Source organism: Geodermatophilus obscurus (assembly GCF_900143215.1).
In the GTDB taxonomy this organism is placed as follows: Bacteria; Actinomycetota; Actinomycetes; order Mycobacteriales; family Geodermatophilaceae; genus Geodermatophilus; species Geodermatophilus obscurus_A.
The window spans coordinates 1-44,546 of the sequence record NZ_FRDM01000031.1; the positions used below are offsets into that span (position 1 = coordinate 1).

The 44,546-nt window shown below is 73.8% G+C and carries 43 protein-coding genes, 1 tRNA gene and 2 pseudogenes; 21 read left to right on the forward strand and 25 right to left on the reverse strand.

Annotated elements, in window-relative coordinates:
* From BUB17_RS19840 to BUB17_RS19855, 3 genes and pseudogenes are all read right to left on the reverse strand, one after another.
* Window positions 1–974, reverse strand: a 974-nt coding sequence (locus BUB17_RS19840) for a 4Fe-4S dicluster domain-containing protein (protein WP_244277390.1), incomplete at its 3' end; no start/stop codon positions are given.
* Between the two features lie 121 nt (window positions 975–1,095).
* Window positions 1,096–4,386 (reverse strand): annotated as a pseudogene (fdh, locus tag BUB17_RS19845) (formate dehydrogenase).
* Window positions 4,387–4,693: 307 nt separating this feature from the next.
* A complete protein-coding gene (locus tag BUB17_RS19855) occupies window positions 4,694–5,563 on the reverse strand; it encodes a type IV toxin-antitoxin system AbiEi family antitoxin (protein WP_072920417.1) in 870 nt (289 codons plus the stop codon).
* Window positions 5,564–5,872: 309 nt separating this feature from the next.
* Here BUB17_RS19855 and BUB17_RS19860 point away from each other — a divergent pair, with 309 nt between their 5' ends.
* The 6 genes from BUB17_RS19860 (at window position 5,873) to BUB17_RS19885 (ending at window position 12,879) form a co-directional block, all read left to right on the forward strand.
* Entirely contained in the window at window positions 5,873–6,667 is a 795-nt protein-coding gene (locus tag BUB17_RS19860; protein WP_072920418.1) for an MBL fold metallo-hydrolase, read from the forward strand.
* Window positions 6,664–7,299: a DedA family protein gene (locus tag BUB17_RS19865; RefSeq protein ID WP_072920419.1), complete on the forward strand. Its 636-nt coding sequence runs from the start codon at window positions 6,664–6,666 to the stop codon at window positions 7,297–7,299. The genes BUB17_RS19860 and BUB17_RS19865 overlap by 4 nt, the downstream gene beginning before the upstream one ends.
* Complete coding sequence (locus BUB17_RS19870) at window positions 7,296–9,476, forward strand: phage holin family protein (RefSeq protein ID WP_072920420.1); 2,181 nt, start codon at window positions 7,296–7,298, stop codon at window positions 9,474–9,476. The genes BUB17_RS19865 and BUB17_RS19870 overlap by 4 nt, the downstream gene beginning before the upstream one ends.
* Window positions 9,477–9,528: 52 nt before the next feature.
* Window positions 9,529–10,500, forward strand: a complete 972-nt coding sequence (locus BUB17_RS19875; protein ID WP_072920421.1) for a glucosyl-3-phosphoglycerate synthase — start codon at window positions 9,529–9,531, stop codon at window positions 10,498–10,500.
* A 232-nt stretch (window positions 10,501–10,732) separates the two neighbouring features.
* Window positions 10,733–11,695 (forward strand): glucosyl-3-phosphoglycerate synthase, encoded by a 963-nt coding sequence (locus BUB17_RS19880; RefSeq protein ID WP_072920422.1) that lies wholly within the window; start codon window positions 10,733–10,735, stop codon window positions 11,693–11,695.
* Window positions 11,692–12,879 carry a glycosyltransferase gene (locus tag BUB17_RS19885; protein ID WP_072920423.1) on the forward strand — a complete coding sequence of 396 codons (1,188 nt, stop codon included), beginning with the start codon at window positions 11,692–11,694 and terminating at the stop codon, window positions 12,877–12,879. Before BUB17_RS19880 ends, BUB17_RS19885 begins: the two co-directional genes overlap by 4 nt.
* A 32-nt stretch (window positions 12,880–12,911) precedes the next feature.
* Here the strand turns inward: BUB17_RS19885 and BUB17_RS19890 are convergent, their stop codons facing one another.
* On the reverse strand, window positions 12,912–13,883 hold the full coding sequence (locus BUB17_RS19890) for a Gfo/Idh/MocA family protein (protein ID WP_072920424.1): 972 nt from the start codon (window positions 13,881–13,883) through the stop codon (window positions 12,912–12,914).
* Between the two features lie 297 nt (window positions 13,884–14,180).
* On the opposite strand from BUB17_RS19890, the gene BUB17_RS19895 reads away from it, so the two are divergent.
* Window positions 14,181–14,873: a TetR/AcrR family transcriptional regulator gene (locus tag BUB17_RS19895; protein ID WP_141243112.1), complete on the forward strand. Its 693-nt coding sequence runs from the start codon at window positions 14,181–14,183 to the stop codon at window positions 14,871–14,873.
* A gap of 1 nt (window position 14,874) precedes the next feature.
* Here BUB17_RS19895 and BUB17_RS19900 read toward each other — a convergent pair whose 3' ends face one another.
* From BUB17_RS19900 to BUB17_RS19910, 3 genes are all read right to left on the reverse strand, one after another.
* Complete coding sequence (locus BUB17_RS19900; RefSeq protein ID WP_072920426.1) at window positions 14,875–15,468, reverse strand: TetR-like C-terminal domain-containing protein; 594 nt, start codon at window positions 15,466–15,468, stop codon at window positions 14,875–14,877.
* A gap of 158 nt (window positions 15,469–15,626) precedes the next feature.
* A complete protein-coding gene (locus BUB17_RS19905; protein ID WP_072920427.1) occupies window positions 15,627–15,959 on the reverse strand; it encodes a hypothetical protein in 333 nt (110 codons plus the stop codon).
* 56 nt (window positions 15,960–16,015) lie between these two features.
* A complete protein-coding gene (locus BUB17_RS19910; RefSeq protein ID WP_072920428.1) occupies window positions 16,016–16,933 on the reverse strand; it encodes a 1,4-dihydroxy-2-naphthoyl-CoA synthase in 918 nt (305 codons plus the stop codon).
* A gap of 232 nt (window positions 16,934–17,165) precedes the next feature.
* Between BUB17_RS19910 and BUB17_RS19915 the strand changes: the two genes are divergently transcribed.
* On the forward strand, window positions 17,166–17,972 hold the full coding sequence (locus BUB17_RS19915) for an endonuclease/exonuclease/phosphatase family protein (RefSeq protein ID WP_244277391.1): 807 nt from the start codon (window positions 17,166–17,168) through the stop codon (window positions 17,970–17,972).
* 124 nt (window positions 17,973–18,096) lie between these two features.
* Here the strand turns inward: BUB17_RS19915 and BUB17_RS19920 are convergent, their stop codons facing one another.
* A complete protein-coding gene (locus tag BUB17_RS19920) occupies window positions 18,097–18,564 on the reverse strand; it encodes an NUDIX domain-containing protein (RefSeq protein ID WP_072920429.1) in 468 nt (155 codons plus the stop codon).
* Between the two features lie 54 nt (window positions 18,565–18,618).
* Between BUB17_RS19920 and BUB17_RS19925 the strand changes: the two genes are divergently transcribed.
* Both BUB17_RS19925 and BUB17_RS19930 read left to right on the forward strand, forming a co-directional pair.
* The gene (locus tag BUB17_RS19925) at window positions 18,619–19,200 is read left to right on the forward strand and encodes an LOG family protein (RefSeq protein ID WP_072920430.1); all 582 of its coding nucleotides are present in this window, start codon (window positions 18,619–18,621) and stop codon (window positions 19,198–19,200) included.
* 85 nt (window positions 19,201–19,285) lie between these two features.
* Window positions 19,286–20,407: an NAD(P)/FAD-dependent oxidoreductase gene (locus BUB17_RS19930; RefSeq protein WP_072920431.1), complete on the forward strand. Its 1,122-nt coding sequence runs from the start codon at window positions 19,286–19,288 to the stop codon at window positions 20,405–20,407.
* Here BUB17_RS19930 and BUB17_RS27005 read toward each other — a convergent pair.
* A complete protein-coding gene (locus BUB17_RS27005) occupies window positions 20,352–20,522 on the reverse strand; it encodes a hypothetical protein (RefSeq protein ID WP_175561430.1) in 171 nt (56 codons plus the stop codon). The two genes, BUB17_RS19930 and BUB17_RS27005, sit on opposite strands and share 56 nt — an antisense overlap.
* Window positions 20,523–20,723: 201 nt before the next feature.
* On the opposite strand from BUB17_RS27005, the gene BUB17_RS19935 reads away from it, so the two are divergent.
* Together BUB17_RS19935 and BUB17_RS27010 are read left to right on the forward strand one after the other, a co-directional pair.
* Complete coding sequence (locus BUB17_RS19935; protein WP_072920450.1) at window positions 20,724–21,041, forward strand: STAS domain-containing protein; 318 nt, start codon at window positions 20,724–20,726, stop codon at window positions 21,039–21,041.
* Window positions 21,042–21,123: 82 nt separating this feature from the next.
* Window positions 21,124–21,282 carry a hypothetical protein gene (locus BUB17_RS27010; protein WP_175561431.1) on the forward strand — a complete coding sequence of 53 codons (159 nt, stop codon included), beginning with the start codon at window positions 21,124–21,126 and terminating at the stop codon, window positions 21,280–21,282.
* Between the two features lie 613 nt (window positions 21,283–21,895).
* On the opposite strand, the gene BUB17_RS19940 is transcribed toward BUB17_RS27010, so the two are convergent.
* A complete protein-coding gene (locus BUB17_RS19940; protein ID WP_072920432.1) occupies window positions 21,896–22,312 on the reverse strand; it encodes a universal stress protein in 417 nt (138 codons plus the stop codon).
* Between the two features lie 148 nt (window positions 22,313–22,460).
* Here BUB17_RS19940 and BUB17_RS19945 point away from each other — a divergent pair, with 148 nt between their 5' ends.
* The 4 genes and pseudogenes from BUB17_RS19945 to BUB17_RS27975 all read left to right on the forward strand — a co-directional run.
* On the forward strand, window positions 22,461–23,456 hold the full coding sequence (locus BUB17_RS19945; protein WP_072920433.1) for a Bug family tripartite tricarboxylate transporter substrate binding protein: 996 nt from the start codon (window positions 22,461–22,463) through the stop codon (window positions 23,454–23,456).
* On the forward strand, window positions 23,456–24,031 hold the full coding sequence (locus tag BUB17_RS19950) for a tripartite tricarboxylate transporter TctB family protein (RefSeq protein WP_141243114.1): 576 nt from the start codon (window positions 23,456–23,458) through the stop codon (window positions 24,029–24,031). Before BUB17_RS19945 ends, BUB17_RS19950 begins: the two co-directional genes overlap by 1 nt.
* Window positions 24,032–24,035: 4 nt before the next feature.
* Window positions 24,036–25,541 (forward strand): tripartite tricarboxylate transporter permease, encoded by a 1,506-nt coding sequence (locus BUB17_RS19955; RefSeq protein ID WP_072920434.1) that lies wholly within the window; start codon window positions 24,036–24,038, stop codon window positions 25,539–25,541.
* 312 nt (window positions 25,542–25,853) lie between these two features.
* Window positions 25,854–26,210: pseudogene (locus BUB17_RS27975) on the forward strand (transposase); the annotation flags it as partial.
* 76 nt (window positions 26,211–26,286) lie between these two features.
* On the opposite strand, the gene BUB17_RS19960 reads toward BUB17_RS27975, so the two are convergent.
* Window positions 26,287–26,502 (reverse strand): polysaccharide deacetylase family protein, encoded by a 216-nt coding sequence (locus BUB17_RS19960; protein WP_208983509.1) that lies wholly within the window; start codon window positions 26,500–26,502, stop codon window positions 26,287–26,289.
* A gap of 672 nt (window positions 26,503–27,174) precedes the next feature.
* On the opposite strand from BUB17_RS19960, the gene BUB17_RS19965 reads away from it, so the two are divergent.
* The 3 genes from BUB17_RS19965 (at window position 27,175) to BUB17_RS19975 (ending at window position 30,181) form a co-directional block, all read left to right on the forward strand.
* On the forward strand, window positions 27,175–27,951 hold the full coding sequence (locus tag BUB17_RS19965; RefSeq protein WP_141243115.1) for an N-acetylmuramoyl-L-alanine amidase: 777 nt from the start codon (window positions 27,175–27,177) through the stop codon (window positions 27,949–27,951).
* A gap of 407 nt (window positions 27,952–28,358) precedes the next feature.
* Window positions 28,359–29,342, forward strand: coding sequence for an ATP-binding cassette domain-containing protein (locus tag BUB17_RS19970; RefSeq protein ID WP_072920436.1), 984 nt, complete (start codon window positions 28,359–28,361; stop codon window positions 29,340–29,342).
* The gene (locus BUB17_RS19975) at window positions 29,339–30,181 is read left to right on the forward strand and encodes an ABC transporter permease (RefSeq protein ID WP_072920437.1); all 843 of its coding nucleotides are present in this window, start codon (window positions 29,339–29,341) and stop codon (window positions 30,179–30,181) included. Before BUB17_RS19970 ends, BUB17_RS19975 begins: the two co-directional genes overlap by 4 nt.
* Before the next feature lie 69 nt (window positions 30,182–30,250).
* Here the strand turns inward: BUB17_RS19975 and BUB17_RS19980 are convergent, their stop codons facing one another.
* Window positions 30,251–30,712 carry a VOC family protein gene (locus BUB17_RS19980; protein WP_083606454.1) on the reverse strand — a complete coding sequence of 154 codons (462 nt, stop codon included), beginning with the start codon at window positions 30,710–30,712 and terminating at the stop codon, window positions 30,251–30,253.
* A 333-nt stretch (window positions 30,713–31,045) separates the two neighbouring features.
* Between BUB17_RS19980 and BUB17_RS19985 the strand changes: the two genes are divergently transcribed.
* Window positions 31,046–31,735, forward strand: a complete 690-nt coding sequence (locus BUB17_RS19985) for a gamma carbonic anhydrase family protein (protein ID WP_072920439.1) — start codon at window positions 31,046–31,048, stop codon at window positions 31,733–31,735.
* Window positions 31,736–32,392: 657 nt separating this feature from the next.
* Here BUB17_RS19985 and BUB17_RS19990 read toward each other — a convergent pair.
* The 4 genes from BUB17_RS19990 to BUB17_RS20005 all read right to left on the reverse strand — a co-directional run bounded on the left by BUB17_RS19990 (window position 32,393) and on the right by BUB17_RS20005 (window position 36,589).
* Window positions 32,393–33,268, reverse strand: a complete 876-nt coding sequence (locus BUB17_RS19990; protein ID WP_083606455.1) for an alpha/beta fold hydrolase — start codon at window positions 33,266–33,268, stop codon at window positions 32,393–32,395.
* 278 nt (window positions 33,269–33,546) lie between these two features.
* The gene (locus BUB17_RS19995) at window positions 33,547–34,683 is read right to left on the reverse strand and encodes a macrolide family glycosyltransferase (RefSeq protein WP_208983511.1); all 1,137 of its coding nucleotides are present in this window, start codon (window positions 34,681–34,683) and stop codon (window positions 33,547–33,549) included.
* 432 nt (window positions 34,684–35,115) lie between these two features.
* Window positions 35,116–35,679, reverse strand: coding sequence for a dihydrofolate reductase family protein (locus tag BUB17_RS20000; protein WP_072920440.1), 564 nt, complete (start codon window positions 35,677–35,679; stop codon window positions 35,116–35,118).
* A 328-nt stretch (window positions 35,680–36,007) separates the two neighbouring features.
* Entirely contained in the window at window positions 36,008–36,589 is a 582-nt protein-coding gene (locus BUB17_RS20005) for a hypothetical protein (protein ID WP_141243116.1), read from the reverse strand.
* Window positions 36,590–36,992: 403 nt separating this feature from the next.
* Here BUB17_RS20005 and BUB17_RS20010 point away from each other — a divergent pair, with 403 nt between their 5' ends.
* On the forward strand, window positions 36,993–37,625 hold the full coding sequence (locus BUB17_RS20010; RefSeq protein WP_072920442.1) for a site-specific integrase: 633 nt from the start codon (window positions 36,993–36,995) through the stop codon (window positions 37,623–37,625).
* Window positions 37,626–37,702: 77 nt separating this feature from the next.
* On the opposite strand, the gene BUB17_RS20015 is transcribed toward BUB17_RS20010, so the two are convergent.
* The 9 genes from BUB17_RS20015 to BUB17_RS20055 all read right to left on the reverse strand — a co-directional run bounded on the left by BUB17_RS20015 (window position 37,703) and on the right by BUB17_RS20055 (window position 44,463).
* Window positions 37,703–37,789 (reverse strand) — tRNA-Ser (locus tag BUB17_RS20015).
* A 68-nt stretch (window positions 37,790–37,857) separates the two neighbouring features.
* Window positions 37,858–38,097 (reverse strand): hypothetical protein, encoded by a 240-nt coding sequence (locus BUB17_RS20020; protein WP_072920443.1) that lies wholly within the window; start codon window positions 38,095–38,097, stop codon window positions 37,858–37,860.
* A gap of 158 nt (window positions 38,098–38,255) precedes the next feature.
* Window positions 38,256–38,888: a hypothetical protein gene (locus tag BUB17_RS20025; protein WP_072920444.1), complete on the reverse strand. Its 633-nt coding sequence runs from the start codon at window positions 38,886–38,888 to the stop codon at window positions 38,256–38,258.
* Between the two features lie 293 nt (window positions 38,889–39,181).
* Window positions 39,182–39,889, reverse strand: a complete 708-nt coding sequence (locus tag BUB17_RS20030) for a class I SAM-dependent methyltransferase (RefSeq protein ID WP_072920445.1) — start codon at window positions 39,887–39,889, stop codon at window positions 39,182–39,184.
* Between the two features lie 76 nt (window positions 39,890–39,965).
* Entirely contained in the window at window positions 39,966–40,826 is an 861-nt protein-coding gene (locus tag BUB17_RS20035; protein WP_072920446.1) for an LLM class flavin-dependent oxidoreductase, read from the reverse strand.
* Between the two features lie 14 nt (window positions 40,827–40,840).
* Entirely contained in the window at window positions 40,841–41,254 is a 414-nt protein-coding gene (locus tag BUB17_RS20040; RefSeq protein ID WP_072920447.1) for a TIGR03668 family PPOX class F420-dependent oxidoreductase, read from the reverse strand.
* A gap of 91 nt (window positions 41,255–41,345) precedes the next feature.
* Window positions 41,346–42,473 carry an ABC transporter ATP-binding protein gene (locus BUB17_RS20045; protein ID WP_083606459.1) on the reverse strand — a complete coding sequence of 376 codons (1,128 nt, stop codon included), beginning with the start codon at window positions 42,471–42,473 and terminating at the stop codon, window positions 41,346–41,348.
* The gene (locus tag BUB17_RS20050) at window positions 42,470–43,477 is read right to left on the reverse strand and encodes an ABC transporter ATP-binding protein (RefSeq protein WP_072920448.1); all 1,008 of its coding nucleotides are present in this window, start codon (window positions 43,475–43,477) and stop codon (window positions 42,470–42,472) included. The genes BUB17_RS20045 and BUB17_RS20050 overlap by 4 nt, the downstream gene beginning before the upstream one ends.
* A gap of 44 nt (window positions 43,478–43,521) precedes the next feature.
* Window positions 43,522–44,463 carry an ABC transporter permease gene (locus BUB17_RS20055; RefSeq protein WP_141243118.1) on the reverse strand — a complete coding sequence of 314 codons (942 nt, stop codon included), beginning with the start codon at window positions 44,461–44,463 and terminating at the stop codon, window positions 43,522–43,524.
* Window positions 44,464–44,546: the final 83 nt, after the last annotated feature.

Genomic DNA, 44,546 nt, shown 5'->3' on the forward strand with positions numbered 1-44,546 from the left:
CACTCGGACTGGTCCGACGGCGGCAGCCCGATCCGCGAGATGGCGGAGGCGGCGATCGGGCTGGGCCACGAGTACATGGCGCTGACCGACCACTCGTCCCGCCCGTAGAGCCGCGCGGTCTCGACGCCCTGCGACTTCAGCGTGGCCAGCCGCGCGTCGGCGCGGGCCTGCAGCTCGTCGAGGTTGCCGAACTGGATCGACTGCGTCGGGCAGGCGGTCGCGCACGCGGGCTGCAGGCCGTCGGTCAGCCGGTCGTAGCACATCGTGCACTTGAAGACCCGGCCGTCGCCCTTGCGCTGCTCGATGACGCCGTACGGGCAGGACGGCACGCAGTAGCCGCAGCCGTTGCAGATGTCGCCCTGGACGACCACCGTGCCGAACTCGGTGCGGAACAGCGCGCCGGTCGGGCAGACGTCGAGGCACCCGGCGTGCGTGCAGTGCTTGCACACGTCGGAGCTCATCAGCCAGCGGATCTGCTTGTCCGTGCCCGACTGCCCGGTCTGCGGATCGAACTCGCTCAGCGCCTCGGCGTTGAGCACGCTGGACTGCTGCGCCGTCGCCAGGCTCTCGTCGTTCGGGCCGTCGGCGACCGAGCGGCCGCTGTCGCTGCGGTCGTCCCCGGGCCGGCCGAACGTCGGCATCGGCAGGTCCACGGTGCGGGTCTGCTCGATGAACGCCACGTGCCGCCAGGAGTTGGCCCCCAGCTGCCCGGTGTTGTCGTAGGACATCCCGGACAGCCCCATGACGTCGCGCACGCCGTGCGCGTCGTCCATCGGCAGGAAGTTCCACTCCTTGCAGGCCACCTCGCAGGCCTTGCAGCCGATGCACACCGAGGTGTCGGTGAAGAACCCGACCCGCGCCGGGTGGTCGCCGTCGTACCCGGCCTCGCCCTGGACGTCGGGCAGCGGCCCGTACAGCCGGTTCTCCGGGTCCCGCCCGGTGAAGGCCGGGCTCGCCGAACTGATCGAGGTCATGCCGGCCTCCTCTCGTCCATTCCGCCGTCCTCCCTCACCGTGGCGCGTCCTCCCCCACGGTCCACCGCGAGGGAGGACACGCCACGATCAGGGAACCTGATCGTGGCCACAGCACCGGCGCTCACAGCTTCGATCCCTCGCCGGCCTCGGCCGTCACCGGGTCGCGGCCGTTGACCCCGACCCGCCCGGACGGCACGCCGGCGCGCTGCCGGTAGCCCTCCACGAACTCGATGAGCTCGGGCCCGCGCGGACGCCGCCCCGGCCGGATGTCGGCGGTGCTGACCTTGTCCTCCTGGATGTGCGTGTTCGGGTCCAGCACGATCCCCAGCAGGTCGTTGGCCCCGTCGCCGGTCGAGATGCCGCTGTAGGACCAGTGGTAGGGCATCCCGATCTGGTGCACGACCTGGCCGTCCCCGAGCTTGATCGGCCGGATCCGCTCGGTGACCAGCACCTTCGCCTCGATGGCCGTCCGCGAGCTGACCAGCGTGGCGTACTCGCCGTTGGTCAGGCCGCGCAGCTCGGCCAGCTCCGGGCTGACCTCGACGAAGAACTCCGGCTGCAGCTCCGACAGGTAGGGCAGCGTGCGGCTCATCCCGCCGGCGGTGTGGTGCTCGGTCAGCCGGTAGGTGGTCACCTGGAACGGGAAGACGTCGGACAGCGGCGGGTTCTCCCGGTTCCACGGCCCCTCGATGCGCTCCAGCGTCGGGTTCGCCTGCTGCTTGTACAGGGCGTTCTCGACGACGGACTCGGCCGGCTCGTAGTGCGTCGGCAGCGGGCCGTCGACCAGCCCGGCGGGCGCGAACAGCCACGCCTTGCCGTCGCCCTGCATGACGAACGGGTCGGTCCCGGCGATCGCGTCCTGCGCCCTGGCACCCTCCGGCGGCACGTAGTCCGGCCGCTTGGTCGCCTCGAAGTCCGGGGTGTCCAGACCCGTCCAGCGACCGGCCTCCTCGTCCCACCAGACGTAGGCCTTGCGCTCGCTCCACGGCTTGCCGTCGGGGTCGGCCGAGGCGCGGTTGTAGAGGATCCGCCGGTTGTACGGCCAGGCCCAACCCCACTCGGCGGCCACCGTCCCCTGCTCGCGGCCGGGCCTGCGGCGGGCGGACTGGTTGACCTCGTCGGCGTAGACGCCGGAGTAGATCCAGCAGCCGCACGACGTCGAGCCGTCGTCCTTGAGCTCCAGGTAGCCCGACACCGCACGGCCGTCCGGGCCGGTGCCGTTGATCTCCCGCAGCACGGCGTCCGCACTCGGCTCCCGGTCGGGCCCGTGGGTCGGGTAGTCCCAGGTGAGGTCGAGCAGCGGGCGGTCCCGCGGGTCGGTGGAGCCGGCCAGCCGCTCCCGCAGGATGCGACCGAGGTGGAAGTAGAACCACAGGTCGCTCTTGGCGTCGCCCGGCGGGTCGACCGCCTTGTGCCGCCACTGCAGCAGCCGCTGGGTCTGGGTGAACGTCCCCTCCTTCTCCGCGTGCGACGCCGCGGGCACGAAGAAGACCTCGGTGCCGATCGTCTCGGGGGCCAGCTCCCCGGTCTCGATCTCCGGGGACTCCTTCCAGAAGGTCGCCGACTCGATCATCTGCAGGTCGCGGACGACCAGCCAGTCCAGGTTGGCCAGGCCGAACCGGTTCATGCGCCCGTTGGGGTGCCCGACCGTCGGGTTCTCGCCGACCAGGAAGTAGCCGGACACCTTGCCCTGGATCATGTCGGCGATCGTCCGGTAGGAGCTGTGGTCGCCGTCGATCTTCGGGAGGTAGTCGAACGCGAAGTCGTTCTCCGGCGTCGCGGCGTCCCCCCACCAGGCCTTGAGCAGGCTGGTCATGTAAGCGCGCTTGTTGCCCCAGAACCCGGCCTTGCCGGCCGCGTCGGCGCAGTACTCGTCGAGGTCGCCGTGCTGCAGGGCGTGCGGCATGGGCAGGTAGCCCGGCAGCAGGTTGTACAGCGTCGGGACGTCGGTCGAGCCCTGGATGCTCGCGTGCCCGCGCAGCGCCAGGATGCCGCCGCCAGGGCGGCCGATGTTGCCCAGCAGCGTCTGCAAGATCGAGCAGGTGCGGATGTACTGCGCGCCGACGCTGTGCTGCGTCCAGCCCACCGAGTACACCCAGGCCGTCGTCCGCTCGCGGCCGCTGTTCTCGGTGATCCACCGCGCGACCTGAAGGAACACCTCCGGCTCGATGCCGCAGACCTCGGCCACCATCTCCGGGGTGTAGCGGTCGAAGTGCCGCTTGAGGACCTGGAACACCGAGCGCGGGTGCTGCAGGGTCTCGTCGCGCTTCGGCTTGGCCGCGATCGGCGGGCCGCCGCTGCCGGCCGCCTGCGCGTGGTCGGTCTTCTTGACCTCGGGGTCCTGCTCCCTGCGGTCCTGCTCGGCGGCCCCGGCCGGGTCGTCCGAGCCGGAGTGCGGCGGCTCCTCCGGTTCGTACTGCCAGCTGGCCTCGTCGTACTGGTTGTTCTCCGGGTCGAAGCCGGAGAACAGCCCGTCGAGGTCCTCGGAGTCGACGAAGTCCGCACTCACCAGCGCCGAGGCGTTGGTGTAGGCGACGACGTACTCCTTGAAGTACAGCTCGTTGTCGAGCACGTACTTGATCAGGCCGCCGAGGAACGCGATGTCGGTGCCGATCCGCAGCGGGACGTGCAGGTCGGCGATCGCGCTGGTGCGGGTGAACCGCGGGTCGATGTGCACGACCTTGGCCCCGCGCGCCTTGGCCTCGCTCACCCACTGGAAACCCACCGGGTGGCACTCGGCCATGTTCGAACCCTCGATGACGATGCAGTCGGAGTTCGCGAGGTCTTCCTGGAAGTTCGTGGCACCGCCACGACCGAACGAGGCACCCAGACCGGGCACCGTGGCGGAGTGCTATATGCGCGCCTGGTTCTCGATCTGGATCGCGCCCATGGCGCTGTAGAGCTTCTTCATGAGGTAGTTCTCCTCGTTGTCGAGGGTCGCCCCTCCGAGGCTCGCTATCCCCATGGTGCGGTTGACGCGCTTGCCGTCGTTCTCGTCCTGCCAACCCTTGCGGCGGGCCTCGATCACCCGGTCGGCGATCATGTGCATCGCCGTGTCGAGCTCGAGGTCCTCCCACTCCGTCCCGAACGGACGGCGGTACTTCACCGTCGTCACGCGGGTCGGGCTGGTGACCAGCTGCTTGCTGGCGCTGCCCTTGGGGCACAGCCGGCCGCGGCTGATCGGCGAGTCCGGGTCGCCCTCGATCTGGACGATCTGCTCGTCCTTGACGTAGATCCGCTGGCCGCACCCCACCGCGCAGTACGGGCACACGCTCTGCACGACGCGGTCGGCGGTGGCCGTGCGGCTCACCACGTTCTCCGTCGCCTTGCTGCGCGCGGCCAGGCCGCGTCCGAGGGGATCGGCACCGGTCAGCTGCCGGAACACCGGCCACGCGTCGAGCCAGGTCTTCACGCCGGCAACTCTGCCACTCCTGCGCCCACTCGGCGCTGCGAGACCCGCCCGCTCCTGCGACAACCGGCCGTTGCGGTTCCGCCGTCCGGCCTGCCCTTCAGCCATCCCTCCGCTCGCCCGGCCGCGCCCGGCCTCTCGCCCCTCCTCGCCCGGCCGGCCGGTCTCGCCCGGCCGCCCCTCCTTACTGTTGATCATGGGGTTGTCGCACGCTCGACCGGCGCGTCGTCCCGTGTCCCCTGCAACAACCCCATGATCAACTCGGGGGCAGGGTTCGCCGTCGAGGCGATCGACCGGTGACGCCTCCGCGTCAGGGGCGCCAGCCGCGGCTGACCAGGGCCCGCCGCGTGCGCTCGACCACCACGACGGGGCCGCCGAGGTGCCGCCCGGCGAAGCGGAGGACCAGCCAGCCGTCGGCGGCCATCAGCGAGTACCGGTCGACGTCCCGCCCGAACTGGTCGGGGTCGGCGTGCTGGCGCCCCTCGTACTCCAGCGCCACCTTCCACTCCGGGTAGCCGAGGTCGGCGTGGGCGACCTCGCGGCCCCACCGGTCGTGCACCGGCACCTGCACCTGCGGGTCGGGCAGGTCGCTGGTCACCAGCCAGTAGCGGACCAGGCTCTCCGGCCGGGACGCCGCCCTGCCGTCGAGCCGTCGGGCGCAGTCGCGTGCCCGGACGACGCCCCGCACGCGGTCGGCACGCCGTAGGCGCCGCGCCAGCGAGTCGGCGTCCATCTCCCCGGAGCGCACGAGCGCGTCACCGACCGCCACCAGTTCCGCGGCCGGGAGCCGGGCGGCGAGGTCGAGGAACGTCTGCGCGCCGGACGTCAGCGGCAGCCCACCGGCCGCTCCGACGTCCTCCTCCGCCAGCAGCCGCTCGTGGACGGTGAGCCCCGCGCGCCTGGGCAGCTGCCGCCGAGAGGGGACGACGACGTGCACGGTGGGCGGCTCCGGCACCGGCGCCCCGTACAGCCGGGCCGCCGTCCCCAGACCGAAGGCGACGTCGCCCGGGAGGACCAGCCGCCAGGCGCCGCAGCGGGTGGTGAGGTCCGGCTCGACGGCGGAGGAGAGGTACAGCCCGCGCCCGATGCGGACGCCGTCCTGGGTGATCTGCCCGCGGGTCGCGCCCCGGGACCGGGCGTCGTCCCAGGTGTAGGCGGTGCCGAGGTCGATGTCCGTCATGCGGCCGACCGTGGAGCCTCGTTCGTCCGGGCAGCGCCGCCGACGGTGATCTGTGGACGCCGCCCTGCGCTGTGGACGTCGGCGTGCGGGCTCCCCGCCCACTGCCCTCCGCGGTGATCATGGGGTTGTCGCACGCTCGGCCGGCGCGTCGCCGCGTGTCCCCTGCAACAACCCCATGATCAACTCGAGAGGAGAGGGAGAGGAGAGCGAGGTGGCCCCTGGGCGGCCCGGGCGGCGCCTCACGTCAGGGGCTCCCCGTAGGGGTCGAACCGGTGCCGGATCGTCGGACCCGCGGTCGATACTGGGCGCGTGGGCGGACCGCACCTGCACTTCCTCGGCCACTCGACGGTGCGTGTCGAGCTCGCCGGGCACGTCGTGCTGACCGATCCGCTGCTCACCGGCCGCGTCGGGCCGCTGCGCCGCGTGGTGCCGGTGCCCGCACCGGAGACCTACGCCGGCGTCGACCTGGTGCTCCTCAGCCACCTGCACGGCGACCACCTGCACCTGCCCTCGCTGCGGCGGCTGGGCCCGGACGTGCGGGTCGTCGTCCCCCGCGGTGCCGGCGGGTGGCTGCGCGCGTGGGGTCTCCGCCACGTCACCGAGGTGCTGCCCGGCGAGAGCATCACCCACGGCGCGCTGCGGGTCACCGCCGTCCCGGCCGAGCACGCCGGGCACCGCTGGGGCCCGCGGCTGACCCACGGTCCGGACACCCCCGCGGTCGGCCACCTGGTCGAGGGCGGCGGGCGCACCGTCTACGCCGCGGGTGACACCGACCTGACCGACGCGATGGACCTGCTGGGCGAGCGGGGGGTCGACGTCGCGCTGCTGCCGGTGTGGGGGTGGGGCCTGACGCTCGGCCCCGGCCACCTCGACCCGGCGGGCGCGGCCGAGGCGGTGGCGCGGCTGCGGCCGCGGGTCGCCGTCCCCGTGCACTGGGGCACGCTCGCGCTGCGCGGCGCGGCGCACCTGCCGCGGATGCGCCGGCTGCTGACCGACCCGCCGCGGGACTTCGCCGCCGCCGTCGCCGCCCGCGGCCTGGACACCGCCGTGGTGGTCGCCGAGCCGGGGCAGCCGGTGCCGCTGACCGTCGGGACGACGTCGTGAGCGCCGGCCTGCTCGCCGCGGGCTGGACCGACGGCTCGTCGATCGGCTACCCGGTCCTCTTCAGCGGCGTGCTGCTCGGCTCGGTCGTGCCCGTCGTGCCCACCGGAGCGGTCGTCGGCGCCGGCGCCGCGTTCGCCGTCACCGCCCACGGCCTCGACCTCGCGCTGGTCGTGCTGGTGGCCACGCTCGGCGCCTGGGCCGGCGACCTGATCACCTTCGCGATCTGCCGGTTCGGCGGGCCCGCCGCGGTCCGCTGGGTCGCCCGCGGCCAGCACGCCGACCGGATCGAGGAGGCCCGCGAGCAGTTCCGCCGGCACGGCTGGCAGATCGTCGTCGTCGGCCGGTTGCTGCCCGCGGGGCGCATCCCGGTGCTGCTGGCAGCCGGCGCGCTGGCCTACCCGTGGCGGCGGCTGCTGCCGGCGTCCCTGCTCGCCGCCTTCCTCTGGGCGGTCGCCTACGCCGCCCTCGGCGTGGTCAGCGGCGGCATCTTCGACTCCCCGCTGGTCGCCGTCCTGCTGGCCACCGTGCTGGTGCTGCTCGTGGGGGCGGTGCTCAACGTGGTCGGCTCGCACCGCCGGCGCACCCCCGACCCGGAGCCCGAGCCCGACCCCTCGACCTGCGGGCCGGCATGACCGCTCCCTCCGGGCGGGTCCTCCAGCGGGGCCGGACGCCGGCGCGCATCCTGCTCACCTGGGCGGCCAGCACCGCCGCGCTCGTCGTCCTCGACCGCTGGCTCGGCGCCTTCTCGATGACCTCATGGTGGCAGCCGCCGCTGATCGCGCTGCTGCTCGGACTGCTGACCGGGGTGGTGTGGCCGCTGGTCATGCGGGTCGCGCTGCCGCTGGCCTTCTTCACCCTGGGCCTGGGCAGCTTCCTGCTGCTGGGCGCCGCGGTGCTCGGCCTGTCCTTCCTCGTGCCCGGCTTCGTCCTCGCCGACCTGCGCACCGCCGTCGTCGTCGCGGTCGCCATGGCCGGCGTCTCCGGGCTGGTCAGCAGCGTGCTGGCCCTCGACGAGGACGAGCTGTTCTTCCGCCGCGCCCGTCGCCGGGCCCGGGGGACGGCGGACGCCGCGCCGTGCCCGCCCGGCGTGCTGTTCCTGCAGATCGACGCGCTGTCCCACGACACCGCCCGACGCGCGGTCCGCGACGGGTCGATGCCCAACCTGGCTGCCTGGCTGCGCTCGGGCAGCCACGTGCTGACCTCCTGGCACACCGACTGGAGCTCGCAGACCGGCGCCTCGGTCTGCGGCATCCTGCACGGCTCCAACGCCGACATCCCGGGCTTCCGCTGGTACGACAAGGGCCGCGACCGGATCGTCCGGGTCTCCTCGCCCACCGACGCCGCCGAGATCGAGCGGGCGCACTCCGACGGCCGCGGGCTGCTGGCCGGCGGCGGGGCCAGCCGCGGCAACCTGTTCACCGGCGACGCCACGCACGTCAGCCTCACGATGAGCTCGCTCGCGCACGTCGTCCCGGCCGCCAGCCGCCGGGCCCGACAGCGCCGGGACCGGGCCGGCGCCGGCTACTACGCCTACTTCGCCGACCCGGGAAACGCGGTGCGCACCATCGCGGTCTCCCTCGTCGACGTCTACCGCGAGCTGGTCGCGGCGGCCCGGGAACGCCGCGACGACGTCCGGCCGCGGGTGTCGCGCGGCGGCCTCTACCCGCTGGCCCGCCCGGCGACGACGGTGATCTCCCGGGACGTCGTCGTCTTCGCGCTGCTCGAGGACATGCTCGCCGGCCGGCCGGTCGCCTACGCCGACTTCCTCGGCTACGACGAGGCCGCGCACCACGGCGGGCTCGAGCGGGCCGACAGCCTGGCCGTGCTGCACAGCATCGACCAGCAGATCGGCCGGCTGCACCGCGCCGCCCAGCTCGCGCCCCGGGAGTACCACCTGGTGTGCCTCTCCGACCACGGGCAGACCCAGGGCGAGTCCTTCGCCACCCGCTTCGGGGAGACCGTCGAGCAGCTGGTCGGCCGGCTCTGCGGCGGGCCCGGCGACCTGCCGGACCGGCACCTCACCGGCCCACGGGACAGCCGGCGGCTCACCGAGGGCTGGCAGGTCGGAGCGGCCCTCGCCGAGGGCGGCGGGCCGATCGCCCGCCGGCTGCGCGAGCGGGTGGAACGCGCCGAGGGGGTGCCGCACGCTCACGAGCTGCCTGCCGACCGGGAGGGCCGGGTGCCGCGGGTCGCCCCGGGCGTGGTCGTCGCCGTCTCCGGCCACACGGCGTTGATCTCCTTCGCCGACATCCCCGGCCGGGTGTCGCTGGAGGAGATCGAGCGGCACTGGCCGGCGCTGCTGCCCGGCCTGGTCGACCACGACGGCGTCGGCTTCCTGCTCGTGCACTCCGAGGAGCACGGGCCGGTGGCGCTCGGCCGCGACGGGCTGCACCGGCTGGCGGCGGGGACGGTCCTCGGCGAGGACCCGCTGCTCCCCTACGGCCCGCACGCCGCCCGGCTGGTGGCCCGCGCCTCGACGTTCCCGCACTGCCCGGACGTGGTGGTCAACAGCCGCTACGACCCGGCCACCGACGAGGCCTCGGCCTTCGAGCCGCACGTCGGCTCCCACGGCGGGCTCGGTGGACCGCAGCAGCACGCCTTCCTGCTGCACCCGCGCTCGTTCCGGCCGCCCGGCGAGGTGGTCGGCGCCGAGCATCTGCACCGGGTCCTCCGCGGCTGGCTCACCGACCTGGGCCACCCCGAGCCGACGGGGGACGGCGCCGCGGTCGGTGCACTCAGCGCGACGGCACGGCGCTCCTCCGACGTCCCGGTGGAACCGGCTGTCGGACACGTGGTGACGACTCGGTGAACTCCGTCGCGCCCCGTGGCGCGCGGGTGATCACCCCACCGAGAGTGGGGGGATGCGACCCGACGCGCGCGCCTGGTTCGAGCTCCGCACCACCTCGGCCCCCTCGCTGGACGCGCTCGACCTCGACACCCTGCTGCGCGCCAAGCGGCGCGGGCAGCACCGGGTGAGCGTCGCCCTCCCCGCCCGCGACGAGGAGGCGACGGTCGGCCGGCTGGTCGGCGACCTGCACGAGCACTGGGTGCGGCGGACGCCGCTGGTCGACGAGCTGGTCGTCGTCGACTCGGACTCCACCGACGCGACCGCCGCGGTGGCCCGGGCCGCGGGGGCCGACGTCGTGGTCACCGCCGATGTGCTCCCCCGGCACGGCAGCCGCCCCGGCAAGGGCGAGGCGCTGTGGAAGTCGCTGGCCGCGACGACCGGCGACCTGGTCGTCTTCCTCGACGCCGACCTGCTCGGCGACGTCCGGCACTTCGTGCCCGGGCTGCTCGCGCCGCTGCTCACCGACCCGCAGGTCGACTACGTCAAGGGCTGCTACACCCGACCGCTGGAGGTGGACGGTTCGTCGGTACCGGCCGGCGGCGGGCGGGTCACCGAGCTCACCGCGCGGCCGCTGCTCAACGCGCTGTGGCCGGAGCTCGCCGGGTTCGTGCAGCCGCTGGGCGGCGAGTACGCCGGACGGCGGTCCGCGCTGGAACGGGTGCCGTTCGCGTCCGGCTACGGCGTGGAGGTCGGGCTGCTGGTCGACCTGCTGCACCTCGTCGGGCTGGCCGGGCTCGCGCAGGTCGACCTCGGCGTCCGCCGGCACACCTCGCAGGACCAGGAGGCGCTGGGCCGGATGGCGGGGCAGGTCGTGTCGACGGTGCTCGCCCGGGCCGGGCGTGGACGGGCCGGCGGGCTGCTCACCCAGTTCCGGCACGACGGCGCCGGGTTCGTGCCGCACAGCACGGCGGTGGCCGTCGACGAGCGGCCGCCGATGGCGACGGTGGCCGAGTACCGGGCGCTGCTGAGCGACGTCGTCAGCTGAGGCCGCGGCAACCCCCACGGCTCGGATCTCGGCCCCTGCTCGCCCACGGGAGCAGGGGCTGAGCACCCGCAGGGGTACTCGCACCCCCCGCGGCCACGGGCACGCAGCAGACCCGCAGGCCGGGGACGGGGACGCGGACAGTGGCCCGGAACTGCCGTTTCTCCTGCATCCTGTCGCCCGACGGGGACCTCCGTGCCGGCGCCGACGTCGGCACCCGGCCTTGGGGAGACCTGTGCGACCCGACGTCCGACGCTGGCTCCAGCACCGCACCTTCCCCGCCGACACCTGGCAGGCGGCCGACCTCGTCTCCGCCAAGGGCACCCGCGGCGCCACGGTCAGCGTGGTGCTGCCGGCCCTCGACGAGGAACGCACCGTCGGCAGCATCGTGGCGACGATCCGCGAGGAACTGGTCGAGCGCTGCCCGCTGGTCGACGAGGTGGTCGTCGTCGACAGCGGCTCCAGCGACCGGACGGCGGAGGTGGCCGCGGCGGCCGGCGCCCGCGTCGTCACCGTCGACACCGTGCTCCCCCGGCACGGCAGCCGGCCGGGCAAGGGCGAGGCGCTGTGGAAGTCGCTGCACGCCACCAGCGGCGACCTGCTGGTGTTCATCGACGCCGACCTCGTCGCCTTCGACCCGCGGTTCGTCGTCGGCCTGCTCGGCCCGCTGCTCACCGACCCGACCGTCGGCTACGTCAAGGCCCTCTACGACCGGCCGTTGACCACCACCGACGGCATCGTCCCCTCCGGCGGCGGCCGGGTCACCGAGCTGGTCGCCCGGCCGCTGCTCAACGCCTTCTGGCCGGAGCTCGCCGGGTTCGTGCAGCCGCTGTCGGGGGAGTACGCCGGCCGCCGCGAGCTGCTCGAGCAGGTGCCGTTCGTCTCCGGCTACGGCGTCGAGCTGGGCCTGCTGGTCGACCTGGTGGCGCTGGCCGGCCTCGACGCGCTGGCCCAGGTCGACCTCGGCACCCGGCAGCACACCCACCAGGCCGATGCCGCGCTCGGCCGGATGGCCGGGCAGATCCTGCAGACCGCGCTGGCCCGCCGGCCCGGCACCGACCGGCCGGAGCGCGAGCTGCTGCAGTTCCTGCGCACCGCCGACGGCCTCGAGGGCGTCAGCTGGGACGTCGGCGTGGTGGAGCGGCCGCCGATGCGGACGGTCCGCGCCGCCGAGCACCGTCCGGGGAGGCGGGCGTGAAGGTCCTGATGGACGCCGGGCCGTGGCTGCCGGTCCCGCCCCCGGGCTACGGCGGCCTGGAGAACGTCGTCGCCACGCTGACCACGGAGCTGCGCGCCCGCGGGCACACCGTCGTCCTCGCCTCGGTCGGGAACTCGACGCTGCCGGTCGACGGCCTGGTCAGCGCCTTCCCCACCGGCCGCTTCGAGCAGCTGGGCGGGCCCTATCCGCAGGTGGTCGGCACCGCGCACGCGCACGAGCAGGTGGTGCTGGCCACCCTGGCCGAGCACGCGCTGGCCGGCGAGCCGTTCGACCTCGTGCACAGCCACGTCGAGGTGGTGGGCCCGGCGCTGCTGGCCGGCCTGGGGGACGCCGCGCCGCCGACGCTCGCCACGCTGCACTGGGACACCGGCCGCAACGCCGACTTCTGGGCGTCCTTCGACGGCGGCGGCCGGGTGTGGTTCGCCGGGGTCTCCGACACCCAGGTGGCGCTGGCGCCGGCGCGGCTGCGCGAGCAGGTCGTCGGCGTCGTCCCGCTGTCGGTGCCGGTCGACGGCCTCCCCCCGGTGCCGCGGGGGGACCGGTCCGACGCGGTGCTGGTGCTCGCCCGGCTGTGCGAGGCCAAGGGCATCGACACGGCGCTGCGGACCTGCCGCGCCGCCGGGCTGCCGCTGGTGCTCGCCGGCCCGGTGGGCGGCCTGGCCGACCGGGAGGCACTGGAGGCAGCTCTCGCCACCCCCGGTCACCCGGCCCGCTCGCACCCCGACGTCGCCTGGTTCCTGGAGCACGTCGAGCCGCACCTCGACGGCGTCACCGCCCGCTGGATCGGCAGCGTCGGGGGTGCGGCGAAGGACGAGCTGCTGCGCACCTGCCGCGCGGCGCTGTTCCCCATCCGCTGGGAGGAGCCCGGCGGCACCGCCGTCTGCGAGGCCCTGGCCGCCGGGACGCCGGTGGTCGCCATGGCCCGCGGCTGCCTGCCCTCCCTGGTGGACGACGGCCGCACCGGCTTCCTGGCCGGCGACGAGGCCGGCTTCACCGCGGCGCTGGGCCGGCTGGACGAAATCGACCCGCAGGCCTGCGCCGCCGAGGCCCGCCGCCGGTTCGCCCCTGCGGTGATGGCCGACGGCTACGAGCGGCTCTACGCCGCGGCGGTGGCCCGCGCCGGGGCCCGCAGCCGGTCCCGCGGCCGGCTGCCCGTCGGCTGACGGTCGGCCATCCCCGCGGGGATGGCCGACCGTCAGGGCCGGACGGCGTCCCCGGTGCGGGCGGACTCGGCGATCGCGACCGCGACCCGGTGGGTGCGCAGTGCCTCGGCGTAGTCGACCAGCCCGGAGGCCGGCACCCCGCCGGCCAGCACGTCGACGAACGCCCGGTCGACCGCGGTGCGCCCGTCGACCCGCGGCTCGCTGCGGTCCGCCCCGTCGGCGGTGGTGACGGTCAGCGAGGTCTCGGTGAGCTCCACCGCCGCGCCGTCGCACACCACGGCCAGGCCGGCCGCCAGCTTGCCCGGCAGCGAGCAGGCCGCGGTCACCGTGCCCACGGCGCCGGACTCGAAGGACAGCAGCGCGGCGGTGGCGTCGTCGACGTCGCGACCCTCCGCGGTGGACAGCGCAGCGGTGGCGCGCACCTCGGCCACCTCGCCGGCCAGCAGCCGGGCCAGGTCGAGCACGTGGGTCAGCTGCTCGACCACCTGGCCGCCGGAGCGCTCCCGCCGTGACCACCAGGCCGGCGGCGGCACCGTGTCCAACCAGGTGGCGTCGACCAGGCGGGGCCGGTGCGCGGCGCAGACGGCGCGCGCGACGGCCACGGTGTCCAGGTGCCGCCAGTGGTAGCCGGTCGCGGTCGGCAACCCGGCCCCGGCCACCGCGCGCGCCACCTCCTCGGCGACCTCGACGCCGGTGGCCAGCGGTTTCTCGACGAAGAAGGGGACCCCCGCACGGACGGCGGCCAGTTCCAGCTCGCCGTGGGCGAAGGGCGGCACGCACAGCCAGACGCCGTCCAGCGGCCGGGCGAGCAGCCGGTCGACGTCCGCGACGACCGGCAGCCCGAGCTCCCCGGCGAGCGCGTCCGCGGCACCGGGGACGACGTCGGTGACGCCGACGACCTCCACGTCGGCGAAGCCGGCCAGCGTCCGCGCGTGGCGGGCGCCGACCCCCCCGGCGCCGACGAGTCCGATCCGGACGCGGCTGCCGGTGCGGGGTTCGGCCATGCCGGGGTCCTGCCCCGCCCGCGGACGACGCAACCTCGCAGGTCGGAGCGGGGTGCCTGCCCCGGCGGTGCCGCGCACCCCGACGGTGGGCACCGCGGCGGCGCCAACACGCCGACCCGCCGACCCCCCTCAGGGGCGACCCGGCCCGGTCAGCGCGTCCGTCCTGGTCGAACCGTGCGGTCAGGAGATGGTCAGGACACGGGGTCGGGCCGTGCTGGCCGGGCGGTACGGGCGCACAATGGGCGGGTGACACGGGGCACACGGCCCGTGCTTACCGAGTGGAGCTAACCTTCTACCGTGAGTGAGGTAATGGACCGGCGCGCGAGGAAGAAGGCGCAGACCCGGGCACTCATCCGCGAGACCGCGCAGGCCCTCTTCGCCGAGCGCGGCTTCGAGGCGGTCACGATCGCCGACATCGCCGCGGCTGCGGACGTCGCCGTCCAGACCGTCTTCAACCACTTCCCGACGAAGGAGGACCTCTTCTTCGACGGGCACACCCCCTGGGTCGACGGCGCCGCCGACTCCGTGCGCTCCCGCGCCCCGGGCACCGCTCCCCTCGAGGCCCTGCACGCCTACCTCATCGAGCGGGTCGCCGTGCACGCCCGGGAGCTCGCCACACCCGAGGGCCGGGTGTTCGACGCGACGCTGGAGGCCTCCCCCGCGCTGCGCGCCCGCGAGCGGGAACTGCAGCACGAGGCGACGGCCCGCCTGGCCGACGCGCTGTTCGAGACGTGGACGGCCGAGGGGGGCGCGCCCGCGGTGCCGACCGACGTCCGCACCGCGGCGTCGGTGACCGCCGCGGTCTGGCTGGCCGCCGTCCGGACGCTGATCGTGCAGCACCGGCAACTGCTAGCCGGACCGGCCGGTGCGCTGCCGGCCGACCCGGAGGAGGGCGTCGCCCTCGCCTGCTCGGTCGCCGCCCAGGTCTTCAGCGGGCTCGGCTCGACGCTGCCCCCGCCGACCAGTGGCAGGCTGCGGCGCACCGGCTGAGTCAGACCGTGACGCGCTCCCGGTCGGGCAGGACGACGGGCAGCAGCACCTCGTCGAGCACGCGCTGCACCTCTCCGCGGCTCATGGCTCCGCGGTCGGACGTGTAGCGCTGCCACCAGAAGGCCTCGATGACCGAGCAGAGCATCGCCAGGCGCGCCTCGGGGACCTGCTGCCCCCGCTCGGCGGCCCGGGCGCCGATGGCCCGGATCGCCTCGGCCAGGGGCTGCACCAGCGCGGCGTCCAGGCCGGCACGGAGGTCCTCCTCGTGCCGTGCCGCACCGACCAGGCTGGCGGCCGCCCGTTCCTCCCGGTCCAGCGGCCGGCGCCAGCGGTCCACCAGCGCGGCGAGGTCGTCGCGCAGCGAGCCCTGGTCCGGCGGGACCCGCACCAGGGTGAACCGGCCCACCGCCGACCGAGCCATCGCCGCCATCGTCGGCCAGCGCCGGTAGATGCCGGCCTTCCCGGCGCGGGCGCGGGCGGCGACGCGATCGCTGTTGAGCTTGCCCCATCCCTCGTCGGCCAGGATGTCGACGGCGACGGTGAGCAGTTGCTCGGACAGTTCGGCGCTGAGTGGGCGGCCCGGCGTTCCGCTCATGCCGAGACCGATGCGATGCGGGTCACGGGGTCGATGCGGGTCACGGGGCCATGGTGACGTGCTCGTGGAGTCGCCACAATGACGACACCGGCGGTTTCGCGATTTTCCGGGATTCCACGTTCCGGAACAGGCCGGATCGGCTGACGGCCGCCTGCAGATCAGGCGCCGGCGGCGCTCTCCACCCGGACCTGCAGGCCGGCGCCGTCGTCGACCAACCGTCCCGTGTCCCTCGCCTCGCCGACCAAGCCGTCCCAGCGCTGCGCCCAGTCGTCGCTCCCGGCCTGCGGCTCGGCCGCCGCACGGAGCGCGGCCAGGTCCAGGACGCCGGTGTCCGCGTCCTGCACCCGGCCCAGACCGGCCTCGCGCAGGGCCTGGTCGGCCTCCTCGTCGGTCACCGCCCCCAGCGCCAGGTGCAGCGTGGTCAGGTCGTCCACGTCCACGACCCGCACCTCGGGCAGCTCGTCGGCACCGCCCACCACCTCGACGATCACGCCTGACCTCCTCCGCTCGGATCCTCCGGGCCGGGAGTCCCCCCGGACGTGCCGTGTCACACGTGCCAGGGAAACCGGCTGAAGTCCGGATCCCGCTTCTCCAGGAACGCGTCGCGGCCCTCCACGGCCTCCTCGGCCATGTAGGCCAGCCGCGTCGTCTCACCGGCGAACAGCTGTTGGCCCACCAGCCCGTCGTCGATCAGGTTGAACGAGTACTTGAGCATCCGCTGAGCGGTCGGGCTCTTGGCTACGATCCGCCGTCCCCAGTCCAGCGCCGTCCGCTCGAGCTCGGCGTGCGGGACGACGCGGTTCACCATGCCCATGCGGTGCGCGTCCTCGGCGGAGTACTCCTCGCCCAGGAAGAACACCTCGCGGGCGAACTTCTGGCCGACCTGCCGGGCGAGGTAGGCCGAGCCGAAGCCGCCGTCGAAGCTGCCGACGTCGGCGTCGGTCTGCTTGAAGCGGGCGTGCTCGGCGCTGGCCAGCGTGAGATCCGAGACGACGTGCAGGCTGTGGCCCCCACCGGCCGCCCAGCCCGGGACGACGCAGACGACGACCTTGGGCATGAAGCGGATCAGCCGCTGCGCCTCCAGGACGTGCAGCCGGCCGAGTCCTCCCCCGCCCGCACCACCCCCTGCCGCCTGCCCCTCGGCGTGCTCGTACCCGTACTTCCCGCGCACCCGCTGGTCGCCGCCGGAGCAGAACGCCCAGCCCCCGTCCCCGGGGCTGGGCCCGTTGCCGGTGAGGAGCACGCAGCCGACATCGGTCGACAGCCGGGCGTGCTCCAGGGCGGTGATCAGCTCGTCGACGGTCTGCGGGCGGAAGGCGTTGCGCACCTCGGGCCGGTCGAACGCGATCCGCACGACGCCGGCGTCGACGGCGCGGTGGTAGGTGATGTCGGTGAAGTCGAAGCCCTCGACCGGCTGCCACGCCGCGCTGTCGAAGATCTCGGAGACGTCGTCGCGGGCGGTCATGGGCCGAACCTAGCGCCGTCCCGGAACGGTCACGGCAGGAGCCCGCCGCCCGGCGCGACGGCGACCTGCTGGTCCCCCACGGGCACGACGACGCCGCAGCGGGTGCGGGAGGACACCGGCCGGCTCCCTCGGCGTCGAGGACGGGGCGTGCACAGGGCAGGTACCCCGCACGCAGCGGCACCTCGGGAGGAACGGCGCCGTCCGCGCCCCCGCCGCGGGTAGCGTCGCCGGGGTGTCCGAGGGGCCCGCCGTGCGAGTCGGCACCGTCAACGTGGCCTCGGGCCGCAGTCCGGGCGGTCCGGTCCTCGACGCCGCGCAGCTGGAGAAGGCGGTCGCCGGCCTGGACGTCGACGTGCTCGCCGTGCAGGAGGTCGACGCCGGGCAGCCCCGCTCCCAGCGCGTCGACCAGGCCGCCGCCCTGGCGGCCGGGCTCGGTGCCGCGGACTGGCGGGCCGCGGCCACGGTGGCCGGCACCCCGGACCCGTTCCGCAGCTGGTCCCCGGCCGGTCCGGTGCTGCGCGGCCCGCACACCCCGGCCGACGGCCCGCTCTACGGCATCGCGCTGCTCAGCCGGCTGCCGGTGCTCGAGTGGTCGGTGCTCGACCTGGGCGCGGGCCGGGCGCGGCTGCCGGTGCAGGGCCCCGACCCGCGCACCGGTCGGGTCCGGTGGTGGTGGTTCCCCGACGAGCCGCGGGCCGCCGTCGCCGCTCGGCTGGAGTCGCTGACCGTCGTCGCCACGCACCTGTCGTTCGCGCCGCACACCGCCGTCCGCCAGCTGCTGCGGCTGCGGCGGTGGATCGCCGGGATGCCCGGCCCGGTGGTGCTGGCCGGCGACCTGAACCTGCCCGGCGCGCTGCCCGGCCGGCTGCTCCGGGCCACTCCGCTGGTGCGCGAGCCGAGCTTCCCGGCGTCCGGCCCGCGGGTGCAGCTGGACCACCTGCTGGCCGTGGGAACCGGGCTTCGCGGCCGGGACGCCGAGGCCTCGACGCTCCCGGTCGGCGACCACCGCGCGCTCACGGTGACGGTGACCCCGGCCTGAGAGCGGCGCGATGGCCCCGCCCAGGGCACCGCCCCGAGCCCTGACGCCCCCTTGCCGGGTCCCGCAGGCCCCGTCCGGAGGCTCGCCCCGAGCTTGCGAGGGATGAGAGGGACGGGGTCCTTCTTCAGGCGGCGAGCAGGTCGTGCAGGCGGTACAGCGACGCCTCGAAGCCCGGGTGCAGCGGTAGCGACACCAGGTCACCGAGCGCCACCCAGGCCACGCCGTCGCTCTCGCCGTCCAGCCGCAGGTCGCCGGGCTCGATGCTGCGCACCGGCCGGGCCAGCACGGTCGTGTAGGACCAGCCGCCGTGGTCGTCCACCGAGGCGGGACCGAGCTGCAGGTCCTGGGGCAGCAGGCCCAGCTCCTCCTGCACCTCCCGGAGGGCGCCGTGCTCCGGGGACTCCCCGGCGTGCAGCGCGCCGCCCGGCGTCCCCCACGTGCCGCCGTGGTGCGACCAGACCGCCCGGTGCTGCAGCAGCAGCTCCGGCCCGTCGGCGCCGGAACGGTGCACCAGCAGCCCGGCCGCGCCGACCCGGCCCCAGTGCCGGTGGCCGAGCGCGCAGGTCACCCAGCCGTCGGTCGAAGAGAACACGCCCCCAGTGAACCCCGTCCGGGGTGCCGGCGCCGCCGTGACAGGCTCGGCGGCGTGCGCGTCGCCGTCTTCACCGGGTCCCAGAGCGGACCGCCGTCCCACCGGTCCGCCGTGGCGCAGTTCGCCGCCGGGCTCGCGTCCACGGGGGTGGGGATCGTCTACGGCGGTGGGCGCGCCGGGCTGATGGGTGTCGTGGCCGACGCCGCCCTGGCTGCCGGCGGCGAGGTCATCGGGGTCATCCCCCAGCACCTGGTGGACGACGAACTGGCGCACCCCGGGCTGCCGCGGCTGGAGGTGGTCACCTCCATGCACGAGCGCAAGGCGCGGATGGCCGAGCTCGCCGACGCCTTCGTCGCCCTGCCCGGCGCGGCCGGCACCCTCGAGGAGCTGTTCGAGGCCTGGACCTGGGGGATGCTCGGCCTGCACGCCAAGCCCGCCGTCCTGGTGGACGTCGACGGGTTCTGGCAGCCGCTGCTGGGCCAGCTGCGCCGCATGGTGGACGACGGCTACCTCGATGCCCGCCGGCTCGACGCGCTGGGCGTGGTCTCCGAGCCCGCGGAGCTGCTGGCGTTCGTCGAGCGGTACGAGCACCCGGTGCGGAAGTGGCGGGACCCCCTGCCCCCCGCCACTCGTTGAAGGGCCCCGTCCCTGTCACCCCTCGCAAGCTCGGGGCGAGCCTCCGGACGGGGCCGGCCCTGCGGGGGGCCGTAGCGTCGGGCGGGTGGAGCGCTGGGACGTCGTCGTGGTCGGGGGCGGCCCGGCCGGCTCCGCCACGGCGCTGGCCGCCCGGCGCAGCGGCGCCTCGGTGCTGGTGCTCGACCGGGCCGACTTCCCCCGCGACAAGGTGTGCGGCGACGGCGTGGCTCCGGAGGCGCTCGACGTCCTGGCCGGCCTCGGCGTCGACCGGGCCGCGGCGACCTCCGGGTACCCGCCGGTCCCCCGGCTCGCGCTGCGCGCGCCGGGCGGGGCGGTCGTCGAGCGCGACACGCACCGGCCGTCGTCCGTCGTCCCCCGGGAGGTGTTCGACGCCCGGCTGCTGGCGGCGGCACGGGGGGCCGGGGCGGAGTTCCGCCGGTCCACCGTCCGCACCCTGGTGGCCGACGCGGACGGCGTCACCGTCGACGGCACCGTGCGGGCGGGCGTGCTCGTCGGGGCGGACGGCGCGGAGTCCGTCGTCCGCCGGGCCCTCGGGCTGTCGACCAACCGCCCGGACCGGCTGGCCGTGGCGATCCGCGGCTACGCCCCCGCGCTGCCCGGCCAGGACGTCACCCAGGTGCTGGTGACCACCGAGCAGCGCTGGCCGGCCTACGCCTGGTCCTTCCCGCTCGGGAACGGGCGGGCCAACGTCGGCTACGGCGAGCTGGTGTCCGGCGGCGCGACCCGGACGGCGCTGGTCGACGGGCTGCACCGGCTGCTGCCGGGCGTGGCGCCCGAGGGGCTGCGCGCGCACCGGCTGCCGCTGTCCACCGGCCGGCCGCGGCTGCCCGACGGCCGGGTGCTGCTGGCCGGCGACGCCGCGTCGCTGGTCAACCCGCTGACCGGGGAGGGCATCTTCTACGCCGTCCTCTCCGGTGCACTGGCGGGTGCGGCGTGGTCCGCGGGTGCCGGCGCGGGCGCCCGGTACCGGGAGGCGCTTCGGCGGCGGCTCGGCGCGCACCTGCGCGCCACCCGGGTCGCCTCCGAGCTCTCCCGCTGGCCGCGGCTGATGGACGCCGCCGTGCGCGCGGCCGGCGCCGATCAGCGGGTCTTCGACGACGTGGTGGCCCTCGGCCTGGCCGAGGGGCGGCTCACGGGGCGGACCGTTGCCGCGGCAGCCCGCCGGCTGGCCGGAGCACGGGGCTGACGGCGACCTCGACGCGGTCGCGGCCGGCCCGCTCGGCCTGGTAGAGCGCCGCGTCGACGGCGGCGTAGAGCTCCTGCACGGAGGCGGCGTGCAGCGGCGCGTGGGCGACCCCCACGCTGATCGACAGCGGCAGCGCGCCGCGGTCCGCGCGCGGCCAGGGGTGAGGCCCGCACCGTCTCGACCAGCGGCCCGGCGCGCCGGGCCGCGGTCTCGGCGGTGCACGGCCCTTCGGCGAACTCCCACGTCGGGCCCACGGAACTGTCAGACCGTGCGCGCAGGATAGCGGGCAGTGATCAGAAGGAGGACGGTTGTGACGATGCCCCCCGCACCGGCTCGGGCGCACGAGGTGACCATCCACCTCACCGACGACCTGCTGGCCGGCGGGCTGGCCGACGTCCGCTGGACGCTGCTCGGCACGCTGCACGCCGGCGCCCGCTCCCTCGTGGTCGACCTCTCCCAGGTCCAGCACCTGCCGGACGCCGTCGTCGCGGTCCTGGTGTCGGCGCACCGCATCTGCCGGGCCCGCGGTGGCGCGGTGGTGCTGCGCGGCGCCGACCCCCGCACGGAGGGGCTGCTGCGCCGCACCGGCCTGTGGCGGGTCCTGGTCGCCGAACCCGGGCGGGCGGTCGCATGACCGGGGTGCTGAGCGAGGTCGTCGACCGGCGGACGGGGCTGATCACGGTGCGCGGCCACCGACCTCCAGCGGCGCGGACCTGGTGTGGGGCACGGCCGACCAGCTCCGCGGTGCCGGCCACGCCCGCGTGGTGCTCGACCTCCGCGGCGGGGGCACCGCCGACGTCGAGCGCCTGGCGGTGCTGGGCGAGCTGCACCGTGACTTCCGCGTGGACGGTGGGGAGCTGCTCATCCGCAGCTGATCGCTGAGGCGGAGGGCGTGGGATTCGAACCCATGACGAGCTGTGAACGCCCAGCTGTTCCCACAACTGCTCGAGGCCGTCGGGACATGCGCTCCAGGTCGCATGACCGTATGCAGCACCCGGCACGGCCGCGAGCGGCAGGCCGAGGACGATCCAGCTGACGGGGACCGGTCATGGCCGCTGCTGGGTGCACTGCGACCCTGCTGTGGACCCAGGTCGCGTCGCCCATGAGCACCCGTCCTGGGAAGCGAGGACCCCCGCCCGAGGGACGCGCGGCTGGGAGTGGCAGCTCCGGAGGCCATGCTGGTCGGGATTGCCCCGCTGGACGGTGCGCTCTCCGAATTGTTCGGGGCCCAACTGGCCATTAAGGTTCGATTCCCCTCACCCGCTCCATGTACTGGCCAGCTCACCTGTCCGTGTGCCCGATTCAGGACGGCGTGCGCACCTCTCTCGACGCCTCAGGGACGCCGACCTCTGTCGACAGCTGACCACCGGACTCGACCCGTTCATCCGGCACGGTCGGAGCACGACCTCGATGCCCGCCGACAGGTGGTGCCCCGACCCGCAGCCTGGCTTCAGTCGCTCAGGTCGTGCGAGTTGCAGCGCGGTCCGGCTACGACGACCGGGCCGCGTGGGTGACCAGCACCGGCATCGGTGAGTCAAGGATGATCCGCTGCGCGATGCTGCCGGTGAGCAGCTTGCCGACCGGGCTGCGCCGCTTCAGACCGAGGACGAGCAGCTCTGCGTCCGCCCCGATGGCCAGGTCGATGATCGCCTCCGCAGCGTCGCCGCCGTCGTCGACGACGCGCACCTCCATCTCCGGGTCGCCCGCCGCCCGCAGTTCCGCGAGTTGCCGTTCGATCTCCTCGCGCAGCGCCTGGTCGTCGGTCGCGTGGTCGTGCTCGAACCACTCCTGCCTGTCGGTCGCGAGTGCCACCAGCGGGGCCCCGCGCAACCGTGCCTCACGCACCGCCAGAGCGAGCGCGGCAGCGCCCTCCGGTGTCGGGCCGTACGCCACACAGATCGTCATGTCGCTCCCGTCAGGCGCGTGCGGATGGCGCAAACCCTAAGCCCTCGCGAGTGGCGGAATGGGCGACGTTCATTGCGTTCACAACGGTTCTTGAGTTCTCGAACGCGGGCATTGGGTTCTCCTGCGGCGGGCGATAGCGTTACCGGGCATGCCACGGAGGCGGGTCGTCGCAACGCTGGGAATCCTGCTCGTCGCCGCGCTCGCGGTCACGGCCTTCACCGATGCCGCCCGGTCAGGGGAGGGTCAGGCCGCACGTGCCAGTCTCACGCTGATCGCCCCGGCCGCGGCCGGCGGTGGTTGGGACCTGGTCGCCCGCGAGGGCCAGCAGGCGATGCGCACCGGCAACATCGTCAACACCGTCCAGGTGGTCAACATCCCCGGGGCTGCTGGGACCATCGGGCTGAACCAGCTGGCCGGCCTGACCGGCCAGGGCACCACGATGATGGTGACCGGCACGGTGATGCTCGGCGGGATCAGCCAGTCCGGCAGTGCGATCAGCATGCAGGACACCACTCCGATCGCCCGGCTGGCCGAGGACTTCGAGGTCATCGCGGTGCCTGCGGAGTCGCCGTTCCGCACCTTCGACGACTTCGTGCAGGCCTGGGCTGCGAACCCGGCCGCGGTGCCGATCGGCGGCGGGTCGGCCGGTGGCATCGACCACATGGTGGCCGCCCAGATGGCGCAGGCCGCTGGAGTTCCGGTCGAGACCGTGCAGTACACGGCGCATGCCGGCGGCGGTGAGCTCACGCTGAGCCTGCTGTCCACCGCGGCCGGCACCGTCGGGGTCGGGATCAGCGGCTACAACGACTTCGCCGACCTCGTCGACAGCGGTCAGCTGCGGGTGCTCGCCGTCGTGGCACCGGAGCGCCTGGCCGGGATCGACGCGCCTACGATGACCGAGCTCGGCCTGCCGGAAGTCGATCTGGTCAACTGGCGCGGCCTGGTCGCCCCACAGGGGATCACCGACGCGCAGCGGACCGAGCTGGAGCAGATCGTGCGCGAGATGGTCGCCACCGAGTCCTGGTCCGAGGCGGTCGAGCGCAATCGGTGGGTGCGCAGCGAGATCTACGGCGAGGACTTCGAGGAGTTCCTCGTCGAGGAGCAGGGCCGGATCGACGCACTCCTCGAGGAGCTGGGGCTGTGATGAGCGAAGTGCCGAGCGACAGGGCCGCGACCACCGGACGGCCGCGCCCGCGGCCCGCGCACCTGTCGAAGGGGGCCTTGGTCGTCCCGGCGGTCCTCGTGGTGCTCGGCATCTTCCTGGTGGTCGGCACGGCGACGATGGACGTCGTCGGGGAAGGCGGGCTGTTCGGCCCCACCGTGATGCCGTGGGCGGTCGCGGCGATCTGCTTCGTCGTGGCGGTCTTCCTCGCCGTGGACATCCTGCGGCCGCGACCCGAGTACGACCCCGCGTTCGGGGCTGGGTCGAGAGCCGCGACCGACTCCTCGGACGGCTCGTACGAGGCCGGGCCCGACACCGTCAACGCACCGGCCGTCGGGACCGCGATCGGCGGAGTCGTCGTGTTCATCGCGGTGCTGCCGTGGCTGGGCTGGATCCTGTCGGCGACGCTGCTGTTCACCGCGGTCGCGATCGCGCTCGGCAACCGGAAGTTCGTCACCTGCCTGCTGGCGGGGCTCGCGCTGGCGTCGGTCATCCAGATCGTGTTCAGCGGGCTGCTCGGCATCTCCCTGCCCGCCGGCTTCGTCGGGGGGTTCTGAGGACGTGGAGCAGCTTTCCAACCTGATCGGCGGGTTCGGGGACATCCTCAGCCCGTCCGCGCTGCTGTTCGTGCTGATCGGAGCCTTGCTCGGCACGGCGGTCGGAGTGCTGCCCGGCTTGGGCTCGGCGATGGCTGTCGCGCTGCTGCTGCCGCTGACGTTCGTGCTGGAGCCGACGAACGCGCTCATCATGTTCACCGGCATCTACTTCGGCGGTCTCTTCGGCGACTCGATCTCCGGCATCCTGATGAACACCCCGGGCAACTCGACGGCGATCGCGAGCGCCTTCGAGGGCTACCGGATGGCGCAGAGCGGCCGTGCGGCGCAGGCGCTCGCCACCGCGGCGATCGGCGCCTTCATCGGCGGCACCGTCGCCTCGGTGCTCGTGGTGTTCTTCGCCCCGACGCTGGCGGAGCTGGCGACCGGGTTCGGGCCGGCCGAGTTCTTCGCGCTCGCCGTCCTCGCGTTCATCGCGATCTCCGCCGTCGTCACGGACTCGGCCGTGCGCGGCCTCGCGGCGCTGGCGATCGGGCTGGTGCTCGCCATGATCGGGATCGACCAGCCGACCGGCACGGCGCGGTTCTCCTTCGGCTCCTCGGCGCTGCTGGACGGCATCCCGATCGTCGTCATCACCGTGTCGCTCCTGGCACTGGGCGAGGTCTTCCACCAGGCCGCCAAGGCGAGTGGCAGCGGCACCCAGGACACGGTGCTGCCCAGCGGGCGGCCCTGGCTGTCCGGGTCGGAGTTCCGCGCGGCGTTGCCGGCGTGGCTGCGCGGCACCGGCTACGGCCTGCCGTTCGGCGTCATCCCGGCCGGGGGCGCGGAGGTGCCGACGTTCCTGTCCTACGGCACCGAGCGCCGGCTCGATCGGCGGCGGGCGAAGCCGATGTTCGGCCGCGGCGCGATCCAGGGCGTCGCCGGCCCGGAGGCCGCCGGCAACGCCACCGCCGGCACCGCGATGGGCGCGCTGCTCGCGCTCGGGCTGCCGACATCGGCGACCGCCGCGCTCCTGCTGGCGGCGTTCCAGCAGTACGGGCTGCAACCCGGCCCGCTGCTGCTGGAGCGCAGCGGCGACATCGTCTGGCCGCTGCTCGCCGGTTTCTTCCTCGCGATGGTCGTGCTGCTGATCCTGAACCTGCCGTTCGCGCCGCTGTGGGCGCAGCTGCTGCGAGTTCCGAAGTCCTACCTGTACGCCGGCATCGCGGTCTTCGCCTCGTTCGGCGTGTACGCCGCCGGAGCCAGCATCATCGACCTAGTGATCATGCTGGTGATCGGCGTCCTCGGCCTGGCCATGCGGCTTTACGACATCCCGATCGCACCGGTGCTGATCGCGGTGATCCTCGGCCCGCTCGCCGAGTACTCGCTCCGCGACGCGATGGCCAATTCCGAGAACGACCCTGCGGTGCTGGTCAGCAGCCCCATCACCATCGGCCTCTACGTCTTGTTGCTCGCCGGTCTGGGCTTTGCGGCCTGGCGTCGCGTCGCCGAGCGCCGTCGAGCGGACGTCTGAGCTCGACTGCCTGCGGCGCCCCCCACCGTGGCCTGACCGCGATGCACGACTGGCTCGTGCCGACCCCCGGAAAGCCGCGCGACCGTGAGGGGACCGCGGCGGCAGCTCGACACGACAGCCGGGAACCCGGGTAGCAACCGCCCGCCGGGCCTCTGCTGCTGAGGCGCCACACCGTGCCCGGCACCGAGGTCCGCTGTTCGACTGGATGTCGCCGCTCGGAACGACGGCCCGAGCCGCCACGTTGGCGGACTCCGTCGCAGTCACTCGTCGCTGGCGCCCGGGCTTCTGGACACTCCTGCGCGAGGAAGGTAACGGGGGGACCACGTCGGCCCGTCCCCGTTCGACCGCGGGCAGCCGAGCTCCAAACACCACCGGATTCGCGACGCCGACGGCATCCCGCCGGTGGCCACTCCTGACCGGGGGCAACCGCAACGACATCACCCAGCTCCTCCTGCTGGGCGATGCCACCCGCCGATCCTGGGTCGACGCGGGCTGACTTCGCCGCCGGCCGCACGAGCTGTTCGCCGACCGCGGCCATTACCGGACATCCACCACCGGCGGCTGCGCCAGCGCGGCACCACTCCACGGATGGCCCGCCGCGGCGTCGCGCACGGCTACGGGCTCGGCAAGCAGCGCTGGGTGGTGGAGCGGGGCTCCACCTGGCTGCACCGCCTCCACAGCTCCGCACTCGCTAGGTACGTCGAGCCGACCATCCGTCCGCTGTGCTTACCGTGGAGTCGCTGGGTCACCCGGCCGCGAGACGACGGCGGTCCTCCGTGGAGATCAGCGCGTCCAGGGTCACGAAGGTGTAGTCGGCCGCGCGCATCCGCTCGATCATGTCGGGCAGCGCGTCGGCATCCAGAGTCGTGCCGTCCTCCGGGTGCGACCCGAGGTGCATCAGCACGATCTCTCCGGGGCGGAGGGCGTTCATCGCCCGGTCCGCCACCTGCTGTGCGCTCATCCCGCCGCTCGTGCCCTGCCACCCCAGCGTGTCCACCGGCCGGGTGTCCGGGGATCCTCGTCCACGCGCATCGTCATCGTCCGCTCCCTGGTGCCCGGGCGTTCAGCACATCGCGGGAACCGGGCCGCCGGCAAGCGGCTGCGACCTCCCGGATCCGATCCAGGACCAACGGCACGACGGACGGCGGTCGGCTCCCGGGCGAGGGCCTCGGGAGGTGCGGCGTCCACTGGAACCCCCGCCGCGGGCGCCGGCTCGCCGGCTGCGATGCCGTGCTGGGCTGACCGGGCGAGCCGTCCCCGGTCAACGGGCCCAGATCCGCCGTGGGCGCGCCCTCGACGGTTGGTCGGAGAGCCGCCACCAGCCAGTAGCGCCGCGAGGTCCACAGCCGCGAACAGCCGACGGGCCCCCGTCAGCCCCGACGCCGGTGCGGCGTCGGCACGTGCAGGGCATTGCCAGCGAATCGGACGGGGGTGTATGACCGCTCAGGAGCACCAGCGAGGCGCTGCGCCGGTCTCTCCCGGACGGCGGCATGCTCCACCCCGCCTTCCTCGGACCCTGCTCCACCCAGGCGGTCGTCCGCGCCGGGCGTGGTGGGGTGGGGTGGGGTGGGGTGGGCGACGGTGACCACGTCGAGGTGCCCGCCGACGCAACGCCCAACGAGCAGGTGTGGAGATGACCGATCAGCGTCAGGGCACACCGGCGGCTGGCGACGCCGGCGCTGCGCCACGGGCTCTGAGTCGACGTGCCGTGCTCGTCGGCTCGTCTGCGACAGCTCTGGCGATCTCGCTCGTCGCAGTGATGCCTGAGGAGGCTCGGGCCCGGACCCCCTTCAGGGGGGTCGACGTGCGTCCGCGAGCCGATTGGGCCGGGGGCCTGACGCCCGCGGGTCCGTTGCAGCAGGAGCGATCGGGCGACACCCGCTTCCTGCTGGTCCACCACACTGCGTCCGCGAACGACTACGGCCCCGGCGATGTGCCCGGTCTGCTCCGCGGCTTCTACCGGTTCCACACCGGGCCGGACCGGAGGTGGCCGGACGTCGCCTACAACTTCTTCGTCGATCGGTACGGCACGGTGTGGGAGGGCCGCACCGGGAGCCTGGCCGGTCCCGTGATGGCCGATGCAACCGGTGGCAGCCAGGGGTTCGCCCAGTTGTGCTGCTTCATCGGCAACCACCAGGCCGAGGCTCCGACTCCGGAAGCCCGGACGTCCATGACGGCTCTGCTCGCAGCACTCGCGGACACCTATGCCATCGAGACCGCGCCGGGTGCGACGACCACCTTCGTGTCCCGTGGGTCCAACCGCTGGCCGGCCGGAACCACCGTGACGACCACGACGATCGCCGGACATCGGGACATGTCCCTCACCACGTGCCCTGGTGACACCGCCTATGAACTGGTGCGAGACGTGTTCCCGGCCGCGGTCACCGCGCTGAGGCCGACGCCACGCTGACCCGCCACCCACGACCGTGAGTGGTGACCCGGAGCGGACCGCTGCGTCGGCCGACGTCCTCACCAGGGTCCGTCCGGCGGATCGTCGCGGATCCACCGGTGCAGGGCGACGCCGGCGATGACCCGGGCGGCACCGAGGACCTCCGGCATCGTGGGTACGTGGCCAGGACCACGACGCCGATGACGGTGACCGTGGGCGGGAGCACGGAGACCTCGGGGGCGCGGGTGGCACGGGCGGGTCGCGCCGTGGTGAGCCGGCCGGAGTCACCGCGGTCCCCGCGTCGTCGTCGCCCGGACGACGTGGAAATCCGCTTGCCCTCAAGCTGGCTCGAGGTCGCATGCTGGCCGCATGACCCCGCGGAGGACCACCGCCGTCGATCTGTCGGCACCGAGGAACAGGATCACGGCATGAACGCCGCACCGGCCGTCGAGGCGATCGACCTGGTCAAGCACTTCGGTGAGACCCGAGCCGTCGACGGGGTGAGCTTCGTCGTCCCTGAGGGTTCGGTCCTGGGCCTGCTCGGGCCCAACGGGGCGGGCAAGACCACGCTCGTGCGGATGCTGACAACCTTGAGCATCCCCACCCGCGGGACGGGCCGGGTGGCCGGGTTCGACATCCTGCGGCAACCGACCGAGGTCCGCCGCAGCCTGGGCCTCACCGGTCAGGCGGCGACGGTCGACGAGATCCTCACCGGACGGGAGAACCTCAAGCTGATCGGCAGTCTCTACGGCCTGCCCAAGAAGTACGTCCGGGAAGCGACCGAGCGGCTGTTCACCCGCTTCGACCTCCTCGACGCGGCCGACCGGATGGCGAAGACGTACTCCGGCGGGATGCGTCGCCGTCTCGACCTGGCGGTCAGCCTGCTGGCGGCACCGCCGATCCTCTTCCTGGACGAGCCCACGACGGGCCTGGACCCGCAGAGCCGGTCGGGGCTGTGGGCGGTCCTCCGGGAGCTCGTGAGCGAGGGCACCACCCTCGTCCTGACGACGCAGTACCTGGAGGAGGCCGACCACCTGGCCGACGAGATCGTGGTGGTCGACAAGGGCCGGGTCATCGCCGCCGGCACGCCGACACAGCTCAAGGACCAGGCGGGCCGGGCCAGCGTCGTCGTCACCCTGACCCACGCCGCGGACGTCGACCGGGCGGCGGAGCTCATGGAGTCCTGCTGCCAGGAGGTGCACGTCGAGCGAGGCAGCCGGCGGCTGACCGCGCAGGCCGGCGGGCTCGGCGACATGACGCGCATCGCCGCGGTGTTCGAGACCAGCGGCATCGAGCTCGACGACCTGGGCCTGACCCGGCCGAGCCTGGACGACGTCTTCCTGCACCTCACCGGGCACCGGGCCGAGGCCGAGGATGCCGCGGACCCGACGAACGAGGGAGTCACGACATGACCACCGTCCAGGCCACCCGGGCACCGGCCACGCGGCCGCCCATCTCCCCGCCGTCCCTGCTGCGGGCGTCGTCGACCATCGTCTGGCGCAACCTGCTGCACATCCGGCGGATGCCCGAGATGCTGCTCGACGTCACGGTGCAGTCGGTGATGTTCGTGCTGCTGTTCGCCTACGTCTTCGGCGGGGCGATCGCGGCTCCGGGCGCCGACTACAAGGAGTTCCTGCTTCCCGGGATCATGGTGCAGACCATGGTGTTCTCCTCCGCGATCGTGGCCATGGGGCTGACGAGCGACCTGCAGAAAGGGTTCGTCGACCGGTTCAAGTCGCTGCCGGTCCCCCGGTCGGCGGTGCTGGTCGGGCGGAGCATCTCGAGCCTGATCCACTCCAGCATCGGCGTCGCCGTCATGGCGGTGACCGGTCTGCTGATCGGCTGGCGGGTGCGCAACGGGTTCGTCGACGGCGTGCTCGCGTTCGCGCTGCTGCTGCTGTTCGGCTTCGCCCTCATCTGGCTCGGCATCTGGGTCGGCTCGCTGATGCGGACCGTCGAGGCCGTGCAGGGATTCATGTTCACCGTCATGTTCCCGCTGACCTTCGTGGCCAACACGTTCGTGCCGACCGAGAGCATGCCGGCCTGGCTGCGGGCCATCTCCGAGTGGAACCCGGTCTCGGCCATCACCCAGGCGTGCCGCGAGCTGTGGGGGAACGGCCCGCCCGCGGGCGCGGATGCCGCGTGGCCGTTGCAGCACCCGATCCTGGTCTCGATCGGCTGGTCGGTCGTCCTCACGGCGATCTTCGCGCCGCTCGCCGTCTCGGCGTTCCGTCGCCGTTCCCGTGACTGAACCGAGGCTCCCGCCAGCACGTGTGGTGCGCTCGCTGCCGTCACCGCGGCGGATGGGTTCGCGGCTGGCTCATCGGATCAGGACGCCGTCCGCGCGGGTGACCTGCCACATGTGGCCGTCGGGATCGGCGAAGGCGCCGGCGTAGGCATCTGGGCTCTGCGTCTCCGCGAGCTCATCGTCCACCGAGACGGGGCCCCATGTCTGGTTTCCGGGCTCGAAGACGATCTCGGCGCCGGCATCCCGTGCGCGGCGCATCAGCTCGTCGACCTCGGCATCGGTGTCCAGCCCGATCACGACGAGACACTCATGCGCACCCCGGGGCGATCGTCGACGTCGACCGATCACCCAGCCGAAGCCGACCGCCGGGATCAGCATCACCCGCAGACCGACGCCGATCTCGAACTGCAGGGGCTCGGGAAGGCCATCGTCACCCGGCTCACCCACTGCCACGAACCCGAGGGCGGTGTAAAAGGCGTGGGATACCGAACGATCCTCGATGGGCAGGCACACAGTTGCTCGGTCGAGTTTCACGATGCCCTCCCCAGGACGGATTCAGCCTCCTCAACACCGACCCGACAGGCTTCCCAGAGTCATCGCTCAATCCGCCGTCCTCCTGCGACTGGACCGGCATCCCACCATCCGGCGTCCTCATGAGCTGGCGATTCGCAAGCCGGACACGCTACGGCGATATGCGTGCGGTCCCCGGGGGTGCAGCGACGGCGTCCCGCTGGGATCCCCCCGCGGTGATCGCCGAGGTGCTGATGCTCGGGCGAGCGGCAGGAGACCGCTGGCCGTAGGCGTGTGATCGGAGCAGGCTGGGCGGCGGATCGGATCGGAATGCGCGCCGCACCGGGAGGGATCGCCATGCCGTCCTTCGAGCACCGCGGGCGCCGGCCCGTGATCGATGACAGCGCATACGTGGCGCCCACCGCCGTCCTCTGCGGTGACGTGCACGTCGGGCCGCAGGCACGGGTCCTGTTCGGCGCCGTGCTCACCGCCGAGAACGGCGCCGTGTCGGTGGGGCGGCGCACCGTGGTGATGGAGGGTGCCCTCGTGCGCGGCCGGGGCGAGCACCCGGCGGTCCTGGCTGACGACGTCCTGGTCGGTCCGCACGCCCACATCAACGGGGCGACCATCGAGGACGGCTGCTTCATCGCCACCGGTGCCGCGGTCTTCCCCGGCGCGCGCCTGGGATCGGGGGCCGAGGTGCGCGTGCACGGCGTCGTGCAGGTCAACACGGCGCTGCCGGCCGGCACCGTGGTGCCCATCGGTTGGGTGGCGGTCGGCAACCCGGCGCAGGTGCTGCCACCGGACCGGCACGAGGACATCTGGGCGCTGCAGCGGGAGCTGGACTTCCCCGGCACCGTCTACGGCGTCTCCCGAGACGCGTCGGCGACCGAACGGATGACCCGGCAGAGCGAGTGGTTCGGCGCGCACGCCCACGACCGGCTGCTGCGCGAGCACCGCCTGCACCTGGCCGAGGACCTGGGAGCGGCCGGCAGCAGTGCTCCGTTCGCCACGCCGGAGGCCGACATCGACCCCCGCCGACCCTGATCCGGGGCGCGCTGCGGCACCTCGGTCGCCCGGGACGCTGGCAATCAGCTCGACCGCCGCCCGGCCGGTGCCACGACGCCGTCGATGGGCACGCAAGCGTGGTGACCACGCCACCGCCTGGGCCCGTGCACGCAAACTCCTGACGCCTGACATCACGATCAGCGGTTGATGAACCGGGAGGACGTCATGGTCACACCGACCACGGCCTCGGCGGCGGAGGCAACGCCGGAGCTCCCTGGCACGCTGGGGATGGTGCGCACGGTCAGCGCCACCCCCCAGGTGGTGTGGCGCTCTGGTCGGACACCGGAGGGGGCCTGGAGTACCTCTCGTCCACGGTGATCACCCTGTCAGTCCGCCGGTTGCCGGCGCCGACCAGCACCGGAGGATGCTCGACAAGGTATCCGCACACCGAACGGTCAGCGGCGACCTCCTCGACGACCTGGCCATGAGAGACATGCGTCCCGCAGGGGAACGCGCTACGGCGATATGCGTGCGGTCCCCGAGGGTGCGGCGACGGCGTCCCGCCGGGATGCGCTTACGGGCAGGGTGGCGCTGGCAGTGCGGTCCATGACGTGGAGGGTTCAGAGGCGAAGGACGCCGAGTAGGCGCGCGTCGGGCGGAGCGGGCCAAGTGGCGTCTCGGGGTGCGCCCGAGGCATCACGACGGGTCCGGCGGTCTCCGGGGTGGCAGCCAGTCGCGCAGCAACGCGAGGAAGTCCTCGGGGCGTTCCATCGAGGGCAGGTGAGCGGTGCCTGGCCAGTCGACGCGCCGCACGCCGGCGATGCCGACAGCCAGGCGCCGTGCCGCGTCGTGGACCGCCTGGAGATCCAGGGCACCGACGAGGACCAGGGTGGGCACCTGGATCTCGGCGAGCCGGTCGAGCGCGGGCGGGTCGAGTTCGCGCTCCTCGACGTCGTCCCATCCGGCGGTCACCTCGAATGCGCGGCGCTGCATCCGTCGGACCAGGTCGCGCACAGTCGGGTCGACGTCGTCGGCGGTCCGCTGGGGACCTTCGACCCACCAGGCCAGGTTCGCCTCGACGGCGCTGTCCAGGTCGTCACGGGCCAGGGCGGCGCCCTCGGCCTCGGTGAACGCGCGCAGGTCCGGGGTCGCCTCGGCGATGAGCGAGCCACCCGGCGCGATGAGGAACAAGGAGGCCACCTGCGCGGGCTGGCTCAGAGTGACCTCGATGGCCACGCCGGCACTGAAGGAGGCACCGACCAGGTGGCAGCGGCCGATGCCGAGCTCGGCCAACGTGGCGACCACGTCATCGACCGGGCAGAGCGCTCCACGTGGACGTCCTGCCGACTCGCCGAACCCGCGCAGGTCCAGTCTGACGACGTCGCGCTCGGTGGTGAGCGCCGGCCAGAGGGGCTCCCACATTCGGCGGTCGGCCACGCCGGCGTGGAGCAGGACGACGGGCAGGTCACCGCGGGGGCCTGCACGGTCGTAGGCGATGCCAGCGGAGGTGCGCGACGTCGTCGACACGAAGGCGCCTCTCAGGATGTCGATGTGAGCCCGCAGCCTGCTCACGCCAGGCGACCGCGACAACCGGTATCTCCGACGGGCAGCGGTGACGCCCACGGCTCGCCCGTTCCCGTCGGGGGATCCTTCTGCGCGACGCGCCTTGGTGGTCGGCCCAGCACTTCACCAGGGGCGGCCTACGCATCCAGCCGGGGTGCGCGGCCAGCCGCGCGCGGCCGGTCGAGGGCGCGGCAGGCCGGGCGGTGCGGCGTACGGCGGGCGCATCGCACAGGTCGGGCCCGCCGTCCCCGCTGCCCCTGGACGAACGGCAGTCCGAGCGTCGCGACTCAGCCGGTGACGAGGCGTTCGACTGCATCGGCCGCGTGGACGGGCCCGCCGGTGGTAAGCGCCTCGCCCTGCAGCGCCCGCACCCGGCCGGCGCAGGCGTGTGCGGCGGCGACGGCCGAGCGCAGCGCGCCCGGCTCGACGGCCTCCAGCCGGACTCCCGCACCGATGCGCTCCAGGGTCTCGGCGTTGAGGAACTGGTCGACCGCCTGCGGGACGGCGACCGTCGGCACGCCGTACCAGAGGGCCTCCCCCGCGCCGCCCATCCCCGCGTGGGTGACGAACAGGTCGGCGTGCGCCAGGACGTCCAGCTGCGGCTGCACCCGCGCCACCACCGCTCCCCGCGGCAGCGGGCCGAGGGCGGCCGGGTCGACCTTGCCGCTGGCGAGGACCACGCGGTGGTCCTCGCCGAGGACCTGCAGGCACAGTCGGTAGAGGTCAGGGCGGTCGGTGTAGGCCGTGCCCAGGCCGACGTAGACCAGCGGCCGGTCATCGCCGGGTGGTGGCGCCCAGCCGGTCAGCCGCGACGGGTCGGGGCACGGTCCAGCGAAGACGTAGCGGTCGGGGTCGACCCGGTCGGCGTGCGGCTGCAACACCCGCGGCACCAGGACGACGCACGCCGACGGCCGGCCCAGGAACGCCTCGCCGTCGTCGGTCACCCCGTGCGCGTCGAGCCATTCCCGCAGCGCCGCGGCGAACCGCCGCCCGCTGGGGCCGGCCGCCACCGTCGCCTCGTGCTCGGCCATGTCCTCCTCGTAGCCGTCCCAGGCGACGTACGCCGGGCTCAGCTGCACGGCGGGGACGTCCCAGCGCCGTGCGGCCACGCGGCCGGCGTAGCCGCCGATGTCGTAGAGCACCGCATCGGGCCTCGCCTGCTCCTCCAGCAGCGGCAGCACCGCCGCCTGCTCGTCGAGGAACACGTGGCGTGCCTGCGCCACGTCCTGTGGCCAGTGCTCGTCCGCGGTGGGCAGGACCGAGCGGTGCGCAAGGACGTCGGCGCCCGTGGGCGCGACCAGCGGGGCGAGGCGCTCCCCGACGGCGTAGGTGACGCGGTGGCCGCGGCGGACGAGCTCGGCGATGACGGCGAGGCCGGGGTGTACGTGGCTTGGTGCGGTGGTACCGACCATCAGCAGGTTCACGGGGGCAGTCCTTCCTCGAGGGGGACGCGACGCCCGGACGGGCGGCGCGGGGCACGCGGGCGCACCCCGGGACGTCGAGCGCCGGGGGTGCGGCCTGGGCCGGCCCTAGAGGAAGAGGAGCTGCTGCACATGAGGAGCCTGACGCGTCGGGGCCGCGCCGATCAACGGGGTTTCAGCGACCTGCCGCCGCAGGGGCGGGAGGTTTCCTCGCGGCAACGCCGGCACCCGCACCGAGGACGACCGTACCGCTCACCGATTCCCTTGCGCGGGACCCGCTGGAGCACCGATCGAGGACCGCGTCCGGCTGGCCGAAGCGGTTACGGCGATGGTCGAGCGGAACGGAGCAGCCAGCCATCGTCGTCCCGCAGGGATCCCCTGACGGCCACGAGATCCTTGCGTGGCCCGGGCCCGCGCCGATCCGAGGTCGGGTATTCACCGCCTGGTCTCGTACCTGGTCAGGAGCACGCCGTCGGGAAACGTCCGGGTCTCCACCAGGTTCAGGTTCACCCAGTTGTCCAGGGCCGTGAAGAACGGCGTGCCACCGCCCACCAGGACCGGGTGGGTGACGATCGCGTACTCGTCGATCAGCCCGGCCCGCATGGCCGCCGCGGCGAGGGTGGCGCCGCCGACGTCCATGGGACCGCCATCCTCGGTCTTGAGCCGGGTGATCTCGGGAACAGCGTCGCCGGCGACCGGGCGGGCGTTCCAGTCGACCGCGCTGGTCGTCGAGGAGAACACCACCTTCGGCATGTCCCGCCAGCGGCGGGCGAACTCGATCTGCGCCGGTGTGGCGCCAGGCTGCTGGTCGGCGGTCGGCCAGTGGGAGCTCATCGTCTCCCACAGTTTGCGCCCGTACAGCGCCAGGCCCGTCGCCCCCACCCGGTCGGACCACCACTGGAACAGCTCGTCGCTCGGCACGCTCCAGCCGAGGTCGTCGCCGGGCGCGGCGATGTAGCCGTCCAGGCTCAGGTTCATGCCGAAGGTCAGTTTCCGCATGGCGTAGCCTCCCGTGGGTCGGTATTCGGCGTACAGACCAACACGGCGCGGAAAATTTATCGGTCAGACCACACCGAGGGCCGGTTGACCACCGCGCCAAGCGGATGCTGCGTACCGAAGGGGACGACGACCGGCACAGCGCCCCGTAGGACGACCGGTAAGCGAACGGTCGGCGGCGATGCCCGGATTCGGCTGGTGACCAAGCTCGGGCGTCCTGCACGGGGATCCGCTTGCGGCGATTGCCGTGGTCGGCATGGAACGCATGGCCGTTGTCGCGGAGCCCGAGCCCGACGATGACAGTGGTGATCACGCTTGTGGAAGATCCGGGTCAGCCTCCGACGGTACGGCAGATCCGAACGAAGAGGTCATGAAAGCCCGGGAAACCACCGAACAGGGCGCCGACCTCGAGAACCTTGATGCGCGCCATGGCATCCGGGAATGGGGGCTCGAAGGGCGGCAGACCGCTCAGAGCATTCGCAAAGGCCTCGTCGAAGCTGAGACTCCGAGAGAAGCCGGTTGCTTGCTCCGCGCCGGAAGGACACGGCAGGTCGGGGCTGCCGGCCACGGCAATTGCGAAGTCCTGCAGATCGTCGCCGCAATCCTTGATCTCGACGGCGTCCTGGCCGTCGGCGTGATGGACCGTCACGACCGGCTGGTCGGTGGGAAAGGGGACGACCTCCCCGTAACGGTAGGGCGTCATGACGTCGGGCCAGACTCCCGGGCGCTCCCGGCGGAGGAGGTTGAACTGGGGCGGAAATATCTTGAGCGGGCTCTGGACGATGTCCACGTCATAACCCGGTGAGGGCGAATCTCCCTCGGCGACGATCAGGACGTACCGGTCCGCACGGAACGCCCGAATCACAGCCCGCTGTGCGAGCTTCCACTCAGTGTTGGTCAGGACTGTGGTCATCGACCTCTCCTCCACGATGCTCGTCGCCCATGTCTGCAGCGGATCAACAGCGCAGTCAGCCGAAGGCAGCGGTGCGCGCACACCTTGGTCACCGGCATCGCCAGTCTGCGGTGACCGCATCACCGCAGCGTCTATCCCGCGTCACCGGGAACGGTCACTGTCCGGCTGACGCCGGATCGCGGCCGTCGATGCCCCACCGCCCGGGGGGCTGAACCGCTGCGGCGAGCCCGGAGACTCCAGTCCTCGGAGGAGGATGGAGTCGTGGCAGATCGCAGCGTCCGGTAGCCGCAGGAACTGCGGGAGCGGGCGGGCGTCCAGGTGTACCGGCTCACCCCGGCCGCGGTGCGGCGGTGGCACGCCGAGACGAGCGCAGCCACCGGTCCGACGGCGACCAGGCAGGCCTATGCCCTCCTCCACGCCATCCTGGCCACGGCCGCTGCTGGACGTCGGCCAGGTGCAGCACCTCTCCGCGCACATGCCCGAGAACCTCCGGGGCCTCGTCGACCTGGCCTTCTGGGCCCACCCGCGCCCCGGCGAGCTGCTGGCCCTCCGCATCGGCGACATCGATCTGGACGCCGGCACCGTGGCCGTGCAGCGGCAGGTCGTGGAGACGGACGCGGGCCTCGTGGAGAGCCCACCGAGGGCGGGCAGCCGGCGCGTCGTCCACCTCCCGCCGCAGGGCGTCTCGGCACTGGCCCAACACCTCAAGACCCGCTCCCCGGCGCTGCCGACCGCTCGGCTGCTCGTGCGGAGGGACGGGAGGGTCCTCCGCGCGCATCATGTCCACGCCACCTGGAGCACGGCCCGGCGAGCAGCCGACCTGCCCGGCGTCCATCTGCACGACCTGCGGCATGCCGGACTCACCGTGGCGGCGCAGAGCGGGGCGACCCTGGCCGAGGTCATGCGACGTGCCGGCCACTCGTCGTCCCGCGCGGCGATGATCTACCAGCACGCGGCCGAGCGACGCGACGCCGAGGTCGCGGCCCGCCTGGGGCGCCTCGCAGCGGGCACGACCCCGAACCGTACGGGCACGTAGCGGGCACGCGAGCGATCGGCGGCGCCGGGCGCCTCCCGCAGGAGCTCCTCGGGTAGCGCAAAACCCCTGGTCAGGAGCGGAGGGCGTGGGATTCGAACCCACGATGGGTGTTACCCCATAGCGGTTTTCAAGACCGCCGCCATCGGCCACTAGGCGAGCCCTCCTGGCGGGTCGAGGCTATCCCGTCGGGCCGCCACGCACGGCCCACACCCGCAGGGGCCTCGGCCCTTAGTCAGTCGCCGGGCTCCACCGGCTTGCCCGAGGTCGCGTCCTGCTCGCGGCGGAAGCGCAGCGACTCGACCAGCACGTAGCCGAACAGCACGCTCCAGGCGAAGTCGAGAAACGCCTGCGACCACAGGCCGTCGACGAGCTGCACCACCAGCTGCACGAGGCAGTAGGCGAGTGCTCCGCCGGCGAGCACCTGCACGCCTCGGTTGCCGAACCAGGGCGGACGGAACGGGGTGGCGGCCACGGCGCCACGCTAGCCGGGCACGCGGGACCGCCCGGCGGAGCCGTCCGCCTGCCGCGCTCCCCGTGTTGATCATGGGGTCGTTGCCGCACGCCTCGCCGGGTCGCGGCGGGTCCTCCTGCCACAACCCCATGATCGACCGCGGAAGGGTCGGCAGTTGACTACTCGGGCAGCTCGCCCTCCCGGACCACGCAGGCGCCGCCGAGCGGCTCCACCGCGAAGCCACGCGCGGTCAGCACCTCGGCCAGCGCGCGGTTCATCACCTGCTGCACCAGCGCGTCGGCGGCGGCGCCGTGCAGCTGATCCCGGCTCATCCGGTCGTGCTGCCGCCAGCTGACGACGACGCCGTCCAGGGCCGCCTCGGGGGTCAGGCACACCCCGCCCAGCTCGCCGTCGGCATCGGAGGGGTCGTAGAGGAACAGCCCCGCCTCGGCCAGCACCGCGACCACCTCGACGACCAGGCCGGGCAGCGGGTGCTCGTCGTCCAGGTCGGCGTCCCACCCCTCGGGCAGCCGGTCCACCTGCTCGCCGAGGAAGGACCACCACGTGCGGTCCTGCGGTGAGGACCGGCGGCGCAGCAGGCCGTCGGCCCGCCGGACGCCGTACACCGGGTGCAGACCGGCCGGGGCGTCCTCGAGGTCGTCGAGGGCCCACACGGCCTCGTCGCGGTCACCGAAGGGACCGGCCAGGACGAACCCGGGGCCGTCCTCCTCGTCGACGACCAGCCACCAGCCCTGGCGGACGACGCCGCCCAGGACCACCTCGCTGAACCGGGTGCCCACGATGCTGCTCACCGGCGACCAAACCTCCCCCGACAACGGGCCGTCACCGGGGAAGGGCGACAGGTTCCCGTGCGCCGTCGGCGTGCCGGCGGCGTGCGAGAACGATAGGTGTCGCAGCCCGCTTCTCCGGGACGCGCGCGACGTGCCCTCGCGTCCGCGACGCCGAATCGTTGCCATTCGCCCCAACGGCCACGGTGACCCGCCGCAGCGCGCACCCACATGTCGACCGTTCCGCCGCCCGGCGAGCGTGCCGGCGCCCCCGGACGGGTCGATCACCTCGGGAGGACGACGCGCGCCCCGGCGTGTCAGACCGCGACGGCGGTGACGAACGTGCAGATCCCCTCGCCGTGCTGCGCGCGCCGTCGCAGCCCGAGGAGCGCGAGCAGGGCCATCTCGACGCGGTAGGCCGCGCGGGTCAGGCCGGTGTAGAAGGTGTCGCCACCGCGCGTGACCTGGATGTCGTCGAAGCCGGCCAGCCGGACGTGCTCGGTGAGCATCCAGTCCGGGAGGATCGTGATGTGCCCGGGCTCGTGGTAGTGCCGGGGGCCGAAGATGAACGGCGCGCCGCGGAGGAACATCTTCAGCCGCGAGTGCGGGTGGGTGACGTTCGGCGTGCTGACCAGCAGCTTGTCCCCCGGCCGCAGCAGCGAGCGGATCGAGCGGAGCACCTGCCGCGGGTTCTCCACGTGCTCCAGCGTCTCGACGCACACCACCATGTCGAACGGGCCCTGGGTCTCGTCGGTCCACTGCGGGTCGTCGAGGTCCAGCCGGTGGATCCAGTCGTGCGGCGGGTCCAGGTCGGTGGGGACGACGTCGAGGCCGGCGTCGCGCAGCCGCAGCGCCAGGGCACCGCAGCCGGCGCCGACCTCCAGCACCCGCCCGCCGTGCGGCAGCGCCGCCCGCACCAGCTCCACGGCGTACTCGTGCACACCCGGCGCGGCGTGGACGCTGTGACCCTTGTAGAACCCGTGAGCCGCCGTCCGGCGACCGCTCCTCTGCTCGACACCCGCCATCGGGCCACCCTGGCACACCGGCCCGCCCGGTGACCGGGCCGATCGGCGGGTGGGCGGCCGCGACCGCTCACCCGACCTACAAGGCGACCTCGGCGAGCATCTCCACCTGCGCCGGATCGGACACCGTGGGGTCGAGGATCAGCTCGTCCACCCCGATCTCGGCGAAGGCGGCGATGACCTCCTTGATCGCCTGCGGAGAGCGGTGCGCGCTCCCGGCGATGTACTCGGCCGCCTCCCTGCCCATCGGCTCGTAGTAGTCCAGCAGGTAGGCGCGGGACTGCTCCTCCGTGTCGCCGAGGGCGAAGTAGTTGAGCGCGGCGATGCGCGGGGAGCCCTCACGACCGGCCTCCGCCCAGGCGGCGCGGACCCGCTCGACGAACGGCGCGGTCGCCTCCGGCGGTAGGCCACCCGCCGTCCAGCCGATGCCGTGCTCCACCGTCCGCCGGATCGCCGCGTCGGTGTTGCCGCCGACGAGCACGGGGACCCCCGGGGAACCGGTCTCGGGCGTCGCCGAGCGGGTCCCCTCGACGAGCGGCTCCCCCGCCCAGGCCCGCCGCAGATCGGCCAGCTGCTGGTCGAACAGCCGGCCGCGCCCGGCGAAGTCGCGTCCGGTCAGCGTGTAGTCGGCCTCCCGCCACCCGACCCCGAGGCCCAGCGTGAGCCGGCCGCCGGTGAGCTCCTGCACGGTGGCGGCCTGCTTGGCCAGCTCGGCGGTGCTGCGCGCCGGCGCGATCAGCACGTTCGGCAGGAAGCGGATGCGCTCGGTCACCGCGCCGGCGGCGGCGAACACGGTCAGCTCCTCGTAGGACGGGTAGGAGACCGCGCCGATCGAGGCCAGGGTGGAGAAGCCGGCCGCGTCCGCCCGTCTCGCCCACTCGAGCAGCTGGGCACCCGTGGTGCCCCGGACGCTGTTCGGGATGCCGATGCCGATCTCCATGCCGGGTCCTCTCCTCAGGGAGTGCTCGACCAACCACTCCACTGCTCGACGGTGACCACGAGCAGCGGGCCCGTCGGGGGCTGCTCGCGGTACTGCGGGTGCCGCTCGGCGAGCGCCACCAGACCAGGGTGCGTGGCCGGCGGCTCGTCCACCACCGCGGCCGTGCCATCCGCCCGGACCCACCACAGGCGCGACCAGTCGTCCTCGTAGTGATCGACCAGCAGCGCGCACCGCGGCTCGACCCGGACGTTGACCAGCCGCTGCAGCCGGGGCGTCCGCTTGGGCTTGGCGTCGACCGCCGAGTAGACCGTGCCGTCGACGACCGCGAACACGACCGGGACGACGTGCGGTGCGCCGTCCGGCCGCACCGTCGCCAGCCGGGCCACCGCGCCGGAGGCGAAGCGCCTGCGCAGTTCCGCCGTCCGCACGCGCCTGTCCTACCAGTAACGGCGGCACCCGAGGAACCCGCGAGTGCGCAGTTGCAGTCGCCGACACTCCGTCCTGGGCGACCGCAACTGCTCAGTCGGCGGGTGCGGGAACGGCGTCCTCCTGCTCGACCGGGCGGCCGACGACGCCGTGCAGGTGGCAGGCGGCGAGCTGACCCGGCGCGCCGACCGGCTGCAGTGCCGGGTCCACGTCGGGGCAGGGCTCGAAGACGTACGGGCAGCGGGTGCGGAACCGGCAGCCGCTGGGGACGTTCGCCGGCGAGGGGACGTCGCCGCCCAGCACGACCCGCTGCCGCGTCCGCTCGAGCGCCGGGTGCGGCACGGGCACCGCCGAGAGCAGCGCCTGGGTGTAGGGCATCTTCGGGTCCGAGCCGACCGCCGCGGCGGGGCCGACCTCGACGACCCGCCCCAGGTACATCACCGCGATCCGGTCGGAGACGTGCCGGACCGCGGAGAGGTCGTGCGAGATGAACAGCAGCGTGAGCCCGAGCTGTCGCTGCAGCCGGCGGAGCAGGTTGAGCACCTGCGCCTGGACGCTGACGTCCAGCGACGCGATCGCCTCGTCGCAGACCAGGAAGTCCGGCTCGCCGGCCAGTGCGCGGGCGATGCCGACCCGCTGCCGCTGCCCGCCGGAGAACTCGTGCGGGTAGCGGTCGGCGACCGCGGGGTCCAGGCCGACCAGCTCGAGCAGCTCGGCGACCCGCGCGGAGCGCTCCTGCCGTCCCGACCGCAGGCCGTGCACCTCCAGCGGCTCGGACACCGTCTGCCGAACCGTCCGGCGCGGGTCGAGCGAGGCGAACGGGTCCTGGAACACCATCCCGGCCCGCCGGCGCAGGTCGCGCAGCCCGCGGCGGTCCAGCCCGGTCACGTCGGTGCCGTCGAAGGTCACCGTCCCGCCGGTGGGCTCCACCAGGCGCAGCAGCGCGTTGCCCAGCGTCGACTTGCCGCAGCCGGACTCCCCGACCAGCCCCAGCGTCTCCCCGCGGTGGATGTCGAGGTCCACGCCGTCGACGGCGCGCAGCAGCCCCGTCGTCCGGCGCAGGGCGTTGCCGGACCGGACCGGGAAGTGCACCTCCAGCCCCCGCGCGGAGACGAGGACGCCGGAGACGGGCACGTCGGACGCCGGCACCGGGGAGGCCGGGACGTCGGAGGCGGGGACGCCCCGGGCGTGGGCGGTCGGCCCCTGCGGCAGGTCGGTCATCGTGGGCTCCCCTCCTCGCACCACGTCGCGGCCCGGTGCGGCAGTCCGCCCGTCGACGCGCCCACCACCGCCAGCGGCGGCTGCTCCGTCTCGCAGCGGGGGTCGGAGCGCACCGGGCAGCGCGGCCAGAACACGCACCCGGCGGGCAGGTCGGTCGGCGCGGGCGGCACCCCCGGCACGGTCGCGAGCTCGCCGTCGCCGGAGGAGGCCAGGTCGGGCAGTGCGCCGAGCAGCCCGCGCGTGTAGGGGTGCGCCGGACGCTCCAGGACGTCGTCCACCGAGCCGTCCTCCACGCAGCGGCCGCCGTACATGACCAGCACCCGGTCGGCGATCCCGGCGACCACACCCAGGTCGTGGGTGATCCAGACGACCCCGGTGCCGTGCTCGCTCTGCAGCCCCGCCACCAGGTCGAGGATCTGCGCCTGCACGGTGACGTCGAGGGCCGTGGTGGCCTCGTCGGCGATGAGCAGCGAGGGGTTGTGGGCGAGCGCGATCGCGATGACCACCCGCTGGCGCATGCCTCCCGACAGCTCGTGCGGGTAGCGGTCCAGCGCGCGCTGCGGGTCGGGCAGGCCCACCTCGGCCAGCAGCCCGGCCGCCCGCTCCCGCGCCGCGGCCTTGGACACCTCGCCGTGCGCGCGGATCCCCTCGACCAGCTGCCGGCCGATGGTGAGGACCGGGTTCAGCGAGGTCATCGGGTCCTGGAACACCATCCCGACGCCGGGGCCGCGCACCTCGCGCAGCCGCTCGGGCGGCATGGTGAGCAGGTCCTCGCCGTCCAGCCGCGCGGCGCCGGTCACCGTCGCCACCCGGACGGGCAGCAGCCCGAGCAGGGCAAGGACCGAGACGCTCTTGCCGCTGCCGGACTCCCCGACGACGGCGACCGTCTCGCCGCGCCCGACGGCGTAGCTCAGCCCGTTGACGACCTCGGCCGGACCGCGCGGCGTGCGCAGCCGCACCCGGAGGTCCTCCACCTCCAGCAGCGGCGCGCTCGTCGACTGCACTGGTTCGCTCCCGCCCGGCGGAGCCGGTGGAACGGCAGAGCCGCTCACCGACCGCTCCCGGCCATCAGCGTGCGCTGGCGCGGGTCGAGGACGTCCCGCAGCCCGTCACCGAGCAGGTTGAAGCACAGCACGGTCAGGAAGATCGCCAGCCCCGGGAAGAAGGCCAGCCACCAGGCCAGGTCGATGAAGCCGCGCCCCTCGGCCAGCATCAACCCCCACGACGGGTTGGGCGGCTGGGTGCCCAACCCGAGGAAGGACAGCGCCGCCTCGGCCAGGACGGCGAAGGCCAGGCTGATCGAGGTCTGCACGATGATCGGCGGCGCCGCGTTGGGCAGCACGTGCCGGGTGATCAGCCGGAGGTCCGACGCCCCCACCGAGCGGGACGCCCGCACGTACACCTCCTCCCGGACGCCGAGCACGCTGGCGCGGGTGACCCGGGCGAAGATCGGGACGTAGACGATGCCGATGGCCAGGGCGGTGTTACCGGAGCCAGGACCGCGGACGGCGAGCACCGCGATCGCCAGCAGCACCGCGGGGAAGGCGAAGATGATGTCCATGAACCGCATCAGGACGTCGTCCACCCAGCGGCCGTAGTAGCCGGCCACCAGGCCGATCGTCGCGCCGACGACCAGCGCGAAGGCGACCGCCAGGAACCCGACCCGCAGCGAGACCGCCGCCCCCAGGACCACCCGGCTGAGGATGTCCCGGCCGAGGTCGTCGGTGCCGAACGGGTGCTCGAGGCTCGGCGGCTGCAGACGGTCCTCGACCGCGATCTCGTTGGCGCCGCTGGGCGCGATGGTGTCGTCGAAGACGGCCATGAGGACGATGAGCAGCAGGAGCGTCGCTGCGGTCGCCGCGGTCGGGTTCCGGATCAGCAACCCGAGGGTCTCCCGCCACCGGGGCCGCGGCGGGCGCGTCGTCGACGGGACGCCGGCTTCGGTGGCGGTCGGCGAGGCGGCGGGCTCGGGGAGGGGCGCGCCGGTCATCGCAGCAGGACCCGGCTGTGGGTCATCGCAGCACGACTCGGCTGGGATGTCATCGCAGCAGGCCCCGGCTGGGATGTCATCGC

What these genes read in the sequence shown, in the direction of transcription:
- BUB17_RS19950 (WP_141243114.1), top strand. Translation starts at nt 23,456, where the DNA reads ATGAGCGAAGTGCCGAGCGACAGGGCCGCGACCACCGGACGGCCGCGC.
- BUB17_RS19945 (WP_072920433.1), top strand. Translation starts at nt 22,461, where the DNA reads ATGCCACGGAGGCGGGTCGTCGCAACGCTGGGAATCCTGCTCGTCGCC.
- BUB17_RS20055 (WP_141243118.1), bottom strand. Translation starts at nt 44,463, where the DNA reads ATGACCGGCGCGCCCCTCCCCGAGCCCGCCGCCTCGCCGACCGCCACC.
- BUB17_RS20030 (WP_072920445.1), bottom strand. Translation starts at nt 39,889, where the DNA reads ATGGCGGGTGTCGAGCAGAGGAGCGGTCGCCGGACGGCGGCTCACGGG.
- BUB17_RS20010 (WP_072920442.1), top strand. Translation starts at nt 36,993, where the DNA reads ATGCCCTCCTCCACGCCATCCTGGCCACGGCCGCTGCTGGACGTCGGC.
- BUB17_RS20035 (WP_072920446.1), bottom strand. Translation starts at nt 40,826, where the DNA reads ATGGAGATCGGCATCGGCATCCCGAACAGCGTCCGGGGCACCACGGGT.
- BUB17_RS19940 (WP_072920432.1), bottom strand. Translation starts at nt 22,312, where the DNA reads ATGACGATCTGTGTGGCGTACGGCCCGACACCGGAGGGCGCTGCCGCG.
- BUB17_RS19965 (WP_141243115.1), top strand. Translation starts at nt 27,175, where the DNA reads ATGACCGATCAGCGTCAGGGCACACCGGCGGCTGGCGACGCCGGCGCT.
- BUB17_RS20005 (WP_141243116.1), bottom strand. Translation starts at nt 36,589, where the DNA reads ATGACCACAGTCCTGACCAACACTGAGTGGAAGCTCGCACAGCGGGCT.
- BUB17_RS19900 (WP_072920426.1), bottom strand. Translation starts at nt 15,468, where the DNA reads ATGAGCGGAACGCCGGGCCGCCCACTCAGCGCCGAACTGTCCGAGCAA.
- BUB17_RS19975 (WP_072920437.1), top strand. Translation starts at nt 29,339, where the DNA reads ATGACCACCGTCCAGGCCACCCGGGCACCGGCCACGCGGCCGCCCATC.
- BUB17_RS19985 (WP_072920439.1), top strand. Translation starts at nt 31,046, where the DNA reads ATGCCGTCCTTCGAGCACCGCGGGCGCCGGCCCGTGATCGATGACAGC.
- BUB17_RS20045 (WP_083606459.1), bottom strand. Translation starts at nt 42,473, where the DNA reads ATGACCGACCTGCCGCAGGGGCCGACCGCCCACGCCCGGGGCGTCCCC.
- BUB17_RS19970 (WP_072920436.1), top strand. Translation starts at nt 28,359, where the DNA reads ATGAACGCCGCACCGGCCGTCGAGGCGATCGACCTGGTCAAGCACTTC.
- BUB17_RS19855 (WP_072920417.1), bottom strand. Translation starts at nt 5,563, where the DNA reads ATGACGGACATCGACCTCGGCACCGCCTACACCTGGGACGACGCCCGG.
- BUB17_RS19935 (WP_072920450.1), top strand. Translation starts at nt 20,724, where the DNA reads ATGCCCCCCGCACCGGCTCGGGCGCACGAGGTGACCATCCACCTCACC.
- BUB17_RS19910 (WP_072920428.1), bottom strand. Translation starts at nt 16,933, where the DNA reads ATGACCGCCCGCGACGACGTCTCCGAGATCTTCGACAGCGCGGCGTGG.
- BUB17_RS20000 (WP_072920440.1), bottom strand. Translation starts at nt 35,679, where the DNA reads ATGCGGAAACTGACCTTCGGCATGAACCTGAGCCTGGACGGCTACATC.
- BUB17_RS19890 (WP_072920424.1), bottom strand. Translation starts at nt 13,883, where the DNA reads ATGGCCGAACCCCGCACCGGCAGCCGCGTCCGGATCGGACTCGTCGGC.
- BUB17_RS19960 (WP_208983509.1), bottom strand. Translation starts at nt 26,502, where the DNA reads ATGAGCGCACAGCAGGTGGCGGACCGGGCGATGAACGCCCTCCGCCCC.
- BUB17_RS19875 (WP_072920421.1), top strand. Translation starts at nt 9,529, where the DNA reads ATGCGACCCGACGCGCGCGCCTGGTTCGAGCTCCGCACCACCTCGGCC.
- BUB17_RS19870 (WP_072920420.1), top strand. Translation starts at nt 7,296, where the DNA reads ATGACCGCTCCCTCCGGGCGGGTCCTCCAGCGGGGCCGGACGCCGGCG.